The sequence below is a fragment of the Sporosarcina sp. P16b genome (genome assembly GCF_002743065.1).
In the GTDB taxonomy this organism is placed as follows: Bacteria; Bacillota; Bacilli; order Bacillales_A; family Planococcaceae; genus Sporosarcina.
Genome location: NZ_PDYO01000007.1, coordinates 1 through 57,387, shown reverse-complemented (window position 1 = coordinate 57,387; position 57,387 = coordinate 1). Strand labels below are relative to the sequence as shown.

The following is a 57,387-nucleotide window of genomic DNA, read 5'->3' as shown; positions in this document are numbered from 1 at the left end:
AAACTTCTTTTCCTCCAGTGGGTAGTAAATAGTTCCAAGTGACACCTGCTGCAATGGCCGTGACAAAGAGGGCTACGACAAAAATCTTTGATGCTAATTTTGAAATAGGCTTCAAGTTCAGCTCCAGCTCCTTTAGTGAATTACCTAAATTATACGTAAAAGTAGTAGTTTTGTATAGTGTGTAAACAGAAAAAATAGTTACAAATTCAAGAACTTGTGAGGAAATACCTAAAAAGACACAAGCGGATGAAGTAAGTGGCAGTACTACACCCCGAAGCCGACTTCTCACTACCTTCAAAAAGATTACCAACTAAAAAAAGCCCCTACTCGAAATCGTATATACCACGACCTCCAGTGAGGGCTTCCGCTACTCCAATAAAGTGACCTATTTAGGCCGTACATCTTCTAATACAGCAAAACCATCACGAACTTTTATATCTGCAAGCAATTGACCTTTGCGTGACAAATCTTCTAACAGCATACCCGTATTTTCAGTTACATAGAAACGATCAGGAAGAAAGTTTGCAAAATACATTTGATTTTCATCGATATTGTGTTCACCGTAGTAATACATATCACCTTTTAAAAAAAGGCCATCGCTTGGTTTCTTATGTGTAACGGTCTTTAACCCATATACATCTCCTTCTTCTTGTTCTAAAACTGCATATACTGTCAGTCTTCCAGTATCATGTTTGGAGAATTCTTTAATGAGCGCAGGGTCAAGACTTTCTTTGGAGAATTCTTCAATCGCAAATTGAAGACTAACATAATCACCATAAAGAATATCGCGCGGGTCGACAGGTACTGTTTCCAATGTGATGGTTTTACCTGTCTTCACTGTGTATAAAGGTTTCCAAGTCATCGCTAACAGGAGGATGATTGGGACGATTAAGGCAATAAGAAATAGATTCCGTTTATTCTTCATGACGTTTCACCGTCTCTCGTCGTGATTTTTCAAACCAGAATCCAAAGCCGATCAACAGCAAACCACCTATGATGAAAAATAATGACTTTGGCATGAAGTCATATGTGATATCCGTGTAATAGCGGTAGATTAACGCACATGTGATTAAGATGGCTGGTAAGCTGTCTTTCTTCAGAAGGTAAATCAATAAGATAACGAATATAGCGGTGAAGATATATGGTGCAGTATCACCAAATCGCAAATCATCCCATATGAATGGGAACGTTAGCATCATGCCCGTGATTCCAAATAATACGGAACCCATCCAAGACGACTCTGTACGATACTGTTTTAAAGGTGCGAGTGCAAGAAATACACCTAATACAAAGACAATCAAGACGGAAATCCATTCCTCAACATGGAAGAATTCTAGCATATTGACGATAAAAGCTACACTAAGCAATACATTCATAACAAACAACGAACTTTTTCTTCTGAATCGCGTTTCATTCATCCAGAACAGTAGAGGAATCAATAGAAGTAGCCAAAAAGGACCGAAGCTTCCAACTTCATACGTTGTGAAAGCACTAAAGCTGTAAATAATAAAAAATGCACTAGCAAATACAGCGAGCAATTGATCTTTTACATAATAGGCAAGTGGCAGGATTCCGATCCCCCATAATAGGAAATCTGTATACACCGTATATTGTAAATGAAAGCTCTGACCAATTAGAAATATTCCAGCTCCAAAAATGGCAGCCCCGATATAATACATACTGCGAGACGTTTTTTCGTAATTGCTTTCAAGCTTGTATCCTGCGAAGTATGCCAAGACCATGCCGACGATGATTAATCCGAGCTTAAAGAATGGCGTTAGTAAAGCCCAGTTACCTGCGATAAAACTCAGTATTCCTATCCCCACTAATATAGCCCCGAAAGCCAGCAAGATTCTCACGAAATTAGTGCCACCTTTAGATTCATATAGCGAGAGCATTTCGTTGGCATCTACTTCTTTCATTTTGCCTTGCTGTTGTAGAAAAGAAAACTCTTGTTGCAAGAAAGTTAATTGTTGCTTACTGACCTTTCTTTTCATACTAAATCCCTCCTTTCATAATAGTTACTAAGTAGACTAATAAACACATTATATGTTACAGAATATCAAGAATGAAAAGGTTCTCACAGAAATTATCTAGTTAAATATAGTATCTCGTATATTTTCTAAAAACACAATAAATACTAGAAAGATACATATTTATCCTTTAATTGCCTATTGACATCAGATACCACGTTCCATATCAAAAGCCTACTTGACTAATAGGAATAATCATAATACAATGAAACCATCTTAAAAATAGTTGTCAGTCTAGTCAGATTTTCTGCAACATTAAGCAATAATAAAAAATACAATTAGAGGTTGCGAGGGTGATGAATATGGCGTTACAAGTAACGAACAGTCCTTTTAGTGAAGAACAAGTAGAATTGCTCAATCGTTTATTACCGAGCATCACAGAAACACAGCAAAGTTGGTTGAGTGGTTATTTAACAGCTGTCAGCTCAGCTTCAATACCATCGGCTGACGTCGCTGTATTAGAACGTCCCGCTATAGAAATTCCGACGGCAGTAAAAGAAATAACTGTTCTTTATGGCTCACAAACAGGTAACGGACAGGGAATCGCTGAACAAGCGGCAGCCAAGTTAAAAGAACAATCTTTTGATGTGACAATCCAGTCTATGAATGATTTCAAGCCGAATAATCTGAAGAAAATCGAAAATCTATTACTGGTCGTCAGTACGCATGGAGAAGGAGATCCACCTGATACAGCGTTGCCATTCCATGAGTTTTTGCATGGAAAACGTGCTCCGAAACTAGATCATCTCCATTATTCAGTATTGGCACTTGGCAATAGCTCGTACGAATTTTTCTGTAAAACAGGCGCTGATTTTGATCAGAAACTATCCGAACTAGGCGCAGTTCAGTTAGCTCCACGAGTAGATTGTGATTTAGATTATGATGAGCCGGCAGCGCAGTGGCTATCAGAGGTGGAAGTGTCGTTAGAAATTCAATCTGGCGGTCAATCGGCTGCAGCTAGTGTAGAAGTGGAAAACCCATCATCTACTCAGTACTCACGCACCAACCCGTTTAATGCAGAAGTACTTGAAAATATTAATCTAAACGGTCGAGGTTCTAATAAAGAGACGCGTCATGTGGAGATTTCATTAGAAGGATCGGGATTGACATATAAGCCGGGTGACAGTGTAGGGATTTTCCCAACGAATAATTCCGACTTAGTCGATGAGATTATTAAGTTAGGAAGCTGGAATGCAGAAGAAACAGTGGAAATCAACTCACAAGGGGAACGCCGTGCTTTACGTATCGCATTACTTCATCACTTAGAGATTACCGTAGTAACTAAACCGCTACTTGAAAAACTGACTAATTACTCTAAGTCAGAAGAGTTGAAGCGACTCCTAAATAAAGAAAATGCGGATGAGTTTCGTGCGTATGTCGATGGACGGGACTTATACGATGCATTAATGGACTTTGGACCAGTAGAAGCTTCAGAACAACAACTGGTGGGAATTCTTCGTAAATTGCCAGCAAGATTATATTCAATTGCCAGTAGCCTAGAAGCGAACCCTGAAGAAGTGCATCTGACAATTGGTGCTGTTCGTTACGAAGCGCATGGTCGCGACAGACAAGGCGTGTGTTCTATCCAATGTGCAGAAAATCTTGAGCCTGGAGATACATTGCCGATTTATATCCATAAAAATGATAATTTCCGTTTACCAGCTAATTCGGAAACACCGATTATTATGATAGGGCCAGGGACGGGTATCGCGCCATTCCGTTCATTCATTGAAGAACGTAGTGAAACAGGAGCGGAAGGAAAGTCTTGGTTGTTCTTTGGAGATCAGCATTATGTGACCGATTTCTATTATCAAACGGAGTGGCAAAATTACGTGAAGGATGGCACGTTAACACGCCTCGATGTAGCTTTTTCACGTGATACGGATGAAAAAGTATATGTACAACATCGTATGAAACAAGCGAGTCAAGAACTGTATCAATGGATTGAAGAAGGTGCAGTGATTTATGTATGTGGTGATGAACAGAACATGGCAAAAGACGTCCACGCGACTTTGCTGGAAATTCTTCAACAAGAAGGCGGCAAATCACTTGAAGAAGCCGAACAATTCATCACACAGTTAGTTCAAGAGAAACGCTATCAGCGAGATGTCTATTAAGTAATTTGAAAGGAAGTGTGGAAGCATGTCTTCAACAACAAAACCAATCCATATACAAGATGGAGCGCCGAGTGATGTAGAAGAAATTAAAATTAAAAGTGATTACTTGCGTGGTAGTCTCATTGAAACGATGAATGACTCTATCAGTTCCGGAATTCCAGATGATGATAACCGTCTGATGAAATTCCACGGCAGTTATTTGCAAGATGACCGAGATCTGCGGGTCGAGCGTCAGCGCCAAAAATTAGAGCCTGCCTATCAGTTCATGATCCGCGTGCGGACACCAGCTGGCTTTGCCACGCCAAAACAATGGCTGGTTATGGATGAATTGGCACATAAATATGGTAATGGAACATTAAAGTTAACAACACGCCAAGCGTTCCAAATGCATGGTATTTTGAAATGGAATATGAAAAAAAATATCCAGGAAATGAATGATGCATTACTGGATTCTATCGCCGCTTGTGGTGACGTCAACCGAAACGTCATGTGCAGTCCGAATCCAAATCAGTCATCGGTTCACGCGGAAATATATGAGTGGTCGAAGCGATTAAGCTTAGACTTGTTGCCACAAACAACGGCTTATCATGAAATTTGGTTGGATGAGGAAAAAGTTGTGGATACGGCAGGGGAAGAAGTAGAGCCAATCTATGGCGCGACCTATTTGCCTAGAAAGTTCAAAATTGGAATAGCGGTACCTCCAATGAATGATATTGATGTATTTTCTCAAGACATTGGATTAATTGCGATAGTAGAAAATGAAAAATTAGTCGGCTTCAACGTTGCGGTAGGTGGCGGCATGGGAATGGCGCATGGCGATGAGCAGACGTATCCGCAGTTAGCACGCTTAATCGGTTTTGTGCCTGCTGATCAAGTGGTGGAGGTAGCGAAGCACTTGATGATGATCCAGCGTGACAATGGAAACCGTTCTGTACGAAAATATGCACGATTTAAGTATACAATTGATTCTCGAGGATTAGATTGGCTAGTCAGCGAACTTCATAGCCGTCTAGGCTGGGAGTTGGAAGAAACACGCCCTTATCACTTTGATCATAACGGAGATCGCTATGGATGGGTTGCAGCAGAAAATGATCGCTGGAATTATACATTCTTTATTGAAAACGGTCGAGTGCGTGATACAGAAAACTATAAATTGATGACCGCACTTCGTGAAATTGCAGAGATCCACACAGGTGATTTCCGCTTGAGTCCGAATCAAAACTTAGTATTAGGTGATGTAGCGGATTCAAATAAAAAGAATATAGAAGAAATTATTGCGAAATACGGGTTAGAATCACCAACAGAGCAGTCAGCGCTGCGTAAGAACTCTATGGCATGTGTATCGCTACCGACTTGTGGATTAGCGATGGCGGAGGCCGAGCGATATCTACCTTCATTGATCACGAAAATCGAAGGCTTGCTCGACGAGGCAGGGCTAGGGGATGAAGAGATCGTAACGCGTATGACAGGTTGCCCGAATGGTTGTGCACGTCCAGCGATAGCGGAACTAGGTTTCATCGGTAAAGGACCCGGCAAGTACAATATGTATTTAGGTGGCGGTTTTTCGGGACAACGCTTGAGCAAGATCTACCGTGAAAATATTGGAGAAGAAGAGATCTTAAGTGAATTAGGACCTATATTAAAACGTTATGCGAAAGAACGCGATGACGGAGAGCACTTCGGAGACTTTGTGATACGTGCTGGCATTGTGGCAGAAACTACGGACGGAACCAATTTCCATACGGTGTGATTAAATAAGTAGAGCAGCTAGAGTAAAAACTAGCTGCTCTTTTTTAAGTTTTGAAAAATTTCGTAGAAGTGAATTGTATGTATATAGTAGAGAAAGAGTTTAGGATTGGTGTACTCGATGAACTGTAATGGAAGTTGTGAGAAAAGTGAAACTTATTATGGGATAGAACGTACAAGCAAGAGAAGTAGGTTATTCCATAAACGGGCCAGATTGCAGGATAAGTAATGTGTTCATATCTGTTTTTAAGGATTAAAAGATTAGATTTAAAGGAGAATGAAAATTATATGTTTGCTGGAGAAACGGCAGAAACTTTATATAATCAATTCCTTAATCGACCTAATAAAAATCGGCCTTTAATAGTCGGTTTGGACGGATTAGGAGGGGCTGGTAAAACCACCTTTGTTAAGATGGTTAAGCAAAAATTAAAGGGTTATAACTGCAAAGTTAACATAGTTCATCTTGATGATCACATTGTTGAAAAAAATAAGCGGTATCATACTGGATATGAAGAATGGTACGAGTTTTATTACTTACAGTGGGACATCGATGGGTTATTAAACACTTTTTTAAAATCTCTGTATAACAGTGAGCATTTACATTTATCGTTTTATGATAAATCTACAGATTCAATTTCCAATAGACAGGTCGATGTACTAGCGGGTAGTATCGTTCTTATTGAAGGTATATTCCTACAAAGGAAAGAATGGAAGATTTTTTTTGATTATGTTATTTTTTTAAATTGCCCTTTTGAATTAAGAAAAGAGAGGGTATTAAATCGTGACTCTTACATTGGAGAATATCAAGACAGATTGAAAAAATATACAGAAAGATATTGGCTTGGTGAAAAGCATTACCTTGACACGATAAACCCTTATAGCATTGCAGATTTAGTAATAAACATTTAATAAGCATATTTCGTGATCTGATACAAACGGGCCATTTTGATGAGGGGGAGTAAAATGACGAATTATTATTATTTAGCCTCTGACCAGAAATTGGGGTCGGGCAATGCTTCGCTTGGTTTTATAGACACTGATGCGTGGTTAATTCCAGGATTCGATTATCCTGTTCAGAGAGAAATTATTAATGGAGTAGAAAAAGGGTGGGAGTTACGTGAATTACTACAATACATCCGTAATCACACAGCACCTTATGATGTATGTACAGTGCAAATTGCTAACTTATTAAATTCAAATCGAGTTGAACTAAAGATACAGAAAAAATCTAATTTACTATTGCATGAGATTGTAGACCCAAAACAACTTTTACTGCAAGAAGGACATTTACTGACTGTCAATAAAGTACCAATCACTAAGTAATTCCTTATGTAGCTGTTCATCAATCGGGCGCAATTCTTTAATAAGGATTAGTGCCTATTCGGTAATAGGGCCATTTTAAGGAGGCTAAACTTGGGTGACTATGTATTAATTGTATTGCTTTTGTTACTAATGACACGTGTATTTATAAAAAATAGAGTGAATTTGAAAGAGTATAAAAAACTTAGTAAAACTCAAATTATAGGTGTGATTGCAACTTATATTTTCACGTTAGGTACTTCAACCGCCCTTATAGTTTACGGTAAAAAATTGATTGAGGGAAAGTTCCCGAGCCCCTTCTTAGAAGAATTTATTTTCATTGTCATATTATTCTTTGTCTCTATTATTATTGGAACTGTATTGGATAAAATGATGAAGGAAATTACAAAAGGAGTTCTTCCAAAAGAGTAAAGGTTTATTCTAAAAATAGGTGCGATTGTGTAACATGATTAATTCGCATTCGCTTAGTTGATCTTCGCTACAGCCGGTGACTCCCGGGAGGATCAGTGGTTCACCGCACGCCCATAGGACACGCGTCCGGCTGCAACGCAGATCAACGAGTTCAAACCACTATCCCATCTGAGGGTGCGTTTTGGCATAAGAAATTTGAAAGAGGCTGAGACAAAACTCAATAAAATGAAAAAACCGCGTGAATCCAAGTTACAAGAACCTTAGATTCACGCGGTTTTAATTTTGTCCTTTTGGTTGATTGCGATAGATTTTCTACTTCTGTCCCAGCCTCTTTTTTTATTAGCTTTTCGACGCACAATAATAAATATGAAAAGAACAAACATATAAACCATTAAATTACTGACTAGTCACTGCTTCTGCAACAGTGAAACCATCTAATATAGCGAGATTAATAATAGTAGAGAGTGTACCGTAACAACTCGCTGCGAAGATAGCCATAAGTGGATAAATCTAGTTCATCAAAATAATTCACATTATCTTCAATTGAGAAATGAATAACTCTAATCCGATAGATAGTTTTAAATATTGGAAATATTATACCCTATACTAATAATAGTAGGGTATAATCAAAATATTAGTTATATCACTATTTTGTCACGTGACAACAGAAGCTCATATACGATGAGTCATAAGATAACCAGAGTTGTGACAAATGAAAATGCCAAATGATATAACTAACAAATTATTGAGAGTTGTGTAATTCTCAGTGATTGAAATTTCAATCAAATAGGGGGCTGGGGAGAATGAGTAAAAGAAGTAAAATCTTGTTTACAGTTTTAATGGCTTTCACATTAGTAATGTTAGCTGCATGTGGAAACTCATCAACAGATGATACTGAAAGTGCAGATTCTGGTGATGTTGTAAAAGCAAAAGTAGGCGTTATTTCATACTTAACTGGTCCAGGTGCTAGTTATGGTGAAGCGATTACAAACGGAATTAATCTTGCACACAAAGAAATTACTGAACTAGGAGAAGTGGACATCGAGTTGAAGATTGAAGACTCTGCTGGTAAACAAGAAGAAGCATTATCAGTTGCACAAAAATTAATGAACTCAGAAAATGTAGATGCAATTATTGGACCTACTTTAAGTACTGAAATGCAAATTGTTGGACCAGAAGCAGATTTAAACGGTGTTCCGATTCTAGGTACGTCAAACACAGCTGAAGGTATTCCACAACTTGGAGAATATGTATTCAGAAATTCAATTCCTGAGACATTAGCAATTCCTGCATCTGTGCAGAAAGCTATTGATAAATATGGCGCGAAAAAAGTTGCTATTTTATACGGAAATGATGATGTATTCACAAAAGCAGGATATGACACGATGAAGCAAGTTGCTGAAGATTTGGATTTGGAAGTTTTAACAACAGAAACTTTCCAATTAGGACAATCTGATTATAAAGCACAATTAACAAAAATTAAGAGCCTAAATCCAGACTTAGTTTTAGCTTCTGCTCTTTATAATGAAGGCGCAGTAATTCTTGATCAAGCTCGCAAAATGGGAATTGAAGTACCATTCGTTGGCGGTAATGGTTTTAACTCACCGGAAGTTATTAAAATTGCTGGCGATGCTGCAAATGGTTTAATCGTTGCAACTCCTTGGTTCGCTAAGAAAGACAACGAGAAAGTTAAAAAGTTTGTTGAAGATTATAAAGCGGCTTACGGTATAGAGCCGGACCAGTTCGCAGCACAAGCATATGATGGTTTTTATGTAATGGCTGAAGCAATTAAAAATGCTGGTGAAGCAGATCGTGATGCGATTCGTGATGCACTTGCTGAAATTAAAGATTTTGAAGGCGTTCTAGGAAATATGTCATTTGATGAAGACGGTGACATTATTATGGAGCCAACTGTTTTAATTATTGAAGATGACGAATACGTAGTATTTGAATAATTTTTTAGGAGAGGGGCTGGGGATTTTCCCAGCCTTATTGTTTTCCTAAATGACTTACGAAAAATAAGATTAATCATATAAGTCGAAAATGAAGAAGGAGGAGTACTATTGCTAATTGAACAATTAATAAATGGTTTAACATTAGGAAGTATTTATGTCATTGTTGCGCTAGGTTACACGCTCGTATTTGGTGTGTTGAACGTAGTAAACATGGGGCACGGGGAAATCTTTATGTTCGGAGCATTTATGGGCGTCGTTGTCACGAATATATTGGGTTGGCCATTATATATTGCATTTGTTGTAGCCATTGTAGTGACGGGAATTTTAGGCTATTTTCTCGAAACATTTGCGCTAAGACCATTACGAGGGAAAGAAGGTGTCTCACATCTTGCGCCTTTAATAAGTACAATCGGTGTTTCTATTTTTCTTGAGAACGTTGCACATCACTTTTTTGGTTCAGGTAACCAACCATTCCGTACATCACTTTCGGAATTAAAATTCGTTTTAGGATCAACAACAGTTTACTACGTTCAAATTATTATTTTCGTTATTGCTATTTTACTAATGTTTGGGCTTACTTTTTGGTTATCTAAAACAAAAGCAGGAAAAGCATTACGTGCGAGCGCGGAAAACTTAGCAGTAGCAAGTCTTCTCGGTGTAAATACGAAGAGAACGATAACGCAAACTGTTATTATTGCATCAGCAATGGGTGGAATTGCTGGAATTTTAGTGGGAATTGCTTTCAACTCTGTTAACCCCCAAATGGGTTTATCTTTCGGACTTAAAGGATTAGCTATTATTATTTTAGGTGGTTTAGGTAATGTTAGAGGAGCCATGGTAGGTGGTTTGATTTTAGGGATGGCTGAAACATTTATCGTAGCATATGGAGATTCAGGTTATCGTGATGCTGTTGCGTTTATCGCTATCATTGTTATTTTAATCGTACGACCACAAGGAATCTTTGGAACAGCTACAACTGGGAGAAAGGGTTGATTAGATGTTAGGCGAATTAATAAACCCATATTATCTACAAGTTATTTCTTTTATTTTAATTAATATTATTCTGGCTGTTAGTATATACATAACGCTTGGAACGGGACAATTATCACTTGGTCATGCAGGTTTTATGAGTATAGGCGCGTACACAACAGCTATTCTAACGCTTAATTATAATATGCCGCTTGTACTCGGTGTCATTATAGCTGCTATCTTTACAGGGATTGTTGGGACATTAATTGGTATACCAGCTTTAAGATTACAAGGTGTTTATCTCGCTATTGCAACACTTGGGTTTGGTGAAGTCGTTCGAGTTCTTTTCATTAACTGGGATGGTTTAACAAACGGTGCAATTGGCTTATCAGGCATTCCGCATCTTGGAAGAGAAATACTTAGTTTAAGTAAAATTATAGGAATAGAACCTGATATGTTTGGGTTGAAAAACAACCAGTTCATAAGTTTAGCTGTCTTTTTTGTCTTACTTATTATAACGATTTCTGTCATTTGGTTCTTCGTGAGACAAAATAATTCTAGAATTGGACGTGCTTTCTCCGCTATTAAAATGGATGAAGAAGCATCAGAAGCAATGGGTATTAATATTACTTATTACAAAGTATTAGCTTTCGGTCAAGGCGCAATGTTAGCAGGATTTGCAGGCGCATTATATGCCCATTTAATGGCGTACATTAGCCCATCGGACTTTGATTATCACAGAGCAGTAGAAATATTGATTTTCTCTATTTTTGGCGGAAGCGAAGTTATATGGGGATCCATATTCGGAGCTGTGTTCTTATCTGCAATGCCGGAATTCTTACGTTTTATCAACGAATATCGATTTATGATTTATGGTGCGCTTCTTGTTCTTATGATGGCGTTCCGTCCACAAGGAATTATCGATGTGAATATGATGAACCGATTTAAACGATTAAGACCTAAGAAGAAAGGGGAGAAAAAGCATGGTACTGGAAATAAAGAAGATCAGTAAAAATTTCGGTGGTATCCAAGCTTTAACCGATGTCTCATTTTCAGTGGAAGAAGGCGAAATTCTTGGTTTAATTGGGCCTAATGGTGCTGGAAAGACGACGATGTTTAATATGATTACAGCTATGTATCCTCCTAGTTCTGGTGAAATATCGTTTATCGGTAATCCACTTTCAAATCTGAAGCCGCATCAAATTACAGAAAAAGGTATTTGCCGTACATTTCAAAATATCCGTCTGTTTTCTGACTTAACAGTACGTGAAAATGTTATGGTAGGTAATCATTGCCGACTAAAAACTAATGTGATGCAAAGTGTTTTTCGTACGAAAGCTCAAAAAGCAGAAGAAGCTAGAGTTTTGGCGACTGCAGATGAGATACTAGAAGTTGTTGGCTTAGCGGATGACAAGGAAACAATTGCAAAAAACCTTTCATACGGTGCGCAGCGGAGATTAGAAATCGCAAGAGCTTTAGCAAGTAGACCAAAGTTAATTCTTCTTGATGAACCAGCAGCTGGGATGAACGAAAAAGAAACGAATGATTTATTTAATTTAATTAAAAAAATCCAAACGTTAGATATTACAGTGTTACTTATCGAACATGATATGCCACTAGTGATGCGTGTTTGTAGTAGAATTATCGTTTTGAACTTTGGTAAAAAAATTGCAGAAGGTACACCGAGCAGTATTCAAAACAATAAAGAAGTAATTGAAGCCTACCTCGGGGTTGAGGAGGAAGATGAGCTTGCTTAAACTAGATAACATCAGTACCTTTTATGGTAAAATTCAAGCGTTAAAAAGTATAGATATAGCTGTAGAAGAAGGGACAATCGTAACGATTTTAGGTGCCAATGGTGCTGGTAAGACGACGATGATGAATACCATCGCTGGGCTTTTAAAACCTAAAGAAGGTACAATCCATTATTTAGGGAAAGACGTTACAGGCCGTCGACCCGACCAGCTTATAAGAAATGGTTTAGCACTTGTTCCAGAAGGTCGAGGTATTTTGGCAACAATGACTGTTTTAGAAAACTTGGAAATGGGTGCATATCACCGAAGTGATTCAGAAGTTAGCGCGGATATTGAAAAGGTGATGGATCGCTTTCCGATTCTGAGAGAAAGAAAAGAACAATACGGTGGTACACTTTCAGGTGGACAACAACAAATGTTAGCGATTGCCAGAGTGATTATGTCTAGGCCAAAGCTTCTTTTACTAGATGAACCTTCAATGGGTCTAGCACCGATAATCGTTGCAGATATATTTAAAATTATTAAAGAGATTAATGAAGCTGGTACCACTGTATTACTTGTTGAACAAAATGCGCGCCAAGCATTAAAAGTAGCAGATCATGGTTATGTACTTGAAAATGGGAAGGTAGTTGCTTCTGGTACTGCTAAAGAATTATTGCAAGATGATACGATTAAGAAAGCCTATTTAGGTCATTAATCAAGATTGAAAAGGCAGTAGAACTTTGCTGCCTTTTTTTATTTTTATTAAAATAGAGAAAAATAGTCTAAAACTAAATCTTTACTTAATTAAAATTTTAACTTGGAGTGAATAATATGGACTTGCGCGAATCCAAAAAAGTTTGAGATAGAGGTATTATCATTGGTCGTCTTCCAACGGGTAACAAAAATTGTATCACGGATATAAAAGGCGTAAAAGTTGGACATGTCACACTTGATCATCCATTACAGGGAGATGATTACGCAGCTACAGGCGTGACTGCCATTTTACCGCATGGCGACAGTCTGTTTATGAATAAAGTGGTAGGCGCAAGTTACGTCTTAAACGGTTTTGGAAAAACAACTGGGCTCGTTCAGGTAAATGAATTAGGCTTGATTGAGCCTCCGATTATGTTGACAAACACGTTTGGAGTCCCCGCGGTGACCCAAGGAACCTTACAATATATGTTGGAGGAAAGTCCTGAAATTGGGTATACTACTGGAACCATTAATCTGGTTGTTGGAGAATGCAATGATAGAAGAATGAATTCAATCCGTGAACTAGTGGTTCAACCAAGTCATGCAATTGCTGCCATAAAAGATGCTACCACTAATGCTTCCGTAGAAGGGGCAGTTGGAGCTGGAAATAGTATGAAGGAGGTCTTTGAAAAAGTATATGGACGTGAACCTATAAGCTGAATTGTTTGAGTCATTACACAATGCGGTATAATACTAATAGTAGGGAAAGGAGATGGATTTGAAATGAGTTATGAAGAAAATGTAGCTGGTTTTGATAAAATTGATTCGGCTAGAGCAGAGGAATTAGTAAAAGGTCATGGAGAGGCTGTAATTTATGTGGGTAAATCCGTATGTCCTTATTGCCAAATATTCGTTGAAAAACTAAATAAAGTAGCCAAAGAAACAGATGCACATATCTATTACGTTAACAGTAATGAAAACGCTGATATGAAAGGCATTTCTGCTTTCCGAAATGAAAATGACATTCCGACAGTACCTGGCTTCATTTACACAAATGGAGACACTGTAAACGTTAAATGTGATTCCTCTATGTCTAAAGAAGAAATTAAATCTTTCATGAATAAGTAATCAACTTAAAACACTGTAAAAAAGGTCCTTAATTCGCACATGAATTAAGGACCTTTTTTATTTATATGATTTTTACTGAATGAGCTGTTCTGAAGGAAAGATTTGCTGCAGTTCGTTCAGGAATGTTTGGCGCTCTTCGGTATTATGAAGATAAATGGGCTCAATAGCTTCTTTCAGCCATGTCCTACGCTCTGCACGATCCGCTACGTACAGTTTCACATAGTGTCTGACATCTGCCAAGAAGTCCAGATAGTCTTCATAACGTTCATCATACGTTTCTGCTATTTCGGTCCGAATCTTTTTGGCCAATGAAGGACTTGCTCCACTTGTCGATACGCTGACGATCAGTTTACCACGCGTCATGACTGCTGGAATTTGCGCGGTACCTAATGTTGGATTGGAAGCGTGAACGACTAGTTTACCTGCTTCTTTCAATAGCTTGGCAAGACGATCATTTACGGCTTCGTCATCTGTTACGAGCAAGGTGAGAAAAGCATTTTCAACATCTTCCCATTCCGCTTCTTTCGTAATGAGCGTAACCGTACCTTGTTGTTCTAATTTTTCAAAAGACGGGTGGAATTCAGGGCTGATAATAGTAGGATGAATACCGAAACGATGTAGGTTGAGTACTTTGTGATACGCGACGTGCCCGCCACCGACTAGGAATATATTTGATTCATCCATGTTTTCAAGCATGATGGGGAACATAGAGACCACGTTTCCTTTCTGTTGCTTCATCGGCCCTTTCATTCAGAATCGCATGAATCACTGGATCATAGCCTAGTTCGGGGCAGAGATGAATAGCGGTTGTTGTTTTGGTTTTCTTTAGTGTTCTTTCAATTGACTTCATTAAAATACCAGTGAATAATAAATACGGTAAAATATACAGACTTTTAGGTTGGTGTTCTAGTAGTCGTTCAAGTTCATTTTCATAAAAAGGCTCGCAAGCTGCTAGATAGCCGACATAAACATTTTGAAGCTTGGTTTTCTCTTGGAATATTCTTTTAATTTTCGCAAAATCTTCTTTCGTAGCAGGGTCACTGCTGCCTCTTCCAATCAATAAAATGGATGCATCCTTAGGAATTACTTCTGTTGTTTCATGCAATCGTTCGATTAGCACATCAACCATACGTTCATCCACGCCAATTGGATCACCGTAGTAAACAGGAATATCAGGGTAATTCATCATGACGTCTTGTAGCTCAGTAGGAATGTCCACGTTGGCATGACCCGCACGCAATAACAGAAAGGGGATAGCAATAATTTCTGTTGCACCCCGTGCGATACAGCGTGCAACACCGTCAGCAATCGACGGTTCGGCGAGTTCTAGAAAACATGCTTCCTGGATAGGGGCCGCTTTGGTTTCCATTGTTTTCTCAATAAATGCCAAAGCAGCCTGCTGTCCTTTCTTTACGCGGCTGCCGTGGCAAATATATAGGATTGCTTTCATACTAGCGCCTCGTGTAAACGACGTTCTTTACTGGATTCTTCAAACCACTGTAATTCATCACGCAAGCGAACGACTTCACCGATCACGATCATACTGGGATTTTTGACTTCTTCTAGACGTGCCGTTTCTGTCATAGTGGAAAGCGTCGCTGTAACTGTGCGCTGTGTCTCTGTCGTTCCCCAATGAATGAAGGCTACAGGAGTGTCTGGATCTTTACCGTGTTGAATCAGTTGTTTTTGGATATACGGAAGATTGCTGACACCCATGTAAATCGCCAGTGTATCGATCCCTTTTGCGAGAGCCTGCCATTTCTCAGCCTCTTCGGCACCTTCTTTACGATGGCCCGTGACAATTGCAAACGAAGCGCTGTAATCACGATGGGTAACAGGTATTCCTGCATATGCTGGAGCTGCGATTCCGGACGTGATGCCGGGAACCACTTCGAATGGGATGTGGTGCTTTACCACAAACGCTGCTTCTTCACCGCCGCGACCGAATATAAATGGATCGCCGCCTTTCAGACGTACGACTTGTTTGCCTTGCTTCGCATGTTTAACCAATAAGAAATTGATCATATCCTGCTGAACGAAATGATGCTTGGGAAGTTTTCCTACAAAAATTAATTCCGCATCGGGCTTCGCATGAATTAAAATCTCTTGATTGATCAGTCTGTCATAAAGAATTACATCCGCTCGCTGTATAGCTTTCACTGCTTTGACGGTCAATAAATCAGGATCTCCAGGACCCGCTCCGACTAGCCAAACTTTGCCCATTCTAACCACTCCTTAAAGAATCCATTTTTTATCGCGTAAGTAGCCGATTAATTGTTCGACACACTCTTCAATCGAATATTGATCAGTTTCTAATGTAAGTTCAGGTTTTACTGGTACTTCATAAGGTGATGAAATCCCAGTAAATTCCGGAATGACACCCGCACGTGCTTTTTCATATAATCCCTTTGGATCACGTTTCTCACAAGCGTCAAGAGGACAACTGATATACACTTCAACAAATTCATCTTCTTCCACTAAACGCCTGACGCTGTCGCGGTCCTCTTGGAAAGGGGAGATGAATGCGGTAAACACAAGCTGTCCGCTGTCAATGAATAACTTCGAGACTTCCCCAATGCGACGAGTGTTTTCTTTACGTGCTTCATCAGAAAAGCCAAGGTCCTTATTTAAGCCATGACGCACATTATCGCCATCAAGTACATATGTGTTAGCACCAAGATCGTGCAACCGGCGTGCGGCTGCATTGGCGATCGTGGATTTACCTGAACCGGATAGGCCGGTGAAGTAAAGTACTGCGCTATGATGTTTATTTTTTGCCCGTTGTTCTTCTTTTGAAATTAATTGGTCATGCCATACAATGTTCTCTGCCATATCATCATCCCTCACTTTGCCAGTTCTTTTTCTTGTAATCCACTAATCAGTACATCAACCACTTCTTTGCGACTGAATTCCGGTGGAGGCAAGATGCCATTTTTCAACATTTCACGTACTTTAGTTCCCGAAAGGATGACATGGTTTTCACTGGAGTGCGGACAAGTTTTAGGTGTTGCCATATTGCCGCAAATTTTACAGAAGAAACTATGTTCAAAGAACAGTAACGTGATGCCGATTTCTTCCGCTGTAAAGTTTGAGAAAATTTCTTGCGCTTCGTAAGTACCATAATAATCTCCAACACCTGCATGGTCACGGCCGACAATAAAGTGTGTACAACCATAATTTTTACGCACAATAGCATGGAAAATTGCCTCGCGTGGTCCTGCATAACGCATTGCGGCAGGGAAGACAGCCAACTTCACACGATCTTCAGGGTAGTAGTCACGCAGTAATACTTGATAACTCTCCATCCGTACATCAGCGGGAATATCGTCAGACTTTGTTTCACCAACTAGCGGGTTGAGCAATAGTGCGTCTACGATTTCGAGTGCGGTTTTTTGAATATATTCATGCGCACGATGCACAGGATTACGCGTTTGGAATCCGACAACCGTCTTCCAACCATTATTTTCAAATACTTGACGAGTTTCAGAAGGATCAAAATAAAACTCAGCAAAATTTTTCTGTTCTATTCGTCTAATCAGTTTAATCGGTCCGCCAAGATAGATATGGCCACGATCAAGTAATTTCGCTACACCTGGATGTGCACGGTCAGCTGTCTTATACACTTTTTCTGCTTCAGTTTGTTGATCAGGTTTGAAGATATCCGTAATTTCAAGTGTGCCGTATATGTCACCTTGATAGTCGAGTAAAACCGTATCGCCTACGGAATAAGGCGAACTATCTTTTACGGGTAGCGTAATAGGTAAACTCCATATCGTACCGTCCGCAAGACGAATATCATTGACGACAGCGTGATAATCTTCAGAAGTTAAAAATCCAGTTAGCGGGCTGTATGCGCCCGTTGCGATTAATTCCAAATCACTTACTGATGTGGCATCAATTGAGACTATTTTGTGCAATCCCTTAGTGGAGAGAGTGGGATCATATAAATTAACTAACTTACCGCCATGTGGTTGTATTGTTGTCATTTGTAAACACCTATCCTTTTCATTTTAATAAGTCATATAGAAATACTAGGTTTTAAGTTAAAAAAATTTACGTATGCAGTCCACATTCTGTCTTACCACTACCAGTCCAGCGTCCAGAACGCATATCTTCTTCAGTAAATGCTGGTTTTGTACAGTTTGCGCACCCAATACTCGGGTAGCCTTGATCATGAAGTATATTATAGTCCAGTTCATGTGTGTGGGCGAAACGCCAAACATCTTTCCACGTCCAATGAATCAGCGGACACACTTTAATCTTCTTAAAACGGTTATCTACATTTAGATACTCCGTAGATTTTCTCGTTGCAGATTGTTCGCGACGTAATCCTGATATCCAAGCAGTAGAAGGGGCAATCGCTTCTTCCAATGGTTTAATTTTTCGCAAATCACAGCATTGGTTTGGATTGGTTTTCCAAAGATCTATTCCATATTGATCTGACTGTTCTTCAATAGTCAATCCAGGTTGTTGCAAATGGATTTGAAGTTGAGGATAACGCTTCTTCACTTTTTCTATCGTGTCATACGTTTCTTGGAAATGATAATTCGTGTCTAAGAAAACAATTTTGGCATCGGGCTTCACGCGTGAAATCAGTTCAATCAATACAATTCCTTCAATACCAAAGCTACAAGCATAGACTAGCTTTTCTCCGTAGTGATCATAAGCCCATTGCAACACTTCGGAAGCTCCTTTGGTCTCGGAGTCTGCTTTAAACTCTGGTAAGACCGGTGCATCTTTCCACGATTCAAATGTGACCATTTTATCCCCCCGCTAACTGTTATATTATTAACAGTTTAACAGATAATTTAAAATAGTCAATGCAAATTAGAATAGTAGGGATTAAAAATTATTTGCATAATAGTAGAGCCTATTAATTGGTGTAAGGTCCGTTGCATAGTAATTAATAACTGATAATGGATAGTGTTTTTTTAAAAACAGCTTTTCTTAAGGGGGATGAAAGAAGTTTTGTATAGCACTAGCAGTGTAAGTGGAGAGTTCATTATCCTCACTTTGGCGCTAGTAGATAGCTCGTCGCTACGCCGCCGCGACAGGCGTGGCTGGATAGTGGTTCTGCCAAAAAGATTTCTAGTTTCGGTATGTACTTCGCGGCAGTATAATGATTGAATTTAATGCTAGTCACACTTCGTTACAGGCGAAAAATAGCAAAAGACCAATGTCCACTTGGGGCGAAGATCAGCGGTGTCTACCTGCGTCTATTTATCTTTTTACTTTTCATGTAAAAAAGCAATTGGTATACTTAATAGTAGCAAACCATTAAAACTAAAGGAAGAAGTGTGTACTCAATGGGCCGTAAATGGAATAATATTAAAGAAAAGAAAGCGTCTAAAGATGCGAACACAAGTAGAATCTATGCAAAATTTGGCCGTGAAATATATGTGGCAGCAAAATCAGGAGATCCAAGTCCCGAATCGAATCAAGCACTGAAATTCGTACTCGAGCGTGCAAAAACGTACAGCGTACCAAAAGCAATCATCGACCGTGCAATCGAAAAGGCAAAAGGTGGCGGTGAGGAAAACTTTGATGAACTTCGTTACGAAGGATTCGGACCGAATGGCTCAATGGTCATCGTGGACGCGTTGACAAATAACGTCAATCGGACAGTTTCCGAAGTACGTGCGGCATTCGGGAAAAATGGGGGCAATATGGGCGTGAGTGGTTCTGTAGCTTATATGTTTGATCCCGCTGCGATTATCGGTGTGGAAGGCAAAACGGAAGAAGAAGTATTGGAGTTATTGATGGAAGCAGACGTTGATATAAACGATATCGAGGAGGAAGATGGGCAAGTAGTTGTATACGCTGATCCTTCCCATTTCCATGAGGTGCAGGAAGCATTCAGTCAAGCCGGTATTACGGACTTTACTGTAGCAGAGTTGTCCATGATAGCGCAGAATGAAATTTCATTAGATGCAGAAGCGCAGGAACAGTTTGAAAAAATGATTGATGCACTCGATGATTTAGAAGATGTACAACAAGTTCACCATAATGTTGAGTTAACATAAAAAACAGCTGTTCCACAAGGAGCAGCTGTTTCTTCATGTATTACTTTACGGTGACCTTCCATCCATCAGTCGGTTCTTCAGTGGAATCTACACAAGTTGGTAAAAAGACGAAAGACCAGGGCGTTGCCGCGAAAGGTGGAATATCGAGGGACAATGAAAATGTCTCCTCAGCCGCTGTTTCTCCACGTTCATTTACTACACATACTGTAGCTTCACGGATAGATAATAATTCATCGCGATTATTTTGCAAAAATACCGTAGCGACTATTCCTCCATTACGTTTTCTCTTTATCAGTATAGGTGTAGCTGTAAATTCTTCATGTACAGTTCTTTTAGTTTCATATTGATAAATAAAAGCCTGTTTTTGTTGGTCTGATAAAGTAGCTTCCCATGTTTTTTCAAACACAATATGCATAGGATAGACCCCCTTTCTCCTACATCGTTCCCTAGATATTGATATTTAAGTCCCATTATATCACAGAATAATAATAAATATTAATTACGACTTAATTCTCTTGTATAAGATATATATTTCGTAGTATTCGGAATTGCCGCTGATTATTATACATAAAATGAAGTAATTTATCGAATGATGTATACTAGAATAGAAATATAATAAAGGGAGAGAGTCGTATGATACGTGTATTATTCGTTTGTCTCGGGAATATTTGTCGCTCACCTATGGCAGAAGGTGTGTTTCGTAAGATGATTCATGATGAACGATTGGAGAATCACATCGAAGTAGACTCGGCAGGAACAAGCGATTGGCATATCGGGAAAGCTCCACATGAAGGAACGCTGTCCAAACTGGCAGAATTTCAAATTTCAGCAGATGGGATGGCTGGACGTCAGTTAAACATAAAAGATGCAGGGGAATTTGAATATATTATTGGAATGGATGAAGAAAACATCCGAAATATTCATAACATATTTGGTGATCATGACCACCAGCGTGTGCTCCGTTTTTTGGATTTGACTAGTCATCAAAAAGACGTTCCAGATCCGTACTACACGGGTGATTTTCAGGAAACATATGACTTGGTGCTTGAAGGTTGTCAGGCATTATTGGAACTTATAAAAAAAGAGGCATCCATTAAATGAAGATACCTATCCTATATGAAGATAACCATCTCTTAGTCGTGGAAAAGCCGGTCAACGTACCGGTGCAGAATGATGAGAGCGGAGACTTAGACGTATTGACTATATTAAAGCAAGATATTAAAAGACGTTATCAAAAACCGGGAAATGTATATCTTGGCTTAGTACATCGTCTTGATCGTCCAGTTGGCGGTGTGATGGTATTTGCTAAAACATCCAAAGCAGCATCTCGTCTATCTGATCAGCTTCGTCGTGGCGTCATTGAACGGAAATACTTAGCAGTTCTCCGCGGTGTGCCTCGAAAAAAACAATCTACTCTTCAGCACTATTTATACAAGAATCGTCTGAAAAATCAAGTGTATACTGTGAAGCCAAATCATCCAGAAGGGAAAGTAGCTAGTTTGGAATATCAGGTACTTGATAAAAAAATTGATCACAGCTTGGTAAGTGTACGTCTACATACAGGACGTTCACATCAAATTCGAGTACAAATGGCCACAGAAGGCCATCCACTCTATGGTGATCAGAAATACGGAAGTTCATTGAATAGGCGTGGCGAACAGATTGCGTTGTGGGCGCACAAACTAGAATTCGAACATCCGACAACAAAGGAAATGATGCAATTTACCTCGGAAGCGCCACGAGTTTATCCTTGGGAATTATATTCTACTCATGATCAAGTTTATAAAACGTATGGTTAGTGAAGAACGGTCCTTTCTTGACTTACGAATTCGGTACAACTACACTAAATGGAAAAACGTCTGTTGGAGGAATATATGAGTAAGCATTCTTTTATCCCGATTATTGTCGGAACTAACATTAACGCCTATAATATGGCGATTTCATTTCATGAAGAATATGGCATTAAACCTGTAATTGTAGGTAGAGAATCATTGCCTTTCACAAGCTATAGTACGATTACAGATATCCAGGAATTACATCCAGGTTTGCATGATCCTAAAGTATTCGTCCAGTTTTTACGTGAAATTGCTAAAAAGTATCGCACGGCTGATCAGAAATTAGTACTTGTCGGAACAGACGATCTATATGTCCGTTTGATTATTGAGCAACGAGAAGCTTTGCAAGAAGATTTCTTGTTCAATTATATCGATGAAGAAATTATGAATGCCGTCTATATTAAGAAAAATTTCTATGAATTATGCGCGGAGCATGGAATAGATACACCCTCTACATACTTCCATTCATGTGTATCTGATGAACCATTTACAAAAGAAGTACTGTTCCCGGTCATCATCAAGCCTAGCGATGGTGTTCAATACTATCGCCATCCGTTTGAAGGGTTGCAGAAGATCTATAAAGTCGATACATACGAGGAAATCAATCGCATTATCCAAATGGTAAAAGCCAGTGGATACACAGAAGATCTGATTATCCAAGATTTCATTCCAGGCGATGATACGTATATGTGGGATGCTGTATATTACGCTGATCAGCATGGTAAAGCGCAGTTAATCACATTGGCTCAGGTGGTATTACAAGAACGTGCGATGACGGCGATCGGAAACTATACAGCATTGATTACGCGATATGATGAAGAAATTATGACGAAATTGGCTAACTTCCTTGAAGCGATTGGCTATGTCGGTTATGGGAACTTCGATTTGAAATACGATGAACGCGATGGCAAATTTAAGGCGTTTGAAGTGAATATTCGTCAAGGGCGTTCAAGTTATTACATTACGCAATGCGGTGAAAATATGGCGAAGTATTTAGTCGATGACTTAGTATACGGAAAAGAAAAAGCCCTCACATATCTAGATGATCATTTCCTATTCACTGTCGTACCGAAAGCAGTATTAAAAAAGTTTGTCGATAATCCGCCTATGGAAAAAGAGATTCGGTCACTTATCAAAGCAGGAAAGTATGGTAATCCTTTATTCTATAGTAAAGATAAACATATGAAGCGTAAATTGTATTTACTGATGCGCCAAATCAACTATTACAAGAAATATAAAAATGCTGTTGAATAATAAAACATCCCTGCCTACGCGCAGGGATGTTTTACCTCACTTAACTGATTAGCTAAATCGATCAACAAGGTCGTGCATATTCTCCGCTTCTGTATGAAGATCGAGGGAAGCGTGCATAATCGTGCTGATTGCAGCTTTTTGTTCATCGATGGATGCATTGACTTGTTCGGTAGCAGCAGCTGATTCAGTTGCTACAGCTGCAATTTGATCAATTGCTTGAACAACGTGTTGTCGATTTTCATCCATACTATTCATATCATTTTCCATAGTCTTCAACAGCGATGTGATGTTGAGAATGGAATCGGATAGTTGTTCGAAAGCATTTTTAGTTTCCAGAATCGTACCTTCTTGATGACTTGTCAAATCTAATGTGTGTTTCATTTGGTTCTCGGCAGTCGTCGTATCTTTCCGAATATGCACGAGCAGATCGCGAACTCTCGTAGTTGCCTCGTTTGTGTCTTCAGATAAATGACGTACTTCATTGGCTACTACAGCGAATCCTTTTCCATGTTCTCCTGCGCGAGCGGCTTCAATACTAGCGTTTAATGCTAGTAAGTTCGTTTGCTCTGAGATCGAGGAAATCGTTTGGACAATTGCTTGTATTTCATTCATTCTAGATACAAGTTGTGAGAAGTTACCTTGTAAGTCGTTGATGACGATGTTGAAATTCTGAGAGTTTTCTTCCAAAGTCTCTGCTTTTTGCATACCTGAACTTTGTAGAGTGTTCATGCTATGCATTTCCTTCACAACGTTTTCATATTGCTCTGATGCATTGGAAATCAATGTGGATAATTGACTAACTTTTGTAATCGCGATATCTGCTTCTTCGGATTGCACAACTGCTCCTGAAGATACTTCAGAAATAGCGCTATGAATTTCGTCAGCCGATGCAGTCGCTTCTTCCGTGATTGCGCTAAGTGTTTCGGAAGATGTTCTCATACGGTCTGAAGAAAGTCTTGTATGACCGACCATCTCATTCAGATTATTTTTCATTGTATTAACATTTTCAGCTAAATGACCGAGCTCATCACGTGAACGGATCGGAATATCTTCTCCGGATAATTTACCTTGCGCAATTTCAGCCGTAATGTGGCGGATATTCTTAATATAGGATGTTAGACGTCCTGAGAAGATTGAGAATAAAGTAACACCCACTATGACAGAAATAATAACTGATAGTAAGGTATACCATAAAACATTTTTCGCTCCAGCATTAAAGTCTACTAGGTAGGTTCCTGCCACTACAATCCATCCCCAATTTGGATCTTGTAGGCTGTACGTGATTTTTGGCGCTTCAACATTCAGGTTACTTGGCAGCGGCCAGTCATACTGTACATAACCACCTCCGCTTTTAGCTTCTGAGATTACCTCTCGAATAAAGTAACGACCATCTTTTGTTTTGGTTTCATAGAGACTTTCTCCTTCTTTCTGTGGATGTACGAGCAAAGTGCCTTCCTCATCCACAACGTAAAAGTAGAAGTTCTCCCCGTATTTCGCTGGGTTTTCTAAAGATCGAGTACCGTCAGTGGCCATAGGTCCCATAATTTTGTCTTTAGCCCGTTTTTGGGCGTCCTCTAAACTTATTGTACCGTTCTCTACTTGAACATTGAGCTCGTCGATCAAGTCTAGGATCGCATACGTTCCGTTTTGTAATCCCATTTCTCCAACAGACTCAAGTTCCTGCTTTGCTACGAAGTAATTGACAATACCAACAGCTAATAATGGAATTAAAATAACTAGTGCTGCAAGCGCTATCAACTTGTTACGTACTGAACCTTTCAATATGTAATGCCCCCTTTTGCATGTTTGCTATATGAAACCTTTCTACCCTTTTTATAGTATAGGCTATTCTAATTAATAACGGAATAGCTTGTCTCATTTAATAGTAATTTATTACTTAATTTCCAAACTCCGTTGGTAAATGACAGGGAACTACTCTTCGATTCTTGACTTGAAAAATACAGTAGGCTACACTTAATAGAGCTGTGGCTGTGCGGTTCTTTAAGATTTTCAAACGATTAAAACGGAAATTGTACGGAGTCATAGTAATGTAAGGAGTGTTCGAGCAGTGCCGATTTTAGATAAAAGCAATGCGGAAGATGTAAAAAGGTATGAAACGTTTATGAGAAATTCTCCATTTCGTTCAATTACACAAGATCCCAATTGGGCAAATGTGAAAGACGACTGGGGTAATGAGCAAGTATATATAGAACGGGACGGAGAAATTGTAGCCGCTATGTCCTTATTGATACGGAAAGTGCCAGGCGGATTTTCCTTACTATATGCACCACGTGGACCTATTTGCGATTTACATAATCAGAAGTTGGTTGCAGAATTGATTCAAGAGGCAGAGGTGCTTGTAAAAAAACATAAAGCCTTTGCATTAAAAATGGACCCAGAACAACTGTATACAGATGAAATGGACAAGCTATATCGTGATGCGGGTTACATAGTACGCAACGAAGGCGCGGGTAAAGAAGATTTAATACAGCCCCGTTATAATATGATTGTTAAATTGACTGACGAAGATGAAGATTCTTTAATGCTTAAGTTCCGCAGCAGAACGAGAAGTAAAATCCGAAGCTCTGCACGTAAAGGTGTGGAGATTTCCTATTCACGCAGTGATGAATATTTAAAGAAGTTCTTTGAAATTCATGAAGAAATGTCTGTTCGTAATCAGATCTCCATTCGATCATATGATTATTTCGTCAAAATGCGAGAAGCATTCGATGATTTACGCATTTATATAGCAAAGCACGAAGACGACTATTTAGCTGGTGCTATAACTATTAATTATAATGGGAAGTTGTATTACTTATATGCGGGCAGTTCCAACACGAAGCGCAATCTAAATCCAAGTTATCTTATGAACTATGAAATGATGAAGTGGGGATTGGAAATCGGAGCGGAACAGTATGATCTTGGTGGGGTATTCGTACTCGACAGTGAGCAGGATGGCTTATATAATTTTAAAAACAGTTTTTGTCAGGTGGACGGAGTGACAGAATTTATCGGTGAAATCGATAAAGTATACAAACCGTTCATTTATAACCTATTTGTAAAAGTAGTGCCTAAAATTCAGAAGTTGAAAAAGAAGCTTCAAAAAAAATAACCGGTTGAAATCCTCAACTATAGAAAAGAGTGAACCGAATGAATTTTTTAGATGAGCTGAATGAATCTTTACGCACAAAATGGAAATTTAAACAACCTATGCCGATTCAGTCTCAAATGATACCCGAGATGTTGTCTGGTAAAGATATAGTAGCGGAATCACCAACAGGGACAGGTAAAACACTTGCCTATACATTACCTGTGATTCAAATGGTTGATGGGAATCTACCGAAGACACAAGCGTTAATCATCACACCATCACAAGAGCTGTCCATGCAGATCGTCAATGTGATACGCGAGTTGGTGGAAGGTACTCCAGTTACCGTAACACAGCTGATTGGCGGTGCAAACATGCAACGTCAAGTCGAAAGGCTGAAGAAAAAACCGACAATTGTAGTCGGTACACCAGGCAGATTAAATGAACTAGTAAGAGAAAGAAAGCTGAAAATGTATGATATAAAATACTTGGTTATTGATGAAGGAGATCAACTTTTGTCGCGCGAATATCGAGTACTGGTGAAAAGCTTGATTGAAGCAGCGAATCCCGAACGTCAGTTGGCCGTTGTGTCCGCAACAATTACGGATGAAATCGAACTGGTCGCTAAGCAAATGATGAAGGATCCAATTCGTTTACAAGTCAATGCGGATGAGATTCCAAATAGTGGTCAAGTAATTCATTCCTATGTAAAAGTGGATGAACGCAAAAAGACCGATGTACTTCGAGGAATCTCTGCAATATCAGGCGTGCGCGCATTAACATTCATGAATAATGTAGATCAATTGCGCATGAAAGAGCTAAAACTACTTTACAATGATGCACCAATTGCAGTCCTTTACTCTGATATGAAGAAACTAGATCGCCAGAAAACGTTAGAAGACTTCAGAAAAGGTACTATTCGCATACTGATTGCAACAGACTTAGCAGCGCGAGGATTGGACATCGAAGGGTTGACACACGTCATCCATGTCGACGTACCGCACACGGCCGAGCAATACGTGCACAGATCAGGAAGAACGGGCCGTGCAGGAGCAGACGGAGAAGTCCTAACACTCCTATCTTACTCGGAAGAACGCGACTACCGTAAAGTTTCCAAAGGCATCAAAACCGTTCAAAAAGTTTGGTACAACGGACAACTGATCGAAGGAAACTCCAAGACATTGGAAGAAATGAAAAAAGCGGCACCAAAGAAATCAAAGCCGAAAGTTAAGAAAAAGAAATAATAAAACGAAACATCCAAACGATGATATGCAAAGACTGAAGACGGCCCGGGTAGGAGGAGGCTATTCTTCAGTCTTTTCTTTTTACTACTATATCTATTAACCAAAACTTTGTAACATAAAAATGAGTGTGCACGGAACCGTCCGCACACACTCATTTCCACTATCAATCAAGTTGAGTCAAAATTATAGGCTGATCTTTCGTCACGACAATCGTATGCTCAATTTGGGCAACTAATGACTTATCTGGCGTAACAAATGTCCAACCGTCATCCAATTCAATCACATGCTCAGCCGCCTGCGAAACGAATGGCTCCACTGCCAGAACCATACCATCCTTCAATAATGTTTTATCCCAAGGATCATAATAATTCAGAACATGCTGAGGCTCTTCGTGAAGAGACGTACCAATTCCGTGACCGGTTAAATTTTTAATCACATGTAAGCCATGATCTTTCGCCTCGCGCTCCACAGCTTTACCGATTTGATTCAAACTAGAACCTGCTTTCACTTTTAATAACGCGCGGTCCAAAGCTGATTTTGCTACATCGCATAACTTCTGTTTTTGCTCGTCAGGTGTACCTGCCACGAATGAAATACCCGTATCTGCAAAATAGCCGCCAGCTGATCCGGAAACATCTATATTCACAAGATCACCGTCTTGGATCTCGTAGCTTCCTGGAATGCCATGCGCTACTTGATGGTTGACGCTGATACATGTATAGCCAGGGAAGTCATACTGGTCGATAGGAGCAGAAACCGCACCTTTTTCAGCGAACAGACGACCTGCCATATCATCAAGTTCTTTCGTTGTGATGCCAGGTACCGTAGCTTCTTTCAACGTTTCACGGATTTCTGCAACAATTTTACCTATTGCCCGTAACCCCTCTAATTCTTCATCATTTTTTACAATCATGTTCACAAGTCCCTTCTTCCGTACAATTTATTCAATTCTACTATATCATACTTTATTATTGTTTTTTTAATGATTAGCTTGTTCATTCCATTCCTTATTTCAGGACTTTTACACCTTGATAGACATTCCAAATCAAGACGATTACAAACAATAAACTATATAAAGTGATGAATAACACAGGAATGAATCCCCAGAACATCATATTGCTGTTTGCATTTGTCAAGCTATCGGAATTAAAGGAAAAGATCGAAAAGGACATAATAATGAATCCAGCAATTAGTAATACCATAGGAATGATATGTGAAACGAGTGCCTTTTTTGCATGACGGCGAACTTCGAATTCATCCGCAACGAAATAAATGATGATTGGCAGTAGAAGGGGGGCGAAAAAGACACTAAAATAACTAAGTGATGACAATAACTTTGAATTTGACATAGCGTAACCTCCACTCTTTAGCATGATAGTCCACACTCTAACCTATACCCTAGTTTACGGTATAATCACGAAAAAAACACGGCTGCCTAATTGGCACCGTGTTATAATTGTTTGGGCTTTGAAAAACGCTGACCCATAAATAGTAGAAAACCAATTACCGCGGAAAGAAATAAAGCGGCTGTTGAAACAAATAGTTCATCGGTTCCATTTTTTATTGCAATACCGATGAAAGACCAAATGATAATTAAATTAAACATAGAGTCATGGTAGTGATACATAAAATGTAGGGCAATCGCTGTAGTTAGAGTCAAGAACAATACTGTCCATAGTGGATCACTCAAACCCCATCCTGTCCAATCGTGGAATTTGAAAGCATAGTTAGAATTCGCGATGACAGCGATGAAGATCCATGCCATGTAAGCCGAGATCGGAAGTCGTTCGCGATTCGTTCCCTCTATTTTTGCATAACTGAAATACAACACGAGTAAACAAATTAATAAAGCAATTACGCTGACGATGGCCCAATAATAATAACTATAATGCCATAATAATAGCCATGCGATATTTAAAAAACAGCTGACCGAGAACGAGATTGCACGTAAATTGGCGACAGATGAAGAAAGTCTAGCTACTGTTTTGGAAAACATGTATAGCCAACAGACAAGTAACAAATCTAGCACTATCCAAATTGAAAAAACGTACTCTGCAGGCATGAATAGAACCGGTACCCGATTAGCAATTTCCCAAGTAGTCAGTCCGTTAAGTGGGATTAAATTTGCAGCGATATGAGTTCCAATCATGATGAGTAGCGAAAGTACCATCAAAATAATTCTTAGCATGATAAAATCCTCCTGAACAACAGTATACAGAGAATACGGATCAATGGAGTGGGAAAGTATGAATTTTCCTTTACAAATGAGAAAATGTGGCATTCTATTGTCTTGTACATGTAAAAAATCTATAATAAGAACTAATGAATTCAGATAACTAGAACTGATTCTTCAATTCATTCGCACCGATTGGATAAAGTAGAAGATAAGAACAGAATGCTTCGAAAAGGATGAGGACAATGATTTTACTCGAAGGGGAGCAATGCTACCTACGAATACTCACGGAAGATGACGCGTACCAATTCACCCAGCTACTTATTGCCAATAAGGAATACTGGACAGAATTTGAACCAAGACATGATAATACGTACTACACAGTAGCAATGCAGCGAGATAAAATTCGGGAATCTCTTTATCAAATGCGTGACCGACGAGAGTACAACTTCGGAATTTTTGATTCGGAAACAAGTATGATTATTGGCCAAATTTCATTGTATAGTATTAAACGGTTACCGTTTTCCAGTGGTTTTGTGGGGTATTCCATTGATCAGCGGCAAACTGGAAGAGGTATTGGTACTGAAGCAGTCTCACTCATTAATCAATTTGCGTTTGAAAAAGTGAATCTGCATAGGGTGGAAGCTTATGTATCACCTCGTAATGTAGGTTCAGTGAAAGTATTGGAAAAAGCACAATTCCAGCGTGAGGGATTATTGCGTCAATTGCTGTTCATTAATGGTGTGTGGGAAGATCATTATATGTATGCCATTGTGGAAGGGGATTATTGAAAGGGTAAGACCCTTTTGGAGAAGTGGATGATTATATGGAAAAGCCGGCTCTTCGAATAGAAGATGCTGGTTTTTCTTGATTTTTGAGGTTTGATGGCGGTGTGGACGTGTTTCGCTCAACGTTTGGTGTAAGCGCTCATAGTTCATGACTATCCGCTCTATCAAACGGGTAACTGCTCTATCAAACCAGTCAACCGCTCTATGTCACCTGGAAACCGCTCATACCCTCGCCACGAGCGCTCACAGTCGACCCGGAACCGCTCTAAAGCTCCTAAAGTCCACTTCTCCATCAACAAACAAAACCGGCTCTTCACGTAGAAGAGGCCGGTTTTTCTAAAAGCTATTTTACAGAGACAATTCTTGTGCTTTGTAACCATCTTCAATAATATCCAGCTTGCCGTTAGCAGGGTCGATTACAAGACCATGCACATTTACGTCGGTTGGGATGAGAGGGTGGTTGCGGATCGCGTCCACACTCTTTTTCACACTCTCTGTCACATCGCTGAAACCGTGCAACCATTTTTCCATATCGATACCGGAATACTTCAATGTTTTGAACATGTTCGGATCAACACCGCGCTCAATCATGTTTCCTATAATGTGATCCGTGTTGATAGAGCTCATGCCGCAATCATGATGTCCGATCACGTATATTTCATCTGCTTGTAATTCATAAACGGCAACTAATATACTTCGCATCAAACCGCCAAAAGGAGATGTGATAATAGCGCCAGCACTTTTAATGATTTTAGCATCGCCATTTTTTAAGTTCATTGCTTTAGGAAGAAGCTCGATTAATCTGGTATCCATACATGTAAGGATGACAATCCGTTTATTAGGAAATTTCGTAGTGGAAAATTCCTCATACTTTTTTTCCTCAACGAAGCCTTTGTTATAAATCATGATTTCGGATAATGATGTCATTGCTTTAATCTCCTCCGTACTGTTTATAGTATGTAAAAGAAAAGAGTCGCCATTTTAGGCAACTCTAATCATGAAATCCATTTCCATTAAAACTGGAATTGAAGAATTAGTTTCTGCCTTCTGGTTTCGGATCAATAGTAATGGAGTCGTTTGAATCCATTGATCCAGATAAGAAGTGCATCGTAAACAAGGATGCAAGTCCAAGAACAACCATGTAACCGATAACTGTTGTATACATTAAAGCCATTTGAAAGCCCCTCTTTCTGAAATGTATTATGTTCTCTTATCTATTATACATGATTTTCAAGAAAATATTAAGAGCTTCTGTAAACTTCGGATGAAAAGTGACGGATTTTAGAATGCCCAATTACCGTTACGGAAAATAGGCTCTACTGTTCCGTCTTCTAGTATTCCATCAATATCCATCTTTTCAGATCCAATCATGAAGTCGACATGTGTTAAGCTTTGATTCAATCCATTAGCCTGTAGTTGTTCGGATTCCATTTCTTTCCCGCCGTCTAGGCAAAATGCGTAGGCACTTCCAATGGCCAAATGATTCGAAGCGTTTTCATCAAATAATGTATTATAGAATAACACATTCGAATTAGAAATAGGTGAGTCATGCGGAACTAGTGCTACTTCGCCAAGGAAATGTGAGCCTTCATCAGTATCGACAAGTTGTTTCAAAATTTCCTCGCCTTGAGTAGCTGTAACGTTTGTGATTTTGCCATCTTTAAATTGAAGCGTGAAGTCCTCGATAATTGTTCCTGCATAGCTAAGTGGTTTAGTGCTAGTAACAGAACCATTCACTCCAGTTTTCAACGGTGCCGTAAAGACTTCCTCAGTTGGCATATTGGCCATGAACTCATGCCCTGCCTGATTGACACTACCGGCCCCACACCATAAGTGCTTTTCCGGTAATTCTATTGTTAAGTCGGTGCCTGGAGCTGTATAATGAAGTTTACGGTAATGTTTACCATTCAAATAATCTACTTTTTCATGCAAGTTTTCATTGTGCTTTTTCCATGCCTGCACTGGATCTGGCTGATCAGCCCTTACAGCACGTAAAATAGAATCCCATAGAGCGGGTACTTGTTCTTCCGTAGGTAGTTCAGGGAAAATTTTAGCTGCCCATGCTGTCGAAGGTGCAGCAATTACTGTCCAACAGAATTTATCTGCCTGCATAGCTTGGCGGAACTTGCTAAGCGCAGTGCTGGAGGCTTTCTGATTATCGCGAATTCTACTGGATTCGATACCATTTAATAAGTCAGGGTCTTGCGATACGATTGACATGAAAGCAGCGCCTTTTTCAGCTAACTGTTCACGCTCCATCTGTTTCCACGTAGGGAACTCGGAAAACGAATCCGCTGGTGCTTTTTCATAACGGAGACGTGTGACGACATCATCGATCCAGTCTACGAAGACTTGTCGCGCTCCTGCATCATAAGCTTTTTCAACGATCAATCGAACAAATGAAGTATTTTCAGTAGAAGCGCTGATGAATAGATATTGGTCTTGTTGAATATTTACACCCACCTTTACAGCTAAGTCGGCATAATTGGAAAGTTGATTTTGAAATTGATTCATCATGACATCTCCTTTTTACGTAATGTGACAATTCTAACAAGTGAAGTTCACAGTTCGCAACGATAATGCAATCGGGATAGGATGAAATACTCTTAACTCCCTAAGAATAGTCGACAGTTTTCCCTAAACAACATCAGAAATCAACCGAAATAATAAGAAGAATGTAGTATTTGGAGGCTTTATACATGGATTTATCCACAATTGTAGGTTTAGTATTAGGATTTGCAGCTCTCCTCGTCGGGATGACGCTTAAAGGGGTAACGCCCGATGCATTACTTAACCCGGCGGCTATTCTAATCATCATAGCAGGAACGATTGCCGCTGTTGTCATCGCATTCCCGATGAATGAATTAAAAAAGGTACCTAAATTATTTAAAATTATTTTTACTCAGCAAAAGCTTGCATCGGATGCAGAATTAATTCGTCTATTTTCTTCTTGGGCTGATATTGCTCGTCGAGAAGGGTTACTTGCCTTGGAAGCAAAAACAGATGAAATTGATGATCCGTTTTTGAAAAATGGTTTGGGTTTGGCGATTGACGGTCAGAATGCCGATTATATTCGTGATGTATTAAGTGAAGAGGTGGAGGCGATGCAGGAGCGACATTCAGTAGGTGCACTGATCTTCTCGCAAGCCGGTACATATGCTCCTACATTAGGGGTTCTCGGTGCTGTTGTAGGACTGATTGCCGCACTAAAAGACATGAATAATATCGATGCGTTAGGCCACGCGATTTCTGCTGCATTTATTGCGACATTGCTTGGGATTTTTACGGGATACGTCTTATGGCATCCGTTCTCCAATAAACTTGTACGAAAATCAAAAGAAGAAGTCCGTCAGAGGACAATGGTGATTGAAGGAATTCTTTCCGTATTGGAAGGGGAAGCACCGCGTGTCATCGAACAAAAATTGGCATCTTATCTTTCTGTAGAAGACCGGAAGAAGCTAGCTATTGATGGTAGCGAAGGAGCTGGTAAAGTTGGCGAAGAAGCGTAAGAAAAAGAAGCATGAAATTGAACATATTAATGAGTCCTGGCTATTACCTTACGCCGATCTTTTGACATTATTACTAGCATTATTCATCGTATTATTTGCTACGAGTTCAGTAGATGAGGGACGATTTGCAGAAGTCTCTAAAGTATTCAGCGAAATATTTGAAAGTGGTAGCGGAATCATGAGTGAGAGCGCGCCAACCACTACCCCTGTTCCACACGACTCAGTAGGTGAGCTTGATGAGAACTCCTCATATATGGAAGATCAGCAATCCTTGGGAGAAACGCAAGATGATTTGGACGAGTATATTGCTGTGAATGAATTAGAGACCCAGTTTGAGACTGAAATGACAAGTGAAGGCTTATTGCTCACAATTCGTGACAGTGTGCTGTTTAAATCGGGAGAAGCAAAAATTACTCCAGAGTATAAAAGACTGGCGAATGATATCTCTCGGTTGCTAACACTGGATAGGCCTCGCCAGGTGGTCATCACAGGTCATACAGACAACATTCCTATCAACAATGCAGAGTATTCATCCAACTGGGAGTTAAGCGTTATGCGTGCAGTAGAGTTTCTTAAAATCATTGTGGCAGACAATGAAGTCGACCCGAATCTTTTCAGTGCGAAAGGATACGGAGAGTATAAGCCAATTGTTCCGAACAATACGATAGAAAATCGCAGTAAAAACCGAAGAGTGGAAGTACTCATTCAGCCACTGGTCTTAAAAGATGGCACACCCGTCACACCGCAATAAAAAAGCGACTCCAAGTGGAGTCGCTTTTTTACTTGCGCAAAGAACCGAGTTCGGCCGCAATTGCTTGCATTTCATTCGGTGTGATGTTGTCGCGTTTCATGACCGTCTTGTACATATAGTACAAATCTTCATACTGCTCTGTACTGAAGTTTTCGGGCTTCATCGCATCCACATTTACCATGCGTAGTTTTTCTTTAATCTGTTCGATCATGTATGAGACATTCTCAGGTGATTTTGAAGACAAATCCATATTCTTACCGCCTTTCCTCTAATGAAAACAATCATTTCATGAAAGCGGTAAGCTGTCAACCGCACTGAGAAGTGTTACTTACGGGATGCTTCACGTTCTTCGTCAATTTTCTTCTTGAAACGTCGTGTCTCCATAATGACAACACCAGACAAACCGAGCAATCCAATTAAGTTTGGAATCGCCATTAAGCCATTTAATACATCTGCTAAAATCCATACAAGGTCAAGTGATGCAGTCGCCCCTACAAATATGAATGCTACGAATATTATTCGATAAGCAAGGACTGCAGCGCGATTAGGGATGAGATATTGGAAGCACTTCTCTCCATAATAACTCCAACCTAAAATGGTAGATGTAGCAAAGAACACAAGTCCTATTGATACTAAGATCGGCCCGATACCACCAAGGAATGAGCCAAACGCTTCTGCTGTCAAAGAACCAGCATCAATTGATTTATCTTGCCATTTATTACTCATAACAATTGTGACACCTGTAATTGAACAAATGACTAACGTATCGAATAATACTTGTGTCATTGAAACAAGAGCCTGACGTCCAGGCATATCTGTACGTGCAGCAGCAGCTGCGATTGGCGCTGAACCGAGACCTGCTTCATTAGAGAAGAGTCCTCGCGCGACACCGAATCGGATTACGGTACCGATTGCACCACCGGCAATTGCTTGGCCTGTGAATGCGTCTGTGAAAATCAGACCGAATGCTGCTGGAACTTGTTCAATGTTCAATACCATAACAATCGCACCAGCAAAGAAATAGAATAGTGCCATGATCGGTACGAAAAATGCCGTCACACGACCGATTGATTTGATACCTCCAAGAATAACAAGTGCACCGAATAGTACCAATGCAATTCCAGTAATATAGTGTGGCACATCAAAAGTGCTTTTCATTACGTCTGCTACTGCTTTAGATTGTGTTCCGTTCCCAATTCCGAACGCGGCCAATGCACCGAATATCGCAAATAGTACGCCGAGCCATTTTTGCTTTAGACCATGTTCCAGATAGTACATCGGTCCACCAGCCATCAAGCCATTGGAATCTTTAACGCGGTACTTAACAGCCAAGATTGCCTCACTGTACTTTGTTGCCATACCGAAGAACCCTGCAAGCCACATCCAGAAAATCGCCCCTGGTCCACCTGCTACAACAGCAGATGCAACGCCGACGATATTACCGACACCGACTGTGGCGGCCATCGCAGTCATTAGAGCCTGGAACTGTGAAATGTCACCATCTGCTTTCTTATCATGCTTCCTTGAAAAAACTTGCTTCAGTGAATAAGGCAGTAATCTTAATTGAATAAATGTTAAACGTAGTGTTAAATAAATTCCGGTACCAATTAATAAAATGAGCAGTGGCGGTCCCCATATTAAATCGGACGCAGTAGTCAAGAAATTCTCGATCTTTTCCATTTCATCCCCCCAATTTCTCTATGATGTTAGTATCCGTTCCCAAGATTGCGAGAACCAACCCCTTTCAGTAGATTCTGTTATTTACATGTTATTGTTAATAATCTAAAAAATAGAACGTTTCGTCAAGCTTTTTTTGAATAAAGTGTAACAAAGATTGTTTGGCAAGTTGCAATATGGGTATAATGAAGTGAGACGTAAACGTGAATAAGGAGGCGAAAAATGTATGAGTTCGAGTAAATTTGGAAGATATGTTTTAGGCGGGGCATTACTTGGAGCTGCAGTGAGCATGCTGGACCGTGCAACACGGCAGCATACAGTGACGACAGCCAGAACATCATATGAAAAAGTATTATATTACAAAGAAAATCCGGATATTGTAAAAAGTGAGTTCCAACAGAAGAAAGAAAAAATGCAAACTCTTGTTGATCAAGTGAAAGGTGATGTAAATTACATCAAATCCCAGGTCGATGAAATCAAGACGCTGACTCCGCAAGTGAAAGAAATGTTTGCGGATACAAAGGAAGCAATTACTGATTCTAAATCAGAGTACGAGCAAATCATCGTGGATAATTCTACAGCTGCATCTTCTGTTTCAACAGAAGGGGATGCTTCATTGCCTCCGATGATCCAAAAAAAAAACGTGATACCACTAGAGAAAAAATAACAATACAATCAGTAAATGAAAGGGGGACACATCAGTTGGATAGACAAAAAAGTGCCCCTTCTTCAAATGCTGAAAACGGAGACGAGTCTCAAACTGAAAAAGTGAAAGAATTCATCAAAGATATAAAAGACGGGGAAGAAGAGGATTTCGATCCGACAACTACGAGCGGATTTTTCAAACAATTGATTATCCGAATGAAAGAATTGGATATTTCAGCGGCTGGTTCGCAGTTAGCTTTCTTTTTCCTATTGTCTTTATTCCCTCTATTAATCTTTCTTTTTACACTACTGCCTTACTTACAGTTAGACCAAAACCAAATCTTCTTATTTATTCGAGAGTATGCGCCAGAAGGGACAGCTTCACTAATTGAAGGAACACTTTCTGAAGTACTGGATAATAAAAGTGGAGGATTACTATCAATCGGAATTTTGGCTACAATCTGGTCTGCGTCTAAAGGCATGGGTGCAGTAACAAAAGGTTTAAATGAAGCATATGAAGTTGAAGACGATAGAAACTTTTTCGTTTCAAGAGGATTGTCGATTGTGTTTACGATTATGTTAGTTATGACTGTAATCGTGGCGTTAGTGTTACCGATATTCGGTCAACCAATCGGGCATTTGATCTTCACATTCTTAGGGTTGGAAGAGACGTTCCTGACCGTATGGAATTTGGTACGATTCCTCATTCCGCCATTTCTGATTTTTGCGGTATTCTCATTACTATATTGGCTAGTACCAAGTGTAAAGTTGCATTTTAAAGGGATACTTCCTGGAGCTATTTTTGCGACAATAGGATGGATCGTTACATCACTAGGCTTCTCGTTCTATATTAGTAATTTTGGAAGCTACACTAATACGTATGGTAGTATCGCCGGGATTATCGTATTAATCATGTGGTTATACTTATCAGCTATCATTTTATTGCTGGGAGGTACAATCAATTCAGTCGTGAAAAATCGTCAAGAGTATAAACAACAAACCAGATAAATAAAAAGTGAAGAAAGGGACTTCCTTTCTTCACTTTTTATTTTACTCTATTTTATTAAGCATCCGTAATCCATTTAAGATAACCAAGATCGTACTTCCTTCGTGTCCAATGACACCAAGAGGCAGATCCACTACTTGCATGAAGTTAGCGATGATGAGGATTGAAATGACAGCTATCGAGAAGAAGACATTCTGTTTAACGATTCGTTGCATTTTTCTCGAAAGCTTTATGGCATATGATAGGCGATTCAAGTCGTTTTGCATGAGAACAACATCGGCTGTCTCCAATGCTACATCTGTTCCTTCACCCATCGCAATGCCCGAAGTAGCGGTAGCCAGTGCAGGAGCGTCATTAATGCCGTCTCCTACCATACCGACTGTACCGTATTCTTTCAATAAATACTTAAGCTGAACGACTTTCTCTTCGGGTAGACATTCTGCTACGTACGTATCGACACCTACTTCATCCGCAATTGCATGGGCGGTCTTTTCATTATCGCCAGTTAACATAACTGTACGAAGTCCTAGAGATTGCAGAGATTTAATCGCAGAAATGGCTTCTTTTCGTAATGTATCTTGTAAAGCAGCTAACGCTACAATTCCTTGTTCGTCTCTCATGAAAATGACAGTTTTACCTTCATTCGCAAGCGATACCGCCACATTGTCTTGAAACTCTTCCACTAACTCTACTCCAACAAATTTTGGATTACCGATTAGAATATTGCCATGATCGGTCTCGGCTTTAATACCAAATCCGGGAATGTCTTCAATATGGAGGTTGCGTTCAGGTTCTACACCATGCTCTGTCGCGTAATTGATAATGGCTTTTGCCAACGGGTGATTGGAGAGTGACTCCGCGCCTGCGAATAAAGCAAGCGTCTCTTTTATATCAGCACCTTCTCTAACGATGAAATCCATCACAATCGGTTTTCCATTCGTCAAGGTACCTGTTTTATCAAAAGCGAATGCTTGCAATGTACTTAAGTGTTCTAAATGAACGCCACCTTTAAATAACACACCTTTTCTAGCGCCATTGGAAACAGCCGCTAGCGTAGCAGGCATAATGGAAGCCATCAACGCACAAGGGGAAGCGACGACTAGCAAAACAATTGCACGGTAGAACGTTGTAGTCCAGTCCCAGTTAAACAAGAAGTGGGGTAAGAACATCATAATCACAACAGCCGCCAGCACAATCTTTACATAAGACCCTTCAAAACGTTCGATAAATTGTTGAGAAGGAGACTTTTCGCTTTGCGCGTTTTGTACCATCGTGATAATTTTTTGAAATAACGTCTCGGAACTAGGTTTCGTCATGGTCATGCGAATTGCACCGCTGATATTCACGGTTCCTGCAAATAACTCATCGTTTTCTTGCTTTGTCACCGGAATAGATTCCCCATTGATAGCTGACATATCAATCGAAGTGATTCCGCTTAATACTTTGCCATCGACCGGAATGCGTTCACCTGGTTTAACGAGCAAAACAGAGCCAATCGATAAAGAGTCAGTAGATACTTTTTTCTCACTGCCGTCTTCAAGGATCAACCACGCTTCCTCAGGCTGCAATTCCATCAACGAAGATATTTCATTATGGCTTTTATTAAGAGTATAAGTTTCTAGTGCTCCGCTAATTGCAAAGATAAAAATTAGAATTGCACCTTCAGCCCAGTATCCGATAATTCCTGAACCAATGGCTGCAAAAATCATCAGCATCTCAACGTTCAGTTCCTTATTTTTTATTGTTTCTTCAATACCTTCCTTGGCTTTGGCGTAACCACCAATCAGAAACGCTATGATATACAGCGAGACAGAAAAGGATTCTATGCCATTTTTCCCCAAAGTCCATGCGGTAAGAATGATAATCCCAGATAATATAGCTGCGATTAATTCTAGACGTGCAGACCAGTCAATCGTTTGTTCAGGTTGTTCTTTTGCAAGTGTTGTCATGTATTCTCCTCCTAATTGATAATGAATTTCAATTTCATAGCTCATATTAAAGCAGTAAAGTCGATTCTACAGTAGTAGAATCGACTTTTTGGGCATCTAAATAGAATAAATATGAAGTTGTAATAGTTATTATCTACAGTATATCATTTCTGAATAAGAAGTGTTACTTATTTGGCTAATTCAAGCAAAAATATTGGATGGAGTTGATAAATGAAGGGAAGTAGACCGGGAGTGTACGAAGGAATTGAAGCAAAACAATTAGTGTAGACTTCTAACTAAGTTAAGTTCAAGCAACAATTAAATTTGCGTTCGAAATCAGGCGCGATAAAAGATCTTGAAGTACACTCTCCAACTTAAGAACGTGTCAAAAGTGAACGCGGGCCCTCCCGAACGTGTCCGCCTGGAACGCAGCGCAACAGTGCATCCTCTCTCCGACAACTATTCAGGCAAATCAATTCATTCAAAAAAGCAGCGAATGAGAATTCTCATTCGCTGCTTGCTTATTAGTTGAATACTTTTTCTTTAAACTGAGAGAGCTTTTCGAGTGATGACTTGTCGATATCAGCATGCAGGCTGTTACCATGTGAGTCCATCGTTACGACTGCAGTGAAGTCCTCTACGCGTAAATGCCATAACGCTTCAGGAATACCGAACTCCAGCAAATCGACGCCTTCTACCTCTTTAATACAGTCAGCATAATACTGTGCCGCACCGCCGATACCGTTCAAGTATACACCGCCGTGCTCTTTAAGAGCTGCAAGTGTTTTAGGTCCCATGCCGCCTTTGCCGATCACTGCGCGGATACCGAACTTCTTCATGATATCGCCTTGGTACGGTTCTTCACGCATAGAAGTTGTTGGGCCGGCTGCTTTGATCTCATACTTGCCTTCATCGTTCTTTAAAACAACGGGTCCACAGTGATAGATGACTTGTCCATTCAAATCAACTGGCGCGTCGTTGTCCATTAAGTGCTTATGGATCGCATCGCGGCCTGTGTACATCCGGCCTGAAATTTTTACAACGTCGCCAACATGAAGATCACGTACGTCTTCTTCTGAAATAGGTGCTTGCAAGTGTACAATACGTGCAGTGGATTTTGCTTCTTCAGCTGGTTGTTCGAATGCAATTTTCTCGCCTTCATTATAGTGCCAGTCCATGATTTCGCCAGTTTCTGCATTAATATTCACTGCCATACGACGATATGCCCAGCAGTTATATGCTACAGATACATAGAAGCTCGCAGGAAGACGGTGCATAACACCGATTTTACATCCTAGTAATGTTGCTTCTCCGCCGAAGCCCATTGTCCCAATTCCAAGGAGATTGGCTTTTTCTAAGACGTAGTCTTCCAATTGTGCAAGTTCAGGAACTGGATTAACGTCTGTTACATCGCGGAATAGTTGTTCTTTCGCCAGATCATATCCAGATGAACGATCGCCACCGATTCCAACACCGATAAACCCAGCTGAACAACCTTGTCCTTGTGCCTGGTAAACCGAGTGAAGGATACATTTACGAATACCGTCCAAGTCGCGTCCTGCACGGCCAAGACCTTCTAATTCAGTAGGGAGGCTGTATTGAATGTTTTTGTTTTCACATCCGCCACCCTTTAATATTAACTTTACTTCTATATAGTCTTCTTCCCATTGTTCAAACTTTACAACGGGCAGCCCGATACCTAAGTTATTGCCACTATTATCGCCAGTCAATGAATCTACAGCATTCGGACGCAACTTTCCTTTTTCCGTAGCTAGCTCCAAAGCGCGTACAATTGCAGCTTTAATTTCCAATTGGTTTACCCCGATTGGTGTTTTAATCTTAAATGTAGGAAGGCCAGTATCCTGACAAATTGGAGATAGTTTATCATCTGCCATATTGATATTATTTGCAATCGTATCCAAACTCATTGCAGCGCTTGTTCCTTTGTTCTCTTTTTCCTTTGCGGAAAGAATTGCGCGTCGGACATCTTTTGGCAAGTTTGTAGACGTTTCGCAAACTAATTCATATATACTCTTTTCAATTGTCTCTATGTACATCTCAAAATCCCCCGTTAGTATACGTTATTTTTTCGAATTATCCATCTGTTCTTCTAATTCATCGAGTAACATGATCAGGCGATCTATGTCCTGCAGGTCTGTGTGTTCAGGTTCAATTGCTTCTAATGTTTCAATGAATTGATTGAATCGATTTTTCAGTTCGACGACTTGTTCATTATTTTGTGATTTGTCCATACGCACACCTCTTTCTATCATTGATATCGTATACGAAAACACCATGTTTTTCAATCTGATTTTGTTATACTAGTCGTAAACTATAAAAAAAGAAAATAATAATATTTTTCATTAAAACACTTTACAATTAACTGAATAGTTGTTATAGTAAGTTTAATCAAAAGAAAAGGAGGTCGTAGTTATAGAGACGAATCGAATCCTAGACACATAACAAAGAAGGAGGGGATCCGTAACAATCCAACATTGGTGATCACGTTGGATAACTACGAATGTGAACATGCAAACTGAAGATGTAGAAAATAATTAGAGACCTTATCTGTTGGTAGTGAACATACAGATAAGGTCTCTTATTTATTGTGTAATGGTATTTCCTTTCTCATATTCCTCCACTAACTGATCCAGTGAATGGAATTCATAGCCTTGCTTCTTGGCATCACGGATGAAATCGGGGAGTGCCTCTGCATTATCAGCTGCTACGGTATGCATTAGAATGACAGCACCTGGGTGTAATTGGTTCATCAATTCATTATAAGCATACGCTTTTCCTTTTCGTTGATCTCGATGCCAGTCAATGAATGCAACAGACCAGAAAATATGTCTATATCCGAGATCATTTCCTTTTTGCAGTACCTTCGCATTAAATGTCCCCTCCGGTGGTCTCGTATAGATTGTCCTCTTTAGACCAGTAGTTGCATATACAATTTCATCTAGTCTCTTCCACTCATCTTCCATCTGTTGTTCGGTTATATTCGCCATGTTCGGGTGATCATATGAATGATTTCCGATACCATGGCCATCTGTCACCATACGTTTCACTAAATCACTGGCACTTTTCACATAATGTCCAGTCAAGAAAAATGTGGCGGGCGCTTTCTCCTTTTTCAGCGTGTCTAAAATGCTTTCAGTGTAGCCGTTCTCATATCCGTTATCAAATGTTAGATAGACGACTTTTTTATCTCCTTTCCCTTTGTAAATTGCGCCATAATCATCAAGCAATTTATCTAGTTCTGCTCCGGCAGAAGGGGGAACACCTTCAGTAGCTTTCTTGAAACCCCAATGAAAAGCATCAGCTTGAACAGTAAAGGGATTCATCACCACGCCAACAATTAGCAAACAAGATGCCAGTAAAATTCCTGACAAATGATGAGTCATTAAGCGTCACTCCTTTTTATTAAGCATGTGCCAATACGCTTTTTGTATGTAATGAAAAAAATGTTTGTCAAAACGTGAGAACGTTTTAACAAACATTTGAAATCATTTTAATAAGTCTTCAAGCGCCGGTCGTAATGAAGGATAAGTAAATGTAAAACCATTAGCCAATAACTTTTTTGGTAGTACATGCTGACCTTGCAAAACGACGATACTCTTTTCTCCCAAGGCCACTTTCATTGCAAAACTTGGAACCGGAAACCAATGTGGACGGTGCAATACTTTTCCGATTGTTTTACCAAAAGCATTCATATGCATTGGACTCGGTGCGACTACATTAACAGGACCTTCTACGTCATCATTCTCAAGTGAGAAGAGGATTGCACTGGCTACGTCTTCAACGTGTACCCACGAGAACCATTGATTGCCTGAACCTATTTTACCACCTGCGAATAATTGATAAGGCAGTTTAATGAGTGGAAGTGCTCCGCCTTCTTTACCGAGCACTATGCCGAAGCGGGTACATACAGTTCGTACACCCATTTCATTTGCCTGTCCTGCAAGATTTTCCCAATCGGATACGGTTTTGGCTAAAAAATCATCGCCGATTGCAGAGGAATCTTCGGTATATTCAGCAGTAAGTGATGTAGGATAAATGCCGATTGCACTTGCGTTCACTAGGACGCGAGGTTTCTTTGGAAGTCTTCTTATAATCCGCAAAACTTCTTGTGTAGCTGTTATTCTGCTATCGTAGATTTGCTTTTTTCGTTCTTTGGACCAGCGACTATCATCTATGGACACGCCTGCTAAATTGACGAAAGCATCAACCTGCCCGACTTCATTTTCAGGTGAAGTATGATCGGTTAACCATTGTACATATTGAATTCCATTTTGCTTCGATGAGGGTTTACGCGTTAAAATGACTACTTCATGCCCGTTATCCTTCAATTTCTCAGTCAGAATGCTGCCAATGAATCCAGTACCACCTGCAATAACCACTTTCATAAAGTTTTCCCTCCATTCTTTTGAAAATTAATACACTATTGCTGACCACCACTCCTAGAAGCGGTATACTAAGATAAAGTAGGTGATGGAAACGTGCCGCTTATTACCAAAATATCACAACAAAAACGAGATAGCGAACGTTATAATATTTTTCTTGATGATCAATATGCATTTAGTGTCCATGAAACAGTCCTAGTGAAATTTGAACTCACGAAAGGAATGGAATTGGATGATTGGTCAACGGAAGAGATTGTGTATTCCGACCAGATCGAAAAGGCATTTAATCGTGCATTGCATTTTTTATCATTCCGAATGCGGAGTGAAATGGAAGTTAAAAAGAAATTGCTTGAAAAAGACTATGGGGAAGCGGTTGTTCTGGAAGCTATCGTGAAATTAAAACGACTGGGCTTTTTGAATGATGAAGCATTTTCGGAAGCTCTTGTACGTACAGAAAAAAATAGTACGTTAAAAGGTCCGAGAGCTATTCAGCAATCCCTCTATAAAAAAGGTATACCCAAAGAACTGCAAACTCAAGCATTGGAGGAATATACAATGGAAGATCAAATGGCTAATGCTATGAAGCTGGCTGAAAAGACGATGCGATCGAATAGTTCACAGCCACCAGCACAAGTTAAGCAAAAAATACAAAATACATTAGCTAGAAAAGGTTTTTCTTATCAGCAAATTTCGGAAGTTCTCAGCAGTGTAACGATCGAACGTGATGAAGATGAATGGTCCGATATCACGTCTACATTTGGCGAGAAGGCGTGGAGGCGGTACCAAAGCAAATACTCAGGATCCGATCTTAGACAGCGCGTGAAACAATCTATGTATCAAAAGGGCATTCCACTTAGTCAAATCGATCAATTTATTGAACAGAAAAGGAATGAAGAAGATGAGTACTGAAAAACATTATAGTGATATGAATGAAAACGAACTGCGCAGCGAAATCGCCAATCTAATGGAAAAAGCACGTAAGGCAGAACAGATGGGGATGATCAGTGAATATGCAGTTCACCAAAGAAAGGCAGTTCTTGTGCAATCCTATCTTGTAGATCCAGCTAGCATCAAGCCAGGCGAGATGTACCGCATTGAAGGGGACGATGGAGTCTTCTTTCAAGTAGATTACCTCAAAGGATTGTTCGCTTGGGGCTATCGCTTAGGTGGCGAGAGAGCGGAAGAAGCATTGCCCCTTGCTATGTTGAAAGATATAAAAAGTGGAAAATAAACAAAAAAGAGCGCTCGTGCAATACTGCACGAACGTTCTTTAGTTGTTTGGAGCGAAATTAAGCTTTTTACGCAACTTTTCTTCAGAGAATATCCATCCTGTATAGGAATTGACTACTTCCAAGTCTTCATTCACATGGGCGACTGCGACGAATGGGTAGTAACCCTTACTTCGATAACGCAAATCAATCAAACGAACTTCGTAAATATGGCCTTCTTCCGAAATCGACCAACGATATAGTGGGGAGAATGAAGTGAAAGCCTGCATGTTCGGATCTTCCAATGCCACTTCAACTACGGGTGACATCGGCATCACTTCACGCTCGAATCGTTCGTAGATTGTAATGGAACGTCCGTATGCTCGTCCTACAAAATGATCAACGTCAGTCGTGGCAGCTATTCGCCACTGAAAGAAGTTCATCGTGGGTGCAGTAAATATATGCGTTGCGTTTGGAATCGTCTTCTTCACTGCATTCTTCACTGCGCTCTTAACTGCGAAGCGCAATAGGTAATAGAAGAAGATGACGATATATAATAGTGACATCGTGAAGACTGGGGGTGCGCCGAACACCCATGCCAGGATCGCAATGACATGGAGTCCGAAAATAATTGGATCAAATGTATTAATGACGCCTATGGCCACCCACTTTTGAGAAAATGGGCGAAGGGCTTGTGTACCATATGAGTTAAAGATATCCACAAATACATGTGTGAATACCGCTAAAAATGTCCAAGCCCAGACGTGAAAGAAAATGGCGCCAGGAACGAAGATAGTCAATAATATGGAAATCAGCAACGGCCATAGCATTACAGCTGGAACCGAATGCGTAATACCGCGGTGATTACGTAAATAGACAGCGTTGTTTCGAAGTTTCAACACCGTATCGATATCGGGAATTAGTGAACCGATCATAATACCCGCAAAAACGGCGCCCATTGTGGCAGGTTCAGTTGCTACGACTGAATCAGCAAGAGCCAATCCACTGATCGCAACACCCATAGCAATATGTGTACCCGTATCCAAATCATCACTCCTTTATTGGAAGAGTTGTATACTATCTATAATTATATACCCTTTATTATCATAACTAAAAGTATTTACACGAAGAAGCGAGGTCCATATGCAAATTATTGAACAAAAGAAGGCATTCCAAGATGCGTTATTAAATTGGTATGAAGCTGAAAAACGGGACTTACCCTGGAGAAGGACGGACAATCCATACTATATTTGGATTTCGGAAGTTATGTTACAACAGACACGAGTAGATACTGTAATACCGTATTATGAGCGTTTTATTGAAAAGTTTCCTACGATGCAAGATCTTTCAGCTGCACCTGAAGAAGATATCTTGAAAATGTGGGAAGGACTAGGGTATTACTCCAGAGTACGTAATTTGCAGTCGGGTGTGAGGGAAGTTGTTGAAACATATGGTGGTAAAGTCCCTAATAACCGAAAGGAAATTTCTACTTTAAAAGGTGTGGGACCCTATACGGCAGGTGCTATCTTAAGTATTGCATATGGCGTACCTGAACATGCAGTAGACGGGAATGTTATGCGGGTATTGTCGAGAATTTTATTAATTGAGGAAGATATCGCTTTGCCGCGTAATAAAAAGTTATTTGAACAAGCTGTGATGCAATTAATTTCGGAAGAGAATCCATCTTCCTTCAACCAAGCGCTTATGGAACTGGGTGCCACAATTTGTACGCCGAATCCACATTGTTTATTATGCCCCGTTAGGGAATTTTGTATCGCCTTTGAAGAAGGAAAACAACGGCAATTGCCAATTAAGATAAAAAAACAAAAAATGAAGCATGTTACGATGGCGGCTTTCGCGATTCAAAATGAAGAGGGCAAATGGCTGTTGCAAAAACGTCCAAGTACCGGACTGCTTGCTAGCCTTTGGGAATTTCCGATGATCGAACTTCAAGATACTTCTGCAGTGGAAACATTTGAAAAAGAGAATGGATTGAAATTAACTCATATTCAAGAGTTACCGCATGTCCTTCACGTATTTTCCCATATCACATGGAATATTCATGTGTATCGTGCACAATTGGAAGCTCCACAAGCAGAAGGCGATTTGCAGTTCTTCACTAAAGAGGAAGTGGAAGCATTGCCAAAGCCAAAACCTGTCCTGAAAATTATCGAATTGCTGGAATGGTAAAAACTTTAGAACCTACCGTGAATAAAATCCTGACTTATAGGACATCATAGTGAGTACGGAGGTGAATAAAACATGCCAAACCAATCAAATCGAAATTCACAGCAAAACCCATCTATGACAGATGCGAACCAAGTGAAGAAACAAAATGCGCAATCATCGATGAATGAAGAGTTCGCTTCCGAGACGGACGTTAATCAAGTTCGTCAGCAAAACGCGCAGTCCGCAATGAACATGCAGTCTTCTTCACAAGCGATGCAGTCCTCTATGAACGAGGAGTTCGGATCTGAAACAGATGTCAATGAAGTGAAACAACAAATCAACAAAGCAGAAGCAAACAAACAAAAAGCTTCAGGAGCGCGTGCGAACCAGTATAAAGGTTCAAACTAAGCGTTAGACATCGACGACCGGTAGAAAAGGCTGTTATAAGCCATTTCTACCGGTTTTCTTGTGTGAAAAAACATGCCGTGGTCCTACTGGATTCAATCAAATACGAAATAGATGGTTGAATCGTTTTAAATTTTGGAAAGCTGTTGGTATAATAGACAAATAGCAAGAGCGGTAAGGCTCAAAGGTGGTATAAAAATGGCGATTCCAAAAGAAGGAGAAACGGTACAGATACACAGCTACAAACATAACGGCAAAATTCATCGTGTCTGGCAAGAGACACTCGTATTAAAAGGCACACGCAATATTATTATCGGTGGCAATGAACGTACGCTCGTGACAGAGTCTGATGGTCGTACTTGGCTAACACGTGAGCCATCAATTTGCTATTTCCATGCAGAAAACTGGTTTAACATCATTTGTATGCTACGTGAAGATGGTGTCTACTATTATGTCAACATGAGTTCGCCATTCGTTTACGATGAAAAGTACTTGAAGTATATCGATTATGACTTGGATGTAAAAGTGTTTCCTGATATGAGCTATTTGATTCTCGATGAAGACGAATATGCGGATCATAAGCGTCAAATGCATTATCCGGAAGTTATCGATTTAATCTTGCAGGATAACTTAAAGAAGCTTCTTGGCTGGATCAAACAAAGGAAAGGTCCCTTTGCTCCTGATTTCATTGATGTCTGGACTTCACGTTATGAATTTTATAAGCAAATTCAAGAAGAACAAAGCTAGACCTGCTTGCATTCGTGCAAGTCAGGTTTTTTTAGTAGGGGGAATAGAATGGGCGAGAGTATTAAACGTTATCTTCAATTCGTAAAGCCTTATAACTGGCAAATTGTCTTCACCGTTCTCATTGGTATTGTGAAGTTTGCTATTCCATTGTTTTTACCATTATTAATTAAAATTGTGATTGATGATATTATCGGTTCGCCGACATTAAGTGATTCTGATAAAACGAAGCAATTATTTTATTGGCTCGGTGGCACGATCATTGTGTTTTTCTTGATCCGTCCACCTGTGGAATATTATCGTCAATACTATGCGCAATTAGTGAGTAATAAAATTTTGTTTGATATCCGCAAATCGCTTTACGGTCATTTGCAAAAGCTTGGACTTCGTTTCTATTCCAATACACGTGCAGGTGAAGTAATTTCGCGAGTTATAAATGACGTAGAACAGACAAAAAACTTCGTCATGATTGGTTTGATGAATGTCTGGCTTGATTTGGCTACCATTGTTATTGCAATTGCCATCATGTTGACTCTGGATGTGGAGCTGACACTCGTTACATTGCTCGCATTTCCGTTTTATGCGTTTAGCGTCAAGCATTTCTTCGGTAAATTGCGTCAACTAACACGCAAACGGTCCCAAGCACTTGCCGATGTACAAAGTTATTTACATGAGCGTGTGGCGGGCGTCAGTATTATTAAAAGTTTTGCAATCGAAGACAAAGAGCAGGAACGTTTTGATGAAGTAAACAATAAATTTCTTGACCGGGCAATTGAACATACACGCTGGAATGCCAAAGCATTTGCAGTTGTCAATACGATTACCGATGTGGCTCCTTTACTCGTTGTTGGCTATGCTGGTTATCAAGTAATCAATGGTTCTTTAACAGTTGGAACGATGGTTGCTTTTATTGCTTTCATAGAAAGACTCTACTCACCGTTACGTCGTCTTGTAAACTCATCTACTTCCTTGACGCAATCATTTGCTTCAATGGACAGAGTACTGGACTTAATGAATGAAAAGTATGACGTGGTCGATAAAAAGGATGCGAAAGTTTTACCATCGATTGCTGGGAAGATTGAGTTTGATCGTGTCAGCTTTGCATATGAGGAAGATGAAGTACTGACAAATATTAGTTTGAACATCCGCCCTGGCGAAACGGCTGCACTTGTTGGGATGAGTGGTGGAGGAAAATCAACTATTATCAGTTTGATTCCGCGGTTTTATGATGTTACATCGGGCGCTATTCGCATCGACGGTCATGATATTCGTGACGTAAAAGTTAAATCGCTTCGTAATCAGATCGGTATGGTACTTCAAGATTCAATTCTATTTAGCGATTCTGTCAAAAGTAATATTTTGATGGGGAAACCGGATGCGACAGATGAAGAAGTCATTGCTGCAGCGAAAGCCGCAAATGCGCATGACTTTATTGAAACACTGAGTGATGGATATGATACAAGGGTAGGAGAGCGTGGCGTGAAGTTGTCTGGTGGACAGAAGCAACGTATCTCCATTGCCCGCGTTTTCCTTAAGAACCCGGCATTGCTCATCTTGGATGAAGCAACATCGGCTTTGGATTTGGAAAGCGAAGCGCTCATACAGGATTCTTTGGAACGCTTGGCCCACAATCGCACAACGCTAATCGTCGCACATCGCTTATCTACCATTACGCATGCGGATTGTATTTATGTGATAGATCATGGGGACTTGAAAGAATCTGGTACTCATTCGGAGTTGATGAAACTAAACGGCACGTACGCTGGTTTGTTCAATCGCCAAGAATTTGGGGGATAATAGGGTCGATGCGAGAGAAATAGGGTGAGTCTGTAACGGCAATACGAACTGTTTGGCAAATGAACTTCGGCTATGTATGTAAATTATTTATACAAACAAAAACGGTGGAGGACTATACAAGTCCACCACCGTTTTATTAATAAAATTCATCTTCTAGAATATTTTCTTCATCTTCATATCGTGTTTGATAAGAAGTGATCAAGGTATCCAGATGCTCCAGCTGTTCCTCGTAATTCAGGATAGCAGATAGGACATGAAGTAAGTGATAGGAAGAGAATTCCTCTTCCTCATTAGTAATCGCAATTTCCTTCACGAAAATATTCATCACTTCTTGTCGTTGAATAAACTCACTATGGGTTTCTTCGTCGTCGAAATCCGCCTTTAACTTACCGACAAATTTCAGATGAAGCTGTTCATGATAGACGAGTAATGATTCCAGACGCTCCTGAATCATCATACGGAAGTGCTCGGGGAGATTGATGAGTTCATTTTCAAACTTATGCAGCCTCTTTAGCACGTCATAACTACTCCTAGTTGTACCGATCAATTGGCGATAGACAACAAGCCGTCTCGCTTTTGCGGCAGAAGTTTTTTTGAAGTAGCTGCGCTCTTCTTTAAATAATAAGTACAGCTGATCAATTTGTATTAGGCGTTCCTTTAACTTACTCAATGATTTCTTCATAGCTGTGTGTTCCGAAGCCTGACGACCAGCTAGACGCGTCCAACGAATAATTTCATCTTGTGCTTGATGAATCGCCTGAAATAGTTTTGTTTCATATTTTGGTGGCATAAATACTAGATTCACGAGGAATGCCGCTAGTACACCTACCAAAATTGTACCTACACGTAGGAGAGCAAATGTTAAGAAGGCGTCGTCTTTAACCTCCATCACTGCAATCATCGTGACGAGTGCAAGTGACATAGACTTTTCAAGTCCGAGTTTCAACATAATCGTCATGACGATGACAGCTGCCAAACCGACGATGATTAATTGTGGTCCGAAAATAAGTGTGAATAAGACTGCTATAGTGGCACCGATTAAATTACCTTGCAACTGTTCTACTATTGTTAAGTAAGATCTGTAAATAGAGGGTTGGATTGCGAAAATAGCTGCAATACCTGCGAACACTGCTGTAGGTAATTCTAGTAAATTTGCGAGAAACAGAGCAAACACAATCGCAATACCCGTCTTAAAGACGCGGGCACCAAGTTTCATTGGGTAATTCCTTTCCTAAAAGCTTTTTTATGCTAACTTTACAATATACGCATAAAACGGTCAATTGTTCTATTTCAAAGTGCTTTAAATGCACGTTCTACTGCTTCAAGTGTTTCGTTTATATCTGACTCGGTATGAGCAGAAGTTAAGAACCATGCCTCATACTTTGATGGTGCTAAGTTGATGCCGTTTTTCAGCATCTCTTTAAAGAAACGGCCGAAGATTTCTCCGTCTGTCGCTTCAGCTTGCTTGTAGTTTTCCACTTTGACGTCTGTGAAAAACAATGTAAGTGCCCCTCCTAGACGATTGGTCGTCAATTGGACACGGTGTTTTTTAGCCAACTTTAGTATGCCATCTTCAAGTAAACCGCCTAAGCGATCCATCTCATCATAGATACCTGGTTCTTGAAGTACTTCAAGACACGCAATTCCTGAAAGCATAGATGCAGGATTTCCCGCCATTGTTCCGGCTTGATAGGCAGGGCCGAGTGGAGCGACTTGTTCCATAACTTCTTTTTTACCGCCATAAGCACCGATCGGCAAGCCGCCACCAATAATTTTTCCGAATGCTGTTAAATCCGGTTGAAGTCCGAGTAACGTTTGTGCCGCACCATAATGAAAACGGAACGCTGTAATGACTTCATCATAGATAGTCAAAACACCATGCTCTTTTGCCAGATCATGAACGAGTTCCAAGAAACCTTCATTTGGCTCGACAATACCAAAGTTCCCGACAATCGGTTCGATTAGAATACAAGCAAGTTCATCACCCCATTGTTCCATCGCTGCTTTATAGCTTTCGGGATCATTAAACGGAATGGTAATGACCTCTTCCGCGATAGAAGAAGGTACGCCTGCAGAATCTGGTGTGCCTAATGTGGCAGGACCTGATCCGGCAGCTACTAATACAAGATCCGAATGGCCGTGATAGCAACCCGCAAACTTCATAATCTTTGTACGTCCAGTATATGCCCTTGCTACACGAATTGTTGTCATGACAGCCTCAGTACCTGAATTCACGAAGCGGACTTTGTCCATTCCTGGAATAGCCTCTTTTAACATTTTGGCAAATTGTACTTCGTGGCGTGTAGGTGTGCCGTACAGTACGCCTGTTTCCGCTGCCTTCGTAATTGCTTTGGTTATGTGAGGGTGCGCATGTCCTGTAATGATCGGACCGTATGCCCCCAAGTAGTCAATATAACGATTGCCGTCTACATCATAGATATAAGCGCCTTCTGCACGTTCCATGACAGTAGGTGCACCTCCGCCAACGGCTCCATAAGCACGGGCAGGGCTGTTGACGCCACCCACAATATGTTCACATGCTTCAGCATAAATTGCTTCTGAATTCTTTCGGTTCATTAGTTAATTCCTCCAAATCAATTATACGTTATCCATTTTAGCATTAATCCAAGTGAAGTCTCTACCTTCAGAGTGAAGTATAGGTAAATTGTAAAATTCAAATACTTCCGATACGATAAGTAGGGAGAGATCGAAGTACGCTATTCGTCTATATATTAAAGGAGGATTCACAATGGAAAAATTAGAGGGAAAACAAGCACCAGCATTTTCGTTAGCAAATGAAAATGGTGAAATAGTTTCATTAGATCAATTTAAAGGAAAGAAATACGTAGTGTTATACTTTTATCCAAAAGACTCAACACCTGGCTGTACGACAGAGGCTTGTGATTTTCGTGATGCGCAAGCGGATTTTGAAGGGTTAAATGCTGTAGTGCTAGGTGTCAGTCCTGACCATGCGGCTTCCCATCAAAAGTTTATCGCGAAGCACGGCTTGCCATTTTCTTTATTAGTAGATGAAGATCATATAGTGGCTGAACAGTATGGTGTGTGGAAGCTAAAAAAGAACTTCGGTAAAGAGTATATGGGAATAGAGCGATCTACATTCTTAATTGATCCAACGGGTACGGTAGTGAAAGAATGGCGGAAGGTTCGTGTGAAAGGTCATGTAGCAGATGCACTTGCGACTTTGGAGCAACTGACGAACTAGGAGGTAGATAATATGAAGATATTATTCACATTTAAGATTAAAACCTCATTTAAAGAGCAATTGATAGAAAAATATCCGAATGTCGAATTTTTGCATACAACAAATATTGATGAAGCTTCATTGGAAGAGATAGATGTAATCGTGACAGATGGTGGGGATTTGAGATCAGAACATGTCGAAAAAGCTCCTAAATTGAAATGGGTCATGGTTGCGGCTGTAGGAGTCGATACATTGCCGAGAGAAGCGCTTCAGGCGCGAGATGTTCTAGTTACTAATTCCCATGGGGTTCATAAAATGCCGTTAGCCGAATCTGTACTGGCACATTTACTATCCCTTGAAAGGGGATTGCCAGATATCTATAAAAGAGAGACGGAGAAAAAATGGGCGTTAGACTCTTTGCCTGGTGAAATGAATCACTCCACGGCTTTAATAGTAGGAACAGGAGCAATAGGAGGAGAAATCGGAAGGCTTCTACAGGCATTTCATGTACATACAATTGGATGTAACCGTACAGGTCATGCAAGTCCTTATATGAATGAAACGATTTCTTTAGATGAAATTATGGAAAAACTACCTCACGTCGATTATGTGATTTCTATATTGCCAAGCACTCCTCAAACGCGATGGATTTATCAACCGGAACATTTCCGTGCCATGAAAGAGACGGCTGTTTTTATGAATGTGGGCAGGGGCGACGCAGTAAAAGAGCAGTATGTGTTGGATGCGTTAAAACAAAATGAAATCCGTCATGCGGTGCTTGATGTCTTTGAAACAGAGCCGTTACCTAAGGAAAGTCCATTTTGGGAGTTGCCGAACTGTACGGTATCCCCTCATATGTCCAGTCTGTCAGATCAATATATTAAACGATCTTTAGACATTATGGATACGAATCTTGAGAAATGGGTAGTGGGAGATCAAGATCTCATCAATCAAGTGGATTTGTCGAGAGGCTATTAATGTAGCATTACCGGCAGAATAGTTGACAATACACCCCACAGTTGAGTAAACTAATTATAATGATTATAAAGAAGTAATCCTTATGAAGTGAGGTGCATTACGATGCCTGGAGTGTTCTTAAAAGATGCATTAGTAACATTGAAAGAAAGTGGTGTGAGAATTACTCCGCAACGACATGCGATTCTCGAGTATTTAATCACATCCCATTCACATCCAACTGCTGATGAAATCTATAAAGCGCTAGAAGAAGATTTTCCTAATATGAGTGTGGCTACAGTTTATAACAACTTACGTGTATTCCAAAACTCTGGATTAGTAAAAGAGTTGACTTATGGAGATGCATCGAGTCGTTTTGATTTTGTGACACATGATCATTACCATATTATTTGTGACGATTGTGGAAAAATCGTAGATTTCCATCATCCTGGTCTAGAAGAAGTAGAACGTCTTGCAGCGCATGTAACCGGGTTCCAAGTAAATTCACATCGACTGGAAGTATACGGAACTTGTCCTGACTGTGCAGCGACGCAACAAAATCAAGCAAAATAAAAGAGTGTAGCCCACTGGGGTTACACTCTTTTATTTAGTATTATTTTTCTTGCTTCACTTTTTTATTATACGCGATGTCGAATTCTTTACCTTCAAGGTTTGGATCAAGTGTTAATGGCTCGCGGCAATGTCCACACATATCAACCCGTCCGAGTACTTTCGTATGCTTACCGCAATTCGGACATTGTACTCGTATAGCCCGTGTCGATAAAGTACCAATCCAAGCGTACACTACTGTACTACCGATAATGGCAAGCATTCCCAAGAACATAAAGATCAGCATGACAATTTCATTGGAACGGAAAAAGATTCCGATGTACATAATGACAACGCCAATGAAAATAAGTGCCAAGGCAAACGAACGAATGCGATTTATTTTATTTTTGTAAGGCTTCATTTCAAGTTTCCTCCTAACGCTATCCTCACCTAATATATCATATTATTATTTAATTGCAGTATAAACTCCCTTTTAAATAAAGGACTTTATGTGAAAATCGTCGAATTAGAGTATTCGTGACGGTATATAGAAAACTGGGAGGCGAGAAAGTGGAGCAAATGCTACGGCCGGTGTATCAAGAAAGAGCAAGTTTACCTGAGACATTAAGCGTGCTTCTCATTGGTAATCAAAGAGAAGACGACCCGATCACTGATACCTTTGATGAAATCTTATTTATTATTACCTCAAATAATGAGATACCCATTCAGACAAAACATTATACAGATGGCAGACGTAAGGCCGCTATGCACATCATTAGTGAACGACAATTAACGCATTGGTTGCTTGTAGGGACGAACAAGAAAATCATCGATTGGCTTATCCTTGGAAAAGTATTTTATGACCGTGATGAATATGCGGAACGACTGAAAGAACGTTTATCAGAAGAGCCGTTGTTTGGTCGGGGTATTAAAATGGGAATAGAAATGGCTAAAATGATTCGCGCTTATAATGAAGGGAAAATTCATTTCGAAAGAAAACAATATATGGATTCCTATCTATACGCGATCAATACTTTGCATCACCTAGCTAGGTTCGTTGCTGTTAAACGTAATGTCCTACCTGAAAACACTGTCTGGGCACAGATGAAGAAAATAGATCCAGCTGTTTTTAAGTTATATGAAGAACTGATTGGCAGTGTAGAGGAATTAGGGAAGCGTTTGGATTTGGTATTCTTGGCAAGTGAGTTCTTCATCCATAACTACACGAATGAAGCAGCTGTGCATTTGTTGACGATTATGAGTGAAAAGGAATCATGGACTGTTCAGCAATTACATGAACAGGATGAGCTAGCGTTGTATTCTTCGGATTTAGAATTCTTTATCGAGTATTTAGTGGACAAGCGTCTAATAGAAATTACACAAGTAGCATCTAAAAATGACTTGCTATTCCATAGAGAGTACCGTATTATAAGAGCTCGGTAGCAGTCATAGAGCGATTCTATGATCGCTCTACAATTTTTATTGAAATAGTTGTTGACTTATTCTTTGATAACATGTTATTATAGTAAATGTCGCTTGGGGCAAACGTTCTAACGGCGCACACAAAACATTCGAAAAAAGAATTTTAAAAAAGACTTGACGAATGAATGCAAGATGAGCTATATTAGAGAAGTTGCTTTTACAAGAAGCACAAAACACGAACCTTGAAAACTGAACAGCAAAACGTTAACGAAATACAGTTTGTGCACCTAACGGTGACACAAACAAAATGAGTATCTTAATTGATGCCAGCAAATGAAACTCGAGCTAATCGATTTTTCGTTTTACTGATTGACAAGATGTAGTGAAGTACTAGGAGATGAAGGAGAGAAGGAGGGAGCGTACTCAGGTACGTGACCGACTGATCGACTGAAATCGACGACGTAATTCGCTGCAGATTGTCTGTCAGTCTTATGGAGAGTTTGAT

Annotated in this window: 60 protein-coding genes and 1 pseudogene (1 of these 61 only partly in view); 33 read left to right on the top strand and 28 right to left on the bottom strand. The window is 39.9% G+C overall.

The genetic code is table 11. From position 1 onward, the window contains the following. The 3 genes from CSV77_RS10140 to CSV77_RS10130 form a co-directional block, all read right to left on the bottom strand. Positions 1–115, bottom strand: partial view of an AAA family ATPase gene (locus CSV77_RS10140; RefSeq protein ID WP_099673325.1) — the start only. It extends 1,619 nt beyond the left edge of the window; the window shows 115 of its 1,734 coding nt (coding positions 1–115); its start codon is at positions 113–115; its stop codon lies off the left edge, out of view. Positions 116–385: 270 nt separating this feature from the next. Next, positions 386–925: a GDYXXLXY domain-containing protein gene (locus CSV77_RS10135; protein ID WP_099673324.1), complete on the bottom strand. Its 540-nt coding sequence runs from the start codon at positions 923–925 to the stop codon at positions 386–388. Further along, a complete protein-coding gene (locus CSV77_RS10130) occupies positions 915–1,997 on the bottom strand; it encodes a DUF2157 domain-containing protein (protein ID WP_099673323.1) in 1,083 nt (360 codons plus the stop codon). Before CSV77_RS10130 ends, CSV77_RS10135 begins: the two co-directional genes overlap by 11 nt. 338 nt (positions 1,998–2,335) lie before the next feature. Between CSV77_RS10130 and CSV77_RS10125 the strand changes: the two genes are divergently transcribed. From CSV77_RS10125 to CSV77_RS10070, 12 genes and pseudogenes are all read left to right on the top strand, one after another. Further along, on the top strand, positions 2,336–4,150 hold the full coding sequence (locus tag CSV77_RS10125; RefSeq protein WP_099673387.1) for an assimilatory sulfite reductase (NADPH) flavoprotein subunit: 1,815 nt from the start codon (positions 2,336–2,338) through the stop codon (positions 4,148–4,150). 25 nt (positions 4,151–4,175) lie between these two features. Continuing rightward, positions 4,176–5,900, top strand: a complete 1,725-nt coding sequence (cysI, locus tag CSV77_RS10120; RefSeq protein WP_099636937.1) for an assimilatory sulfite reductase (NADPH) hemoprotein subunit — start codon at positions 4,176–4,178, stop codon at positions 5,898–5,900. Between the two features lie 284 nt (positions 5,901–6,184). Beyond that, a complete protein-coding gene (locus tag CSV77_RS10115; protein WP_099673322.1) occupies positions 6,185–6,805 on the top strand; it encodes a kinase in 621 nt (206 codons plus the stop codon). A 54-nt stretch (positions 6,806–6,859) separates the two neighbouring features. Further along, positions 6,860–7,219: a hypothetical protein gene (locus tag CSV77_RS10110; protein ID WP_099673321.1), complete on the top strand. Its 360-nt coding sequence runs from the start codon at positions 6,860–6,862 to the stop codon at positions 7,217–7,219. A gap of 90 nt (positions 7,220–7,309) precedes the next feature. Beyond that, positions 7,310–7,627 carry a hypothetical protein gene (locus CSV77_RS10105; RefSeq protein WP_099673320.1) on the top strand — a complete coding sequence of 106 codons (318 nt, stop codon included), beginning with the start codon at positions 7,310–7,312 and terminating at the stop codon, positions 7,625–7,627. 803 nt (positions 7,628–8,430) lie between these two features. Then, positions 8,431–9,582 (top strand): ABC transporter substrate-binding protein, encoded by a 1,152-nt coding sequence (locus tag CSV77_RS10100; RefSeq protein WP_099673319.1) that lies wholly within the window; start codon positions 8,431–8,433, stop codon positions 9,580–9,582. A gap of 108 nt (positions 9,583–9,690) precedes the next feature. After that, positions 9,691–10,575 carry a branched-chain amino acid ABC transporter permease gene (locus tag CSV77_RS10095; RefSeq protein WP_029055115.1) on the top strand — a complete coding sequence of 295 codons (885 nt, stop codon included), beginning with the start codon at positions 9,691–9,693 and terminating at the stop codon, positions 10,573–10,575. 4 nt (positions 10,576–10,579) lie between these two features. After that, positions 10,580–11,563, top strand: coding sequence for a branched-chain amino acid ABC transporter permease (locus tag CSV77_RS10090; RefSeq protein WP_099673318.1), 984 nt, complete (start codon positions 10,580–10,582; stop codon positions 11,561–11,563). Next, positions 11,535–12,308, top strand: coding sequence for an ABC transporter ATP-binding protein (locus tag CSV77_RS10085; protein WP_099631748.1), 774 nt, complete (start codon positions 11,535–11,537; stop codon positions 12,306–12,308). Before CSV77_RS10090 ends, CSV77_RS10085 begins: the two co-directional genes overlap by 29 nt. Further along, the gene (locus CSV77_RS10080; RefSeq protein ID WP_099673317.1) at positions 12,301–13,002 is read left to right on the top strand and encodes an ABC transporter ATP-binding protein; all 702 of its coding nucleotides are present in this window, start codon (positions 12,301–12,303) and stop codon (positions 13,000–13,002) included. The genes CSV77_RS10085 and CSV77_RS10080 overlap by 8 nt, the downstream gene beginning before the upstream one ends. Before the next feature lie 155 nt (positions 13,003–13,157). Further along, positions 13,158–13,655, top strand: a pseudogene (locus CSV77_RS10075) (P1 family peptidase); the annotation flags it as partial. 108 nt (positions 13,656–13,763) lie between these two features. After that, entirely contained in the window at positions 13,764–14,108 is a 345-nt protein-coding gene (locus CSV77_RS10070; RefSeq protein WP_099673315.1) for a DUF6568 family protein, read from the top strand. A 72-nt stretch (positions 14,109–14,180) separates the two neighbouring features. Here CSV77_RS10070 and CSV77_RS10065 read toward each other — a convergent pair whose 3' ends face one another. The 6 genes from CSV77_RS10065 to CSV77_RS10040 all read right to left on the bottom strand — a co-directional run bounded on the left by CSV77_RS10065 (position 14,181) and on the right by CSV77_RS10040 (position 18,869). Then, entirely contained in the window at positions 14,181–14,846 is a 666-nt protein-coding gene (locus CSV77_RS10065) for a precorrin-2 dehydrogenase/sirohydrochlorin ferrochelatase family protein (protein WP_233212217.1), read from the bottom strand. Further along, positions 14,797–15,558 (bottom strand): sirohydrochlorin chelatase, encoded by a 762-nt coding sequence (locus tag CSV77_RS10060; protein ID WP_099673313.1) that lies wholly within the window; start codon positions 15,556–15,558, stop codon positions 14,797–14,799. Before CSV77_RS10060 ends, CSV77_RS10065 begins: the two co-directional genes overlap by 50 nt. Next, complete coding sequence (gene cobA / locus CSV77_RS10055) at positions 15,555–16,331, bottom strand: uroporphyrinogen-III C-methyltransferase (protein WP_099673312.1); 777 nt, start codon at positions 16,329–16,331, stop codon at positions 15,555–15,557. Before cobA ends, CSV77_RS10060 begins: the two co-directional genes overlap by 4 nt. A gap of 12 nt (positions 16,332–16,343) precedes the next feature. Further along, positions 16,344–16,940 carry an adenylyl-sulfate kinase gene (gene cysC, locus CSV77_RS10050; protein WP_099673311.1) on the bottom strand — a complete coding sequence of 199 codons (597 nt, stop codon included), beginning with the start codon at positions 16,938–16,940 and terminating at the stop codon, positions 16,344–16,346. Positions 16,941–16,951: 11 nt separating this feature from the next. Next, a complete protein-coding gene (sat, locus tag CSV77_RS10045; RefSeq protein ID WP_099673310.1) occupies positions 16,952–18,094 on the bottom strand; it encodes a sulfate adenylyltransferase in 1,143 nt (380 codons plus the stop codon). Positions 18,095–18,161: 67 nt separating this feature from the next. Then, positions 18,162–18,869, bottom strand: coding sequence for a phosphoadenylyl-sulfate reductase (locus CSV77_RS10040; RefSeq protein WP_099673309.1), 708 nt, complete (start codon positions 18,867–18,869; stop codon positions 18,162–18,164). Positions 18,870–19,414: 545 nt separating this feature from the next. Here CSV77_RS10040 and CSV77_RS10035 point away from each other — a divergent pair. After that, positions 19,415–20,131: a YebC/PmpR family DNA-binding transcriptional regulator gene (locus CSV77_RS10035; protein ID WP_099673308.1), complete on the top strand. Its 717-nt coding sequence runs from the start codon at positions 19,415–19,417 to the stop codon at positions 20,129–20,131. A gap of 40 nt (positions 20,132–20,171) precedes the next feature. Here the strand turns inward: CSV77_RS10035 and CSV77_RS10030 are convergent, their stop codons facing one another. Beyond that, positions 20,172–20,546 (bottom strand): SLAP domain-containing protein, encoded by a 375-nt coding sequence (locus CSV77_RS10030; protein ID WP_099673307.1) that lies wholly within the window; start codon positions 20,544–20,546, stop codon positions 20,172–20,174. A gap of 218 nt (positions 20,547–20,764) precedes the next feature. On the opposite strand from CSV77_RS10030, the gene CSV77_RS10025 reads away from it, so the two are divergent. The 3 genes from CSV77_RS10025 (at position 20,765) to CSV77_RS10015 (ending at position 23,220) form a co-directional block, all read left to right on the top strand. Further along, positions 20,765–21,232, top strand: coding sequence for a low molecular weight protein-tyrosine-phosphatase (locus CSV77_RS10025; RefSeq protein ID WP_099673306.1), 468 nt, complete (start codon positions 20,765–20,767; stop codon positions 21,230–21,232). Beyond that, on the top strand, positions 21,229–21,930 hold the full coding sequence (locus CSV77_RS10020) for an RluA family pseudouridine synthase (RefSeq protein ID WP_099673305.1): 702 nt from the start codon (positions 21,229–21,231) through the stop codon (positions 21,928–21,930). Before CSV77_RS10025 ends, CSV77_RS10020 begins: the two co-directional genes overlap by 4 nt. 75 nt (positions 21,931–22,005) lie before the next feature. Next, entirely contained in the window at positions 22,006–23,220 is a 1,215-nt protein-coding gene (locus CSV77_RS10015) for a carboxylate--amine ligase (protein ID WP_099673304.1), read from the top strand. 48 nt (positions 23,221–23,268) lie between these two features. Here CSV77_RS10015 and CSV77_RS10010 read toward each other — a convergent pair whose 3' ends face one another. Then, a complete protein-coding gene (locus CSV77_RS10010; RefSeq protein ID WP_099673303.1) occupies positions 23,269–25,002 on the bottom strand; it encodes a methyl-accepting chemotaxis protein in 1,734 nt (577 codons plus the stop codon). A 286-nt stretch (positions 25,003–25,288) separates the two neighbouring features. Between CSV77_RS10010 and CSV77_RS10005 the strand changes: the two genes are divergently transcribed. Continuing rightward, the gene (locus CSV77_RS10005) at positions 25,289–26,332 is read left to right on the top strand and encodes a lipid II:glycine glycyltransferase FemX (protein ID WP_099673302.1); all 1,044 of its coding nucleotides are present in this window, start codon (positions 25,289–25,291) and stop codon (positions 26,330–26,332) included. A 38-nt stretch (positions 26,333–26,370) separates the two neighbouring features. Further along, positions 26,371–27,552: a DEAD/DEAH box helicase gene (locus CSV77_RS10000; protein ID WP_099673301.1), complete on the top strand. Its 1,182-nt coding sequence runs from the start codon at positions 26,371–26,373 to the stop codon at positions 27,550–27,552. Between the two features lie 163 nt (positions 27,553–27,715). Here the strand turns inward: CSV77_RS10000 and map are convergent, their stop codons facing one another. The 3 genes from map to CSV77_RS09985 form a co-directional block, all read right to left on the bottom strand. Continuing rightward, positions 27,716–28,465 (bottom strand): type I methionyl aminopeptidase, encoded by a 750-nt coding sequence (gene map / locus CSV77_RS09995; RefSeq protein WP_099631765.1) that lies wholly within the window; start codon positions 28,463–28,465, stop codon positions 27,716–27,718. A gap of 94 nt (positions 28,466–28,559) precedes the next feature. After that, positions 28,560–28,901 carry a magnetosome magnetite crystal formation protein family gene (locus CSV77_RS09990; protein WP_099631766.1) on the bottom strand — a complete coding sequence of 114 codons (342 nt, stop codon included), beginning with the start codon at positions 28,899–28,901 and terminating at the stop codon, positions 28,560–28,562. 101 nt (positions 28,902–29,002) lie between these two features. After that, complete coding sequence (locus CSV77_RS09985; protein ID WP_099673300.1) at positions 29,003–29,740, bottom strand: hypothetical protein; 738 nt, start codon at positions 29,738–29,740, stop codon at positions 29,003–29,005. Positions 29,741–29,970: 230 nt separating this feature from the next. On the opposite strand from CSV77_RS09985, the gene CSV77_RS09980 reads away from it, so the two are divergent. Continuing rightward, the gene (locus CSV77_RS09980; protein ID WP_099631768.1) at positions 29,971–30,516 is read left to right on the top strand and encodes a GNAT family N-acetyltransferase; all 546 of its coding nucleotides are present in this window, start codon (positions 29,971–29,973) and stop codon (positions 30,514–30,516) included. Between the two features lie 345 nt (positions 30,517–30,861). Here CSV77_RS09980 and CSV77_RS09975 read toward each other — a convergent pair whose 3' ends face one another. From CSV77_RS09975 to CSV77_RS09970, 3 genes are all read right to left on the bottom strand, one after another. Further along, complete coding sequence (locus CSV77_RS09975) at positions 30,862–31,440, bottom strand: beta-class carbonic anhydrase (RefSeq protein ID WP_099673299.1); 579 nt, start codon at positions 31,438–31,440, stop codon at positions 30,862–30,864. A 106-nt stretch (positions 31,441–31,546) separates the two neighbouring features. Continuing rightward, a complete protein-coding gene (locus tag CSV77_RS17030; protein WP_169535197.1) occupies positions 31,547–31,687 on the bottom strand; it encodes a hypothetical protein in 141 nt (46 codons plus the stop codon). Positions 31,688–31,794: 107 nt separating this feature from the next. Then, positions 31,795–33,027, bottom strand: coding sequence for an aminopeptidase (locus tag CSV77_RS09970; protein ID WP_099673298.1), 1,233 nt, complete (start codon positions 33,025–33,027; stop codon positions 31,795–31,797). A gap of 185 nt (positions 33,028–33,212) precedes the next feature. Between CSV77_RS09970 and motA the strand changes: the two genes are divergently transcribed. Both motA and motB read left to right on the top strand, forming a co-directional pair. Beyond that, positions 33,213–34,022 (top strand): flagellar motor stator protein MotA, encoded by an 810-nt coding sequence (gene motA, locus CSV77_RS09965; protein WP_099631771.1) that lies wholly within the window; start codon positions 33,213–33,215, stop codon positions 34,020–34,022. After that, positions 34,006–34,773: a flagellar motor protein MotB gene (motB, locus tag CSV77_RS09960; protein WP_099631772.1), complete on the top strand. Its 768-nt coding sequence runs from the start codon at positions 34,006–34,008 to the stop codon at positions 34,771–34,773. The genes motA and motB overlap by 17 nt, the downstream gene beginning before the upstream one ends. A gap of 28 nt (positions 34,774–34,801) precedes the next feature. On the opposite strand, the gene CSV77_RS09955 is transcribed toward motB, so the two are convergent. Together CSV77_RS09955 and CSV77_RS09950 are read right to left on the bottom strand one after the other, a co-directional pair. Then, positions 34,802–35,023 (bottom strand): DUF1128 domain-containing protein, encoded by a 222-nt coding sequence (locus CSV77_RS09955; protein WP_099631773.1) that lies wholly within the window; start codon positions 35,021–35,023, stop codon positions 34,802–34,804. A gap of 74 nt (positions 35,024–35,097) precedes the next feature. Continuing rightward, a complete protein-coding gene (locus CSV77_RS09950; protein ID WP_099673297.1) occupies positions 35,098–36,453 on the bottom strand; it encodes an alanine/glycine:cation symporter family protein in 1,356 nt (451 codons plus the stop codon). A gap of 223 nt (positions 36,454–36,676) precedes the next feature. Here CSV77_RS09950 and CSV77_RS09945 point away from each other — a divergent pair, with 223 nt between their 5' ends. Next, positions 36,677–37,117, top strand: coding sequence for a YtxH domain-containing protein (locus CSV77_RS09945; RefSeq protein ID WP_099673296.1), 441 nt, complete (start codon positions 36,677–36,679; stop codon positions 37,115–37,117). A gap of 35 nt (positions 37,118–37,152) precedes the next feature. After that, positions 37,153–38,103, top strand: a complete 951-nt coding sequence (locus tag CSV77_RS09940) for a YihY/virulence factor BrkB family protein (protein WP_099673295.1) — start codon at positions 37,153–37,155, stop codon at positions 38,101–38,103. A 42-nt stretch (positions 38,104–38,145) separates the two neighbouring features. Here CSV77_RS09940 and CSV77_RS09935 read toward each other — a convergent pair whose 3' ends face one another. The 5 genes from CSV77_RS09935 to CSV77_RS09915 form a co-directional block, all read right to left on the bottom strand. After that, a complete protein-coding gene (locus tag CSV77_RS09935; protein ID WP_099673294.1) occupies positions 38,146–40,050 on the bottom strand; it encodes a heavy metal translocating P-type ATPase in 1,905 nt (634 codons plus the stop codon). 503 nt (positions 40,051–40,553) lie between these two features. Next, on the bottom strand, positions 40,554–42,086 hold the full coding sequence (locus CSV77_RS09930) for a fumarate hydratase (RefSeq protein WP_099673293.1): 1,533 nt from the start codon (positions 42,084–42,086) through the stop codon (positions 40,554–40,556). A 24-nt stretch (positions 42,087–42,110) separates the two neighbouring features. After that, on the bottom strand, positions 42,111–42,281 hold the full coding sequence (locus tag CSV77_RS17025; RefSeq protein ID WP_099631779.1) for an SE1561 family protein: 171 nt from the start codon (positions 42,279–42,281) through the stop codon (positions 42,111–42,113). 351 nt (positions 42,282–42,632) lie between these two features. Next, positions 42,633–43,433, bottom strand: a complete 801-nt coding sequence (locus CSV77_RS09920) for a polysaccharide deacetylase family protein (protein ID WP_099673292.1) — start codon at positions 43,431–43,433, stop codon at positions 42,633–42,635. A 102-nt stretch (positions 43,434–43,535) separates the two neighbouring features. Next, positions 43,536–44,435, bottom strand: coding sequence for a TIGR01777 family oxidoreductase (locus tag CSV77_RS09915; RefSeq protein ID WP_099673291.1), 900 nt, complete (start codon positions 44,433–44,435; stop codon positions 43,536–43,538). 93 nt (positions 44,436–44,528) lie between these two features. On the opposite strand from CSV77_RS09915, the gene recX reads away from it, so the two are divergent. Together recX and CSV77_RS09905 are read left to right on the top strand one after the other, a co-directional pair. After that, positions 44,529–45,341, top strand: coding sequence for a recombination regulator RecX (recX, locus tag CSV77_RS09910; RefSeq protein WP_099631782.1), 813 nt, complete (start codon positions 44,529–44,531; stop codon positions 45,339–45,341). After that, on the top strand, positions 45,331–45,663 hold the full coding sequence (locus CSV77_RS09905) for a YfhH family protein (RefSeq protein WP_099631783.1): 333 nt from the start codon (positions 45,331–45,333) through the stop codon (positions 45,661–45,663). Before recX ends, CSV77_RS09905 begins: the two co-directional genes overlap by 11 nt. A 39-nt stretch (positions 45,664–45,702) precedes the next feature. On the opposite strand, the gene CSV77_RS09900 is transcribed toward CSV77_RS09905, so the two are convergent. After that, on the bottom strand, positions 45,703–46,686 hold the full coding sequence (locus CSV77_RS09900; RefSeq protein ID WP_099673290.1) for a metal-dependent hydrolase: 984 nt from the start codon (positions 46,684–46,686) through the stop codon (positions 45,703–45,705). Between the two features lie 97 nt (positions 46,687–46,783). Between CSV77_RS09900 and mutY the strand changes: the two genes are divergently transcribed. From mutY to CSV77_RS09880, 4 genes are all read left to right on the top strand, one after another. Next, complete coding sequence (mutY, locus tag CSV77_RS09895) at positions 46,784–47,830, top strand: A/G-specific adenine glycosylase (protein WP_099673289.1); 1,047 nt, start codon at positions 46,784–46,786, stop codon at positions 47,828–47,830. A gap of 72 nt (positions 47,831–47,902) precedes the next feature. Continuing rightward, positions 47,903–48,217 (top strand): gamma-type small acid-soluble spore protein, encoded by a 315-nt coding sequence (locus CSV77_RS09890; protein WP_099631786.1) that lies wholly within the window; start codon positions 47,903–47,905, stop codon positions 48,215–48,217. A gap of 195 nt (positions 48,218–48,412) precedes the next feature. Then, the gene (ntdP, locus tag CSV77_RS09885; RefSeq protein WP_099631787.1) at positions 48,413–48,961 is read left to right on the top strand and encodes a nucleoside tri-diphosphate phosphatase; all 549 of its coding nucleotides are present in this window, start codon (positions 48,413–48,415) and stop codon (positions 48,959–48,961) included. A 48-nt stretch (positions 48,962–49,009) separates the two neighbouring features. Beyond that, positions 49,010–50,755, top strand: coding sequence for an ABC transporter ATP-binding protein (locus CSV77_RS09880; RefSeq protein ID WP_099673288.1), 1,746 nt, complete (start codon positions 49,010–49,012; stop codon positions 50,753–50,755). A 136-nt stretch (positions 50,756–50,891) separates the two neighbouring features. On the opposite strand, the gene CSV77_RS09875 is transcribed toward CSV77_RS09880, so the two are convergent. Further along, on the bottom strand, positions 50,892–51,971 hold the full coding sequence (locus CSV77_RS09875) for an FUSC family protein (protein WP_099631789.1): 1,080 nt from the start codon (positions 51,969–51,971) through the stop codon (positions 50,892–50,894). Positions 51,972–52,045: 74 nt separating this feature from the next. Further along, positions 52,046–53,332 (bottom strand): glutamate-1-semialdehyde 2,1-aminomutase, encoded by a 1,287-nt coding sequence (locus tag CSV77_RS09870; protein ID WP_099673287.1) that lies wholly within the window; start codon positions 53,330–53,332, stop codon positions 52,046–52,048. A gap of 172 nt (positions 53,333–53,504) precedes the next feature. Here CSV77_RS09870 and bcp point away from each other — a divergent pair, with 172 nt between their 5' ends. The 3 genes from bcp to perR all read left to right on the top strand — a co-directional run bounded on the left by bcp (position 53,505) and on the right by perR (position 55,484). Further along, positions 53,505–53,978, top strand: coding sequence for a thioredoxin-dependent thiol peroxidase (gene bcp / locus CSV77_RS09865; protein WP_099631791.1), 474 nt, complete (start codon positions 53,505–53,507; stop codon positions 53,976–53,978). 12 nt (positions 53,979–53,990) lie between these two features. Further along, complete coding sequence (locus CSV77_RS09860) at positions 53,991–54,935, top strand: D-2-hydroxyacid dehydrogenase (RefSeq protein WP_099673286.1); 945 nt, start codon at positions 53,991–53,993, stop codon at positions 54,933–54,935. A 102-nt stretch (positions 54,936–55,037) separates the two neighbouring features. Beyond that, on the top strand, positions 55,038–55,484 hold the full coding sequence (gene perR / locus CSV77_RS09855) for a peroxide-responsive transcriptional repressor PerR (RefSeq protein ID WP_099631793.1): 447 nt from the start codon (positions 55,038–55,040) through the stop codon (positions 55,482–55,484). A 40-nt stretch (positions 55,485–55,524) separates the two neighbouring features. Here perR and CSV77_RS09850 read toward each other — a convergent pair whose 3' ends face one another. Next, the gene (locus CSV77_RS09850) at positions 55,525–55,881 is read right to left on the bottom strand and encodes a YgzB family protein (RefSeq protein WP_099631794.1); all 357 of its coding nucleotides are present in this window, start codon (positions 55,879–55,881) and stop codon (positions 55,525–55,527) included. A 158-nt stretch (positions 55,882–56,039) separates the two neighbouring features. Between CSV77_RS09850 and CSV77_RS09845 the strand changes: the two genes are divergently transcribed. Further along, on the top strand, positions 56,040–56,903 hold the full coding sequence (locus CSV77_RS09845) for a nucleotidyltransferase-like protein (RefSeq protein WP_369802756.1): 864 nt from the start codon (positions 56,040–56,042) through the stop codon (positions 56,901–56,903). Positions 56,904–57,387: the final 484 nt, after the last annotated feature.

What these genes read in the sequence shown, in the direction of transcription:
- CSV77_RS10135 (WP_099673324.1), bottom strand. Translation starts at nt 925, where the DNA reads ATGAAGAATAAACGGAATCTATTTCTTATTGCCTTAATCGTCCCAATC.
- CSV77_RS10130 (WP_099673323.1), bottom strand. Translation starts at nt 1,997, where the DNA reads ATGAAAAGAAAGGTCAGTAAGCAACAATTAACTTTCTTGCAACAAGAG.
- CSV77_RS10125 (WP_099673387.1), top strand. Translation starts at nt 2,336, where the DNA reads ATGGCGTTACAAGTAACGAACAGTCCTTTTAGTGAAGAACAAGTAGAA.
- cysI (WP_099636937.1), top strand. Translation starts at nt 4,176, where the DNA reads ATGTCTTCAACAACAAAACCAATCCATATACAAGATGGAGCGCCGAGT.
- CSV77_RS10115 (WP_099673322.1), top strand. Translation starts at nt 6,185, where the DNA reads ATGTTTGCTGGAGAAACGGCAGAAACTTTATATAATCAATTCCTTAAT.
- CSV77_RS10110 (WP_099673321.1), top strand. Translation starts at nt 6,860, where the DNA reads ATGACGAATTATTATTATTTAGCCTCTGACCAGAAATTGGGGTCGGGC.
- CSV77_RS10100 (WP_099673319.1), top strand. Translation starts at nt 8,431, where the DNA reads ATGAGTAAAAGAAGTAAAATCTTGTTTACAGTTTTAATGGCTTTCACA.
- CSV77_RS10090 (WP_099673318.1), top strand. Translation starts at nt 10,580, where the DNA reads ATGTTAGGCGAATTAATAAACCCATATTATCTACAAGTTATTTCTTTT.
- CSV77_RS10085 (WP_099631748.1), top strand. Translation starts at nt 11,535, where the DNA reads ATGGTACTGGAAATAAAGAAGATCAGTAAAAATTTCGGTGGTATCCAA.
- CSV77_RS10070 (WP_099673315.1), top strand. Translation starts at nt 13,764, where the DNA reads ATGAGTTATGAAGAAAATGTAGCTGGTTTTGATAAAATTGATTCGGCT.
- CSV77_RS10065 (WP_233212217.1), bottom strand. Translation starts at nt 14,846, where the DNA reads ATGAAGCAACAGAAAGGAAACGTGGTCTCTATGTTCCCCATCATGCTT.
- CSV77_RS10060 (WP_099673313.1), bottom strand. Translation starts at nt 15,558, where the DNA reads ATGAAAGCAATCCTATATATTTGCCACGGCAGCCGCGTAAAGAAAGGA.
- cobA (WP_099673312.1), bottom strand. Translation starts at nt 16,331, where the DNA reads ATGGGCAAAGTTTGGCTAGTCGGAGCGGGTCCTGGAGATCCTGATTTA.
- cysC (WP_099673311.1), bottom strand. Translation starts at nt 16,940, where the DNA reads ATGGCAGAGAACATTGTATGGCATGACCAATTAATTTCAAAAGAAGAA.
- sat (WP_099673310.1), bottom strand. Translation starts at nt 18,094, where the DNA reads ATGACAACAATACAACCACATGGCGGTAAGTTAGTTAATTTATATGAT.
- CSV77_RS10040 (WP_099673309.1), bottom strand. Translation starts at nt 18,869, where the DNA reads ATGGTCACATTTGAATCGTGGAAAGATGCACCGGTCTTACCAGAGTTT.
- CSV77_RS10035 (WP_099673308.1), top strand. Translation starts at nt 19,415, where the DNA reads ATGGGCCGTAAATGGAATAATATTAAAGAAAAGAAAGCGTCTAAAGAT.
- CSV77_RS10030 (WP_099673307.1), bottom strand. Translation starts at nt 20,546, where the DNA reads ATGCATATTGTGTTTGAAAAAACATGGGAAGCTACTTTATCAGACCAA.
- CSV77_RS10025 (WP_099673306.1), top strand. Translation starts at nt 20,765, where the DNA reads ATGATACGTGTATTATTCGTTTGTCTCGGGAATATTTGTCGCTCACCT.
- CSV77_RS10020 (WP_099673305.1), top strand. Translation starts at nt 21,229, where the DNA reads ATGAAGATACCTATCCTATATGAAGATAACCATCTCTTAGTCGTGGAA.
- CSV77_RS10015 (WP_099673304.1), top strand. Translation starts at nt 22,006, where the DNA reads ATGAGTAAGCATTCTTTTATCCCGATTATTGTCGGAACTAACATTAAC.
- CSV77_RS10000 (WP_099673301.1), top strand. Translation starts at nt 26,371, where the DNA reads ATGAATTTTTTAGATGAGCTGAATGAATCTTTACGCACAAAATGGAAA.
- map (WP_099631765.1), bottom strand. Translation starts at nt 28,465, where the DNA reads ATGATTGTAAAAAATGATGAAGAATTAGAGGGGTTACGGGCAATAGGT.
- CSV77_RS09990 (WP_099631766.1), bottom strand. Translation starts at nt 28,901, where the DNA reads ATGTCAAATTCAAAGTTATTGTCATCACTTAGTTATTTTAGTGTCTTT.
- CSV77_RS09985 (WP_099673300.1), bottom strand. Translation starts at nt 29,740, where the DNA reads ATGCTAAGAATTATTTTGATGGTACTTTCGCTACTCATCATGATTGGA.
- CSV77_RS09980 (WP_099631768.1), top strand. Translation starts at nt 29,971, where the DNA reads ATGATTTTACTCGAAGGGGAGCAATGCTACCTACGAATACTCACGGAA.
- CSV77_RS09975 (WP_099673299.1), bottom strand. Translation starts at nt 31,440, where the DNA reads ATGACATCATTATCCGAAATCATGATTTATAACAAAGGCTTCGTTGAG.
- CSV77_RS17030 (WP_169535197.1), bottom strand. Translation starts at nt 31,687, where the DNA reads ATGGCTTTAATGTATACAACAGTTATCGGTTACATGGTTGTTCTTGGA.
- CSV77_RS09970 (WP_099673298.1), bottom strand. Translation starts at nt 33,027, where the DNA reads ATGAATCAATTTCAAAATCAACTTTCCAATTATGCCGACTTAGCTGTA.
- motA (WP_099631771.1), top strand. Translation starts at nt 33,213, where the DNA reads ATGGATTTATCCACAATTGTAGGTTTAGTATTAGGATTTGCAGCTCTC.
- CSV77_RS09955 (WP_099631773.1), bottom strand. Translation starts at nt 35,023, where the DNA reads ATGGATTTGTCTTCAAAATCACCTGAGAATGTCTCATACATGATCGAA.
- CSV77_RS09950 (WP_099673297.1), bottom strand. Translation starts at nt 36,453, where the DNA reads ATGGAAAAGATCGAGAATTTCTTGACTACTGCGTCCGATTTAATATGG.
- CSV77_RS09945 (WP_099673296.1), top strand. Translation starts at nt 36,677, where the DNA reads ATGAGTTCGAGTAAATTTGGAAGATATGTTTTAGGCGGGGCATTACTT.
- CSV77_RS09935 (WP_099673294.1), bottom strand. Translation starts at nt 40,050, where the DNA reads ATGACAACACTTGCAAAAGAACAACCTGAACAAACGATTGACTGGTCT.
- CSV77_RS09930 (WP_099673293.1), bottom strand. Translation starts at nt 42,086, where the DNA reads ATGTACATAGAGACAATTGAAAAGAGTATATATGAATTAGTTTGCGAA.
- CSV77_RS17025 (WP_099631779.1), bottom strand. Translation starts at nt 42,281, where the DNA reads ATGGACAAATCACAAAATAATGAACAAGTCGTCGAACTGAAAAATCGA.
- CSV77_RS09920 (WP_099673292.1), bottom strand. Translation starts at nt 43,433, where the DNA reads ATGACTCATCATTTGTCAGGAATTTTACTGGCATCTTGTTTGCTAATT.
- CSV77_RS09915 (WP_099673291.1), bottom strand. Translation starts at nt 44,435, where the DNA reads ATGAAAGTGGTTATTGCAGGTGGTACTGGATTCATTGGCAGCATTCTG.
- CSV77_RS09905 (WP_099631783.1), top strand. Translation starts at nt 45,331, where the DNA reads ATGAGTACTGAAAAACATTATAGTGATATGAATGAAAACGAACTGCGC.
- mutY (WP_099673289.1), top strand. Translation starts at nt 46,784, where the DNA reads ATGCAAATTATTGAACAAAAGAAGGCATTCCAAGATGCGTTATTAAAT.
- CSV77_RS09890 (WP_099631786.1), top strand. Translation starts at nt 47,903, where the DNA reads ATGCCAAACCAATCAAATCGAAATTCACAGCAAAACCCATCTATGACA.
- ntdP (WP_099631787.1), top strand. Translation starts at nt 48,413, where the DNA reads ATGGCGATTCCAAAAGAAGGAGAAACGGTACAGATACACAGCTACAAA.
- CSV77_RS09880 (WP_099673288.1), top strand. Translation starts at nt 49,010, where the DNA reads ATGGGCGAGAGTATTAAACGTTATCTTCAATTCGTAAAGCCTTATAAC.
- CSV77_RS09875 (WP_099631789.1), bottom strand. Translation starts at nt 51,971, where the DNA reads ATGAAACTTGGTGCCCGCGTCTTTAAGACGGGTATTGCGATTGTGTTT.
- CSV77_RS09870 (WP_099673287.1), bottom strand. Translation starts at nt 53,332, where the DNA reads ATGAACCGAAAGAATTCAGAAGCAATTTATGCTGAAGCATGTGAACAT.
- bcp (WP_099631791.1), top strand. Translation starts at nt 53,505, where the DNA reads ATGGAAAAATTAGAGGGAAAACAAGCACCAGCATTTTCGTTAGCAAAT.
- CSV77_RS09860 (WP_099673286.1), top strand. Translation starts at nt 53,991, where the DNA reads ATGAAGATATTATTCACATTTAAGATTAAAACCTCATTTAAAGAGCAA.
- perR (WP_099631793.1), top strand. Translation starts at nt 55,038, where the DNA reads ATGCCTGGAGTGTTCTTAAAAGATGCATTAGTAACATTGAAAGAAAGT.
- CSV77_RS09850 (WP_099631794.1), bottom strand. Translation starts at nt 55,881, where the DNA reads ATGAAGCCTTACAAAAATAAAATAAATCGCATTCGTTCGTTTGCCTTG.
- CSV77_RS09845 (WP_369802756.1), top strand. Translation starts at nt 56,040, where the DNA reads ATGCTACGGCCGGTGTATCAAGAAAGAGCAAGTTTACCTGAGACATTA.